The following is a 56,689-nucleotide window of genomic DNA, read 5'->3' on the forward strand; positions in this document are numbered from 1 at the left end:
CCGTCTGCGTCCAGGGTGGCCAGCCGTACGGCGATGGCCGCGCCCTGCTCGGCGGTGCGGAAGCCGGTGTGGGCGTTGAGGTCGGTGGCGCAGTAGCCCGGGTTGGCGGCGTTCACCTTGACGGAGGTGCCCATCAGCGCGAACTGGCCGGCTTCCTGCGCAGCAGGCGCGCCCGCGTCACCCCGTCCGACGTGGGCCTGCCCGGCGGCGGACGCCGTCGCACGCCCGGCCTGCGCCGCCAGGAGGTGGCCCAGCTCGCCGGAATGTCGATCGACTACTACATCCGGCTGGAGCAGGGCCGGGGCCCGCACCCGTCGCGGCAGGTGCTCGGCGCTCTCGGCCGGGCGCTCATGCTGGACCAGGACGAGCGCGCCCACCTGTTCCGGCTGGCCGGCCAGGTGCTGGAGACGCCCCGGATCAGGGAGGACGTGCCCGCGGGCATCCTGCACCTGCTCGCCTTCCTGGAGGACGTCCCCGCCTACGTCCTGGACGCCCGCTACGACCTGCGCGCCTGGAACCCCCTCGCCGGCCTGCTCATGGGCGACCTGGACTCCCTGCCGCCCGACGGGCGCAACGTGATCCGCTGGGTGTTCAGGTCGCCCGGCATCGCCGAGCACCTGTCGGACGAGGAGAAGAGCCGCTTCGCCCGCGCCTCGGTCGCCGACCTGCGGGTGGCCGCCGGCCGCTACCCCGACGACCGGGCGCTGCAGGCGCTGGTGGCCGAGATGCTGGCGCTCAGCCCCGAGTTCGCCGAGCTGTGGGCCCGGCACGAGGTGGAGGTGCGCAGGGAGCAGCGCAAACAGGTCACCCATCCGGTCGTCGGCACGATCGACGCCGTCTGCCAGGTGCTCCCGGTGCCCGACCGCGACGACCTGCGGCTGGTGCTCTACACCACCGAACCCGGCTCGCCCTCCCACCGGGCCTTGCGCGACCTGCGGCGACTCACTCTAAGCTCATGAGATGCGAGCGGTTGCCTTTGACGTCTTCGGCGGGGAGCTCGACGTGCGCGAGCTGCCCGATCCCACCCCCGCGCCCGGCGGGGCGGTGATCCGGGTCGAGGCGACCGGGCTGTGCCGCTCCGACTGGCACGGCTGGCAGGGGCACGACCCCGACATCAAGGTCCTCCCCCACGTGCCCGGCCACGAGCTGGCGGGCGTGATCGAGGCCGTGGGCCCCGACGTGCGCGGCTGGCTCCCGGGGGCGCGGGTGACCGTGCCGTTCATCTGCGCCTGCGGCACCTGCGCGGCCTGCGCCACGGGCGAGCAGCAGGTGTGCGAGCGGCAGACCCAGCCGGGCTTCACCCACTGGGGCTCCTTCGCCGAGTACGTCGCCGTCGACCACGCCGACGTCAACCTCGTCCCGATCCCCGAGGAGATGGCCTACGCCACCGCCGCCGGGCTCGGCTGCCGCTTCGCCACCGCCTTCCGGGCGGTCGTCCAGGTGGGCGAGGTGCGTCCGGGAGAGTGGGTGGCGGTGCACGGCTGCGGCGGGGTCGGGCTGTCGGCCGTGATGATCGCGGTGGCGTCCGGGGCGCGGGTGGTGGCCGTGGACATCAGCGCCGACGCGCTGGAACTGGCCGAGTTGGCCGGGGCCACGCACTTCGTCAACGGCTCGGCCGGCGACGCGGCGGCCCAGGTCAGGGAGCTGACCAGGGGCGGCGCGCACGTCTCGCTCGACGCGCTGGGCAGCCCCCGCACGTGCGCGGCCTCGGTCGAGAGCCTGCGCAGGCAGGGGCGGCACGTCCAGGTCGGCCTGCTGCCGGGCGGCCCGACGCCGGTGCCGATGGACCGCGTGATCGGCCACGAGCTGCGGCTGCTGGGCAGCCACGGCATGGCCGCGCACGCCTACCCGCCCATGCTGGAGCTGATCAGGGCCGGGATCCTGCACCCCGACCAGCTCGTCACCCGGACGATCGGCCTGGCCGACGCGGGCAAGGCGCTGGCCTCGATCGGCTCGGTCCCGGGCGTGACGATGATCCTGCCGCGGGCGGGCGCGTGAGGGCCGCGTACGGACGAGTGAGGGGAGCTCACTCCTCCAGCTGCACGCCGAACGTCCTGAGCACCAGCGCCAGCATGGCGTAGTGCGCGACGAGGACGACCAGCTCGATCCTGCGCACCTCGTCGTAGCGGTCGCACAGGGCCGCCCAGGTGGCGTCGGTGAGGTCGCCCGCGTAGTGGAGGTCGTCGGCCACCTGTAACACCAGGCGGTCCTCGACCGGCCAGAGGGCGTCGAGCTGGCGGACCGACTCGATCTCGACGTCGGTCAGGCCGACCTCGCGGGCGATGCGGGCGTGATGGACCCATTCGTAGGCGCTGCGGCTGTGGAAGGCGGTGCGCAGGATGGCCAGCTCGCGGTCGCGGGCCGGCAGCGTGCCGTTGAGCAGCGCGCCGCCGAAGCGCAGCCAGCCCTGGTAGAGCGCGGGGTGCCGGCCCAGCGTCGTGAACACGTTCTGGGGGTTCGCCTGCTGAAAGTCGTCCCATTCCGCGGGAGGCAGGGGCTTCACTCGAGGCTTCATGGCCATGAGCATTCCCCAAATGAGCGTTCACTTGTCCGGCGGCGGCTTTACCGTCACTTAGGAGGACTTTCCACAGTGCGGGCTTTACGTCAGGATTGAGTGGCCCGCAGACGTTGCAAGCCTGGTCGACCGCAAGGACCCCATGGTGATTCGAACGTTGCTCGCTGAGGACATGAACCTGGTACGAGGGGCGCTCGTGGCGCTGCTGGCCTACGAGGAGGACATCGAGGTCGTCGCCGAGGTCGAGCGGGGCGACCGCATCCTGGCCGCCGCCCAGTCGTGCCGTCCGGACGTGGCGGTGCTCGACATCGCCCTGCCGGGCATGGACGGGCTCGCCGCCGCCGGCGAACTGCACGACAAGCTGCCCGGCTGCGGCGTGCTGATCCTGACCGGCGTCGGCACCCCAGGGCTGCTGAAGCAGGCGCTGGAGGTGCACGTACGGGGGTTCATGGCCAAGGACGCGCCGCCGGAGCGGCTGGCCGACGCCATCCGCCGGGTCGCCGACGGCGAGCGGGTCATCGACTCGGAGCTGGCCATCGCGGCCATGCGCCCGCCGGAGCCGCCGCTCACCCCCCGCGAGCTGGACGTGATCGGCGCGGCGGCCGACGGCGCCTCCATCGGGGAGATCGCCGCGTCGCTGTTCCTGGCCGAGGGAACGGTCCGGAACTACCTGTGCCGGACGACGTCCAAGCTGGGCGCGCGCAGCCGCATCGACGCCATCCGCATCGCCCGCGAGTCCGGCTGGATCTGACCTCCCTCCGCCACCCCCGCACGCCCCCGCCCGCCCCCCGCCCGCTCAGGGACGGGTGTGGGCGGCCAGGAAGGCCAGGACGTCGGCGGCGAGCGCGATGGACCGGCTGACGGCGCGGGCGCCGTGGCCGACGTCGCGCTCGTGGCGCAGCAGGACGGGACGCAGTCCGTCCCGCTGGGCCCGCTGGGCCCACTGCATGGCCGCGCACATCTTGCGGGCGTGCATCGGGTCCACCCGGGTGTCGGCGGCCGAGACCGTGAACAGCGTCGCCGGGTACTCGGCGTCCGGCCGGACGTGGTGGTAGGGCGAGTAGGCCATCAGCCAGGCCAGGTGGTCGGGGTCGGCGGGGTCGCCGTACTCGCCGGTCCAGGACGGGCCGAGGCCGCTGAGGTGGTAGCGGGCCATGTCCAGCAGCCCGGCCGAGCAGACGGCGGCGGCGAACAGGTCGGGGCGCTGGGTGAGGGCCGCGCCGACGAGCAGGCCGCCGTTCGACTCGCCCCAGATGCCGAGCTGCTCCGGGGTCGTCCAGCCGTCGGCGACCAGTTTCTCGGCCGCGGCGACGAAGTCGTCGAAGACGTTCTGCTTGCGTTCCAGCATGCCGTCGCGGTGCCAGGACTCGCCCTCCTCGCCGCCGCCGCGCAGGTTGGCGATGGCCAGCACGCCGCCCGACTCCACCCAGGCCAGCGAGTCGGCCGCGTAGCCGGGCATGAGGGGGATGCCGAAGCCGCCGTACCCGTTGAGTATCGCCGGGCGGGGGCCCGAGCCGGAGGACAGCGCGACCACGACCATGCGCACGGGGGTGCCGTCGGCCGAGGTGTACTCGACGTGGTGGCTCCGCACGTCGGGCAGCGCGACCCGGCCGGGCGGGGCGGCCCACAGGGTGGCGGCGCCGGTGCGGGCGTCGTAGCGCCAGATCTCGGCGGGGGTGACGGCGTCGGTGTAGGTGAACCAGGCCTCGTGGCCGCCCTCGGGCCGGGAGCTGAGCGAGGCGATCGAGCCGCTGCCGGGCAGGGGCACCTCGCCCAGCCGCTCCCCCGTCCTGGCGTCGTGCACGGCGATCTCGCCGATCGCGTGGCGGGTCCTGGAGACCAGCAGGCGGTCGCCGTCCAGGAGGGTGAACGCGCCGAGCACCGCCCGCGGGTCCTCGGGGACCAGCTCGCGCCACACCTCGGGCTCGGCCGGGTCGGCCACGCACAGCCGGCGCCGGGGGGCGTTGCGGTCGGTGAGCAGGTACAGGCGGCCGTCGGAGGCCACCGCGCCCGCCGTGCGCACGTGCGTCCCCTCCTGGACGACCCGCAGCCGCGGCCGGGCCGGGTCGCCGCCGGCCAGGTCCGCCAGCCAGAGCGAGTTGCCGGCCGTGCCGCCCGCGGAGATCGTCAGCCAGCGGCCGTCCGCGCTGAGCTGCACGCCGTACGAGACCGGGCCGCCGGTCAGGACGGGCACGTCGTCGGGGACGCCGAGCCGGTGCAGGTGCACGCCCTCGTGGAAGCGCACGTAGTAGAAGCCCTCGCCGCCGGGCAGCCAGGCGACCGGCGAGTAGCGGCAGCCGCCGATGGGGCCGTCCACGAGCTTGCCGGTGTCGACCTCCTCGACGTACAGGTCGGCCTTCTCGTCGCCGCTGCGCGAGATCTGGTAGGCGACCAGGCGGCCCTGCGGGTCGGGCTGCCAGTCGTCCAGGGTGGTCAGGCCGGTGGGGTCGCGGTCGGCCGGGTTCAGGAAGGGCCGGTCGTCGCAGTACAGGACCGGGTGCTCCTGGCAGCCGGTCTGCCGCAGGTGGAAGCGCCGGCCGCCGCGCCACACGGGCGGGGTGACCAGGCCGGTGACGCTCAGCTCGGTGAGCCTGGCCAGGAAGCGCTCGCGGTCCGGCAGGCGCGCGGCGGCCTCCCGCCACAGCTGCTCCTGCGCGGCCAGCCACTCCGCGGTCCGCGGGTCGAGAGGGTCCTCCAGCCAGCGGTACGGGTCGGGGATGTCGCGCCCGTGGAGGCGGTCGGTGACCGGTTGACGTTCGGCGGGCGGGTACTCGTCTGCAAATGTCATGACACGGGCTCCGGTTGCCAGTGGCCGGCCAGGTCGGCGTACAGGGGCGAGACCCGGATCAGCTCGTCGTGCGTGCCGATCGTGATCCGGGGTCCGTCCATGAGCAGGACGCGGCGGGCGCGCAGCGCGGAGGTGAGGCGGTGCGCGACCACGACGAGCGTGCCGCCCCTGGCCGCGAAGGCGTTCTCGGCCAGGGCTTCGGCGGCGGGGTCCAGGTGACAGGTGGCCTCGTCCAGGATGACCAGCGGGGCGTCGGTCAGGTGGGCGCGGACGAGGGCGAGGAGCTGGCGCTGCCCGGCCGACAGCGCCGCCGGGTCCAGCGTGGCGTCGTACCCGCCCAGGCTCTCGACCAGGTCGGTGGCGCCCAGGGCGGCCACGGCCTCGTCCAGGCGGCCGGACCCGGGCGCGAGGTAGGCGAGGTTGTCGCGCAGCGTGCCGCGGAAGACGTACGCCTCCTGGGGGATGAGCACGCGGGCGGCGGGGTCGGCGCGGTCGGCGGGCACGCCGCCGACCAGCACCTCCCCCTCGCCGGGCCGCAGGATGCCGCTGAGCAGGGCGGCGAGCGTCGACTTGCCCGCGCCGCTCGGGCCGACGACGGCCAGGTGGTCGCCCTCGGGGACGGTCAGGTCCAGGCGGTCCAGGACCGGCGCCGAGTGCGGGCCGTAGGCGAAGGTGACCGCCCGCAGCGTGACCTCGCCGCCGGACAGACGGACCTTGGGCGGGGACGGCGGCCGGGCCGGCGCGGCGGCGGCGATCCGGCGCAGCGTGGCCACCAGCCGCACGCCGCTCACCCCGAGCCCTTGGACGAGCCCGCCGAGCGCGGGGGCCAGCGACTGGGTGACGTAGGCCAGCGCGCCGACGATCACGCCGGGCCGGGCGCCGCCGTCGAGCAGCCAGGGCGTGCCGGCGAGCAGCAGGACGACGGGCAGCCAGCCGCCGACGGCCAGCGCGGCGGTGCGCACCGAGGTCACCCCGGCCAGGGCGCGGGCGGCGTCGCGCTGCACGCCGACCTGGCGGGCCAGCCGCTCGTCCTCGCGGTCCTGCAGGCCGCACGCCTCGATGTCGCGCAGCCCGGCGGCCGTCGCGGTCATCGACCGGGCCAGCTCCTCGTCGGCCAGCAGGAACGCGCGCTGCCGCCGGGCCAGCGCGGGCAGCGAGGCCAGGAAGAACGCCAGCCCGGCCGCGAACGGCGGCAGCACCAGCACGAGCGTGCCCGGCGCCAGCGTCAGCAGCCCCAGCACCACGCTGACCAGCGTGAACGCGAACCCCCTGACCGTGGTGACGACGGCGGCGAAGGCGTCCCTGGCCAGCTCGACCTGGAGCCCGGCCCGCGCGGTGGCCGCGCTGTCGGGCCGCTCGTCGAGCGGGCGGCGCAGCGCTCCCTGCACCACCCGCGTCAGGAGGTCGTCGCGGAACGGCTCGGCGACGGCGGCCACGGCCAGCACGACCTGGCGGGCGCCGGCGGCCGAGACCAGCCACGCCAGGCCGAGCGCCGCCAGCCAGGCCAGCCCGGTCAGCGGCCGGGCGCGGGCGAAGCCGTCCTCGATGGCGCGGGCGACGGCGTGCCCGACCAGGAAGGCGGGCGCGGCCTCGAGCACCGACCAGAGCAGGATGGCGACCAGCCGCCGCGGATCGCGCATGAGCGCCCGCCGGAACCCGGCCGGCGCGCCGGCGACCGCGGGAACGCCGGGAGCCGCGGGAACGCCGGAGGCTTCGGGAACACCGGGAGCCGCGGGGACGCCGGAGGCTTCGGGAACACCGGGGGCGGAGGTCATGGGCGGGCCTCCTGGAAGACGGCCCGGTAGGCGGGGTCGCGCCACAGCACGTCGTGGGGTCCGGCGGCGCGCACCCGGCCCTCCTCCAGCCAGACGACCTGGTCGGCGCGGGCGGCGGTGGCCAGCCGGTGGGCGGTGATCAGGCGGGTGCGGCCCCTGGGGTCGCCGGTGAGCGCCCGGCTGACCTCGCGTTCGGTGACGGTGTCCAGGCTGGAGGTGGCGTCGTCGAGCACCAGCAGCCGATCTCCGCGCGCGAACGCCCTGGCCAGGCCGAGCCGCTGCCGTTCGCCGCCGGACATGGGCGTCTCGGCCAGCGGCGTGTCGTAACCGGCGGGCAGCCGGCGGACGAATCCGTCGGCGCGCGCCGCCAGGGCGGCCTCCCGTCCCGCCTGGGAGCCGGGGACGGCGCTGATCGCCTCGCCGACGGTGTCGCCGACCAGCACCGGCCGCTCGAAGGCGTAGCCGATGGCCGAGCGCAGGCCGTCGCGGGTCAGCTCGCGCAGCGGGACGCCGTCGAGCAGCACGTCCCCGCGTTCGGGGTCGGCCAGGCGGCCGGCGAGCGCGGCCAGCAGGGACTTGCCGGAGCCCGACCGTCCCACCACGGCGGTGACCGTGCCGCCGGGGATCGTCAGGTCGCCCACGGTGAGCCCGTCGGCGGCGACGTCGCGGAACTCGACCGTCCCGGGGCCGGGCGGCAGCGCGCGCGTGCCGTGGCGGACCGGGGGCAGGGCGAGGACGTCGGCGACGCGGGCGGCGGCGGCCCGCGCCCTGGCCAGGCCGCCGACGTGACCGAGCGAGGTGCTGAGCGCGGCGCCGAGGGCGGCGTAGCGGGCGGCGGCGTACAGGTCGCCGACGGTGAGCCGCCCGGCGGCCAGCATGAGCCCCCCGGCGGCCAGCACGGCGACCTCCAGCAGCGGGATCATCAGCCCCGCCCGGACCCCGGCGGAGGCGTTCGCGCGCCACAGGGCCAGGCCGTGCGCGCGCAGCCGCGGCAGGGGCGCGAGCACGCGCCGGGCCTCCTGGTCGGCGGTCCCGGCGGCGGCGATGGTGCGGGCGCCGTCGAGGGCGTCCACGAGGCGGCCCGCGATCTCGCCCTGGACCTCCTGGTAGCCGCCGGAGATGACGGTCGTGGCGCGCAGGAAGGCCCGCAGGACGAACACGATGACGACGATGCCCGCCGCGAGGGTGAGGGTCAGCAGCGGATGGATGAGGGTGAGCGCGACCAGGGCGCCGACGGTCGGCACCAGCAGGGCCAGGGCGCCGGTGACCGTCTCGGGGGCCCGTCCGGCCTCCTCGGCGTTCAGCCCGGCCCGGGTGACGAGGTCGCCCTCGGGGAAACGGCGGGTGGCGGCCCGGCCGACGCCGAGCACGTGCCGCAGCACGCCGAGCCGCAGCCGGGCGGCCGCGTACGCGCTGCTCGCCCCTCTGGCCCAGCCGCCGAGGCTCTCGCAGAGCACCACCACGGCGACCACGCCCGCGCACAGCGCCAGGGCGGTGGCGGCCGCCGGCGAGCGGGCGAGGAGCAGGTCGAGCGTGCGGCCGACGAGGAACGGGACGGCCAGCTCACCGGCCGCGCCGGCGACGGCGGTGACCGCCAGCACGGCGGGCCACGGGCCGCAGCGCCGTACGGCGTCCGTCACCAGGCGGTCTCCCGGTCCCACCGGCCGGCCTCCTTCGGACTCGGGAGGTCCCCGCGCCACCACGAAACGGCGCGGGGACCCCTGTCAGCTATCAGTGGCAGAGAGCGACACTGAGGTTGCTCGGGTGACCCGAGTGACACGTGAGAGCAGTGAGCGAGCTGCCGCCGCTGGCCACGTCGCTGGCCGCGGGAGCCTCCAGACCCTGCAGGTCGAGAAGAACCATGTTCTACACCTCCTTCCGCGGTTGATCAGGCGCAGGCCGCTCCGGTGCGGCCTCCAGGAACGGCAGGCGTGCCGGCTGGTCTCCCAGCACCGCCCCGAGGGCGAACAGCACGCCGGCCGTACCGGTCGCGAAATCCATGGACAGGCGCAACAGCCCGTCGCCGGGGAAGGCCAGGCCGCCGCCGCACGGCATGGCGTGCCAGCGCAACCCCTTGATCAGCTCGCGGGCCGCCGGATCCCCGGCGAGTGCCGCGATGATGCCCGCGCGGCCGGTGAACAGCCCCGGCTGGACGAAGAACCCGGCGCGGGCGACCAGCTTGAGCCGGTCCAGCTCGGCGGCGAGCTCGTCGTCGTCGCGGTGCGCGAGAAAGCGTGCGAGCACCATGGCGATGCCCACGGAGCCCTCGTCCAGGTAGGGCAGCATCCGCCAGCCCTGGTTCACCTGGAGGGAGCCGTCCTCCGAGGCCCGGCAGCGCCGCAGGTCCTGCCTGAGCGCGATCTCGGCCAGGTCGAGCAGCGCCCGGTCGCCGGTGTGCTCGTAGGCGTGCAGGAAGAGCAGGGCGGAGCCGGACGAGCCGTACATGAGGCCGGCTCTGGGATTGTCGCCGCCGCTGATCTCGGGCACGTCCTCGGGGCCGCCGAGGCGGTCGGCGCAGATGTCCACCGCGCGCATGGCGTGCCCGGTCAGGGCGGGCTCGGTCCGGCCGAGGCGCAGGAGGTTCAGCCCGATGCCGGGCAGGCCGGAGAACAGGGCCGTCTCCAGGCGGTCCCACTGCTCGCGCAGGGCGATGTCGACGACGTCGAGCGCGTCCTGGCGGTGTCCGAGCCGGTCGAGGACGTGGGCGATGCCGTGCAGGCCGTCGTACAGGCCGATGCCGGAGCCGGCGGCCGGGCGCAGGGCGCGCTCGCGCAGCCAGGTCTCGTACTCGGGGAAGGGCCCGAGGCCGGTGGCCGACAGGGCGAGCAGCACGCCGGCCGCGCCGGTCGCCACGTTGAGGCCGCCGCCGGGCTTGAACTGGGCGACGTCGCCGGGGAAGAGGCGGTCGTCGCGCCCGGGGGTCGCGCTGGCCCGGATGGCCCGGCACATCGCCTCCCGCAGCTCGGCCCAGGTGGCCGTCCCCGGCGGCGGCACGGGGGTCTCCACGGCCTGGTCACCCGCGATGGTCGCGGCGGCGGCGTCCATGAAGGCGCCGGGGACGGGGAAGGTCTCCTTGACGATCCGCGCGAGCTGGACGATCTTCGGCCGGTGGATCGGCAGCATGATCGTGCACTGCGGGGCGAACAGGGCGAAGCGCAGGCAGGCCAGCGCGTACCGGTCGACCTCGACGCCGTGGCGGTCGCGCGGGGCGGCGAAGGCGGGATGGGCCAGCGCGGCCCTGGCCCGGTCCGCGGCCAGGGTGGCGACCTCGTAGTCGATGAGCACGACCCGGCCGTCCTGGGTGAGCAGGATGTTGTCGGGGTGCAGGTCGCCGAAGACGACGCCGCGTCCGTGCAGCGACTCGACGGCCTCCTCGACGCTCTGCAGGGTCGTGGTGGCCCAGGCGGTGTAGTCGGCGAGGTCCTGCTCGTCGCAGGTGGCGCTGGTCAGCGGGAAGCGGCGCACCAGCCGCCGCTGGAGCGGGGTGCCGTCCACGAACTCCTGGACGAGGAAGTGGTGGCCGCCGATGGTGAAGTAGTCGCGCAGCTCGGGGGCGGCGGGCAGGCCGGCCAGGCGGCGCAGCATGTCGCGCTCGTGTTCGAGCCTGGCCACCGCGTCCCGGCCGGCCACGTCGAGGCCGGCGTGCGGCCTGCCCTCCTTGAGCACCACCCGTTCGTCGGTACGGGTGTCGCGGGCCAGGTAGACGCCGCCGCCGTTGGAGAAGTGCAGCACGCTCTCGATCCGGTACGGCAGCCCCTCCATGGTCACCGCGTTGCGCGCGGCCAGGTGGGGTTCGAGGAACTCGGGCAGCGTCGTCCAGGGCGGCACCGAGAACGTCGCGCCGCGCACGTCGGGGATCAGCTTGCCGTCGCCGTCCTCGACGGCCAGCACCCGCTCCCCGGACGGGGACAGGCAGTGCCGCTCGGCGAACCCGCCGTACCGGACGAACATCGGCCCGTCGCCGTAGCGCAGGTCGCTCAGGATGTACGGCCCCTCGACGCCGCGCAGCAGCTCGTCGAGCTCCTTGAGGACGAGTTCGAGCTGCCCCTCGTCCCGGGGGTAGATGGTGACCAGCTTGCCGCTGGAGGCCCGGGAGGCGGCCTTGGAGTTGACCATGACCAGCACCGCCGGGCCGCGCAGGAACTTGAAGGCGACCCCGCGGGGCACGCAGTAGTCCCACACGGTGTCGACGACCCTCTCGGCGTCCTCGACGCGGGCCGACACGTGGATCTTCCAGCCCTGGGTCGGCAGGGGCGCCTCGCCGGTGGGCATGTAGTACGCCCAGGTGTCGCTGAGGTCGTGGGCCCAGCCGTCGGGGACAGGCCGGCGCAGCTGGGCGAAGTCGACGTCCGCCGCCGTGCTGTGGTCGGGAGTGTCGTAGAAACACTGGTCCACAAGGCAGTAGAGCTCGTACTTGTCCATTTGGCGCGGCCCTCCGAGGCGGTGTGCTCAGAGCTTGCCGCACCCGCGCCGGGCCGGACTAGTAACACGCAACATAAGCCATATATGGCTATGGAATGCGCTTTGATGCGTTTTTCACAAATGGTAATTATCTGTGCGGGGCATAAACGCTGAACGAGAATTCCCCGTCGCGCGACGTGGACGCCTCCAGCCAGCCGCCCAGCGCCGAGACCCGTTCGGCCAGGTTGAGCAGGCCCTGACCGGCGTCTCCCGGCCGGCGCGGCGGGCGCACGCCGTCGTTCCTGATCGACAGGCGGACCACATTGTCGCGTTCCATGAGCTGGATCCAGCACTGCCCGGCCTCGGCGTGCCGCAGCACGTTCGTCACCCCCTCGCGCAGTGCGTGCGTGAGGGCCTCCTCCACGTCGGGGTGCAGGTCACGGCAGGCCACCCTGATCTGGCAGCGCACCCGCGCCGACTCCAGCAGCGCCCGCGCCGAGCCCAGCTCGGCCGCCAGCGAGGAGCTGCGCAGCCGGCCGTGCGCGACGGCCCGGACGTCGGCCGACAGGTCCCGCAGCAGTGCGAGCGTCTCGCCCACCTCCTGCCGGGCCTTCTCGTCCCCCTCGGCCACCAGGCGCTGGACGAGCTGCGCCTTCAGCGTCAGGACGGTCAGCCGGTGCCCGACCAGGTCGTGCAGGTCACGGGTGAAGCGGCGGCGCTCCAGCGTCACGGCCTGGCGCATGACGTCGGTACGGGCCCCGGACAGCCTTCGCACCCGGGCCAGCAGGCTCAGCAGCGCGAACTCCACGACGCCGATCAAGGGGGTGACCAGCGCCCACACCGGCTCGATCCGCCAGGAGCCCGGCGCGGCCAGCAGCACCGGCCCGCACGACAGCGCCAGCGCCACCAGCACGAGCGACCTGATCCGGGACGCGACCACGAGCAGCGCGCCGGCCAGCAGCCCGCACACCGGCGTCCAGGCCGGCCCGAGCACCCCGAGCGGCACGTACGTCAGCCACGCCTGGACGGCCACCAGCCACCACGAGCCGGCGCGCCGCACGGGCTCCTCCAGGACGAACCTGACGTGCAGCGTGAGCAGGACGGCCAGCGCCACCGACCCCTCCACCACCAGCCCCGCCCCGGCCAGCCCGGCCTGCACCGGGATCACCAGCCCGACGCCGCCGGCCACCAGGCCGAGCCCGCCGGCCCAGCCGGGCGACGTCAGGACGTGCGCCTTGGAACGTAATCGAGGCGCCGGGCCACGGTGTGTGGCGTCCACCTCACCCCCGGTGTGCGGTTGACGTGACGGGACAGTACGCGTGGCGAGTGCGCTCACCGTTCCCTCGTTCCTCTAATCGACCTGACACGGCGACCTTGTGTAAAGACCGAGGCCGCTTCCGGACACGCTGACTTCCCACCCCACAAGAGGTTAGGCAGTTCATATCAGTCATAGGGTGTCGGTATGGATTACATGCGACTTGGCACCACGGGTATGAAAGTTTCTCGCATCTGTTTGGGGATGATGAGCTACGGCGATCCGGCCCGCCAGGAATGGGCGTTGCCGGAGGAACAGGCCGAGCCGATCATCCGGCGGGCCGCCGACGCGGGCGTGACCTTCTTCGACACCGCCGACATCTACAGCCGCGGCCAGAGCGAGGTCGTCACCGGCGCCGTGCTGCGCCGGATCTTCCCCCGCCGCGAGGACTACGTGCTGGCCACCAAGGTCTACTTCCCGATGGGCAGGGGCGCCAACGACGGCGGGCTGTCGCGCAAGCACATCCTCGCGGCCGTCGACGCCTCGCTCGCCCGGCTCGGCACCGACTACGTGGACCTGTACCAGATCCACCGGTGGGACGACGAGACGCCCATCGAGGAGACCATGGAGGCGCTGCACGAGGTGGTCAGGTCGGGCCGGGCCCGCTACATCGGCGCGTCCACGATGTGGGCCTGGCAGTTCGCCAAGGCCCAGCACGTCGCCGAGGCCAACGGCTGGACGCGGTTCGTGTCGATGCAGAACCACTACAACAAGCACTTCACTTCATGCAGCATGAGGGGCAGGCTCGCTCTAGCTGCTTGATCAAGCTTCGTCAATCGTCTGAGCTGCACCTTTGCCGCTACCGAGCCGAGCGCGTGAGTCCATTCCTGATCGGCAAGGGCCTCGACGGCGACAACTTTCTCTACAGGTTCAAGGCGTCGGCGCTGCGCGCCGCCGCGCGGGCGGCAGGACGGCCGCCCTCCCCGCCGGGCGTGCGGCCTGGGGGCCGGTCCCGGCGGGAGCGGCCAAGCCGCCCGCAGTCAGGCGTAAGGCCGAGACGCCCTACTTCGGATCTCCCTCACGATCGCCAGAACCGGGCTGACCTGCGGTCCGGGCCGGGGGCGATCGACGGTCCAGGACTTCGTTCCTCAGCCCTGGCCCACCGCACCACCTGTCGATCTGCTAGTGAATCTCTGAGCGGGTGATCTCTAGCATCGTCCACTCGTCGAACGAGAGCTTGTAGACGGAGGAAAGCGCCTCCAGGCTTTGGGCGCTCGGAACGGCCAGCGCACGCTCGATGTCGTTGATCGTCGCTTGAGCGATCCCCGCCTGGGCGCCGGCCTCTTTCTGCGAAAGGCCGATCTTCTCGCGCGCGTCACGAAGCTGCGCGGCCAGCCTTCCTTCAGGACCCACTGGGAGCTTGGACGGCCTAGAGGTTGCCGACTGTGACTTCTTGTTCGTCTCGGAGGCCACCGGCGATGAGTTCAGAAAGGCCGCGACTCCGCCGGACAGCAACCCGAGGACAAGCAACAACAGCACCAGTGAGAGCACACCAGACCAGCCGGCGTCGGAACCGGCGGCAGGTGCGGGAGCGGCAGCGGCGGAACCGCGTCGCGTGTGGGCTCTAACCCGAACGATCTTGCCGCTCCTGAGACGCCGCAAGTGGGACCGGACGGAAACCATGGTGCGAGAGTAAGTGGCGTCTCCGACATTTCTCGCAGGGAACCGCAAGGGGTAAGTAAGGTACATCTACCTGGAGAGCCGCACCTTACTTTACAGAGAGCATCGTGCATGTTATGGAGCGCCCTCTAAGGCGATTAGGGCACACCTGGATGATGCGATCGCCCTTCCAGGTCGCGTTTCCTGAGCCCTGACTCGCCGTACGGCCGGGAAAGCTCGGTGAGGTCATCCCAGTGGATCATCCAGCGTCTTATCCCCTGCGGCAGATCAGGCTTCGGCCCGTCGAGTCGGACGAGGGCGAAGCGGCCGTCACGCATGACGCAAATCACTACGCCCGTGCGACCGGTCATCAGCGATCCGAACACCCGTGTCGTCATCGGACTGTGCTCCATGCTGGAGATCACGACGCGGCATCCCGGCATCCGCCACAAGCTTCGGCCATTCACGCCGTCCTCAGACCTTGGGCGAGCTCAGGCGCGACGTCCGCCTCACGCATGAGCTGGCGCAGTTCTGTGGTCCCCTCGGCGTCCAGGACGAGCGGGGACGGGGAAGGCCAGGCGGCGATGGCGTAGAAACGCCGGGTGTACGGCCCGTAGAACACGACCCACCTGGGTTCTGAGCGGTCCAGTTCCCACGCGGCGTGCCTCTGGTCGGAATCCCAGCTCCGGGATCTCTTCGGCGGCTGGCCATCACTTCGGTTCGTGTCGCCGGTTGACGTCGTACGCCGTTTCACCCGTCCTCCAAGGTCGTCGTGGCTCTCGCACCACGGCGACCGTAGAAACAGGGAAGGGGGTCAGTGTGCACGACCTGTGCACACTGACCCCCTTGACAAGCTGACGTCTATACGCCCATGCGCTCCGCCAGCAGGCGCAACGAGTCCGGAGGCTTCCGGTAATGGCGCTGGAGTTGCCGGACGGTCTCCCTGGCCGAGGGGTGGAACCGGGTCATCTGCGGAGCGACGCGTTCGGCGTGCAGGATTCGATTGAGGGATCTGTCATGGTCGCTGCCCCACAGGTGGACGCGAGACATGTCGAGATCGTGATGCGCCCGGCGTTCACCGCCGACGCCCTTCGGCCCCAGATCCATTTCGCGATCCAGCTTGATCGCTTCGTCGGCGTCCCCCAGTTCGACGGCGACCGCGCAACCGTGGATGGCGGCGTTCTGGGGGTTCATCTCCAGTCCGTAGGGGTCGCGGTGGTCCCGAGGATTGATCCGGGCCGCAGCGTCCGTAGCCGTGCCGTGGTGGTCCCAGGCGTCCGACGCCTTACCTGCTCTTGCGGCAGCGATGGCGGCGCTGAGATGCAGGGAACCGAAGACCTCGGTGGAGGCCGGGTTACTCTGGTCGATCTTGCCGGCCGTCTTCTTGATCATGTTGAGGGAGACGTCCCACGCCCCGAGCGTCATGAGCAACCTCGCCCTGCCGAGCGAGACGAGGCTGGGAAGGTGCTCGTCGTCGGCGTGCTGCGCGGAGACGGAGGTTCGCTCGACGATGACCTGAGCGAGATCGTTGTAGCCCAGGCGGCGCGCCAGCGACCCGGCCAAGGCTTGGGCGCGGTTGAGCATGCGCCATGCCCGCGCCGCGTCCGTCTCCATGGCGTGGACGGCCAGCTCCTCCAGGACGGCGGGCAGGCGAGCGCCGAGACGGACATGCGAAGCGGCCTTCTGGAGCCTCCGCAACTCGGTTATCTCGCTCCGCAACTCGTCCAGCGTCCGAGGAGGCGCGTCGAGCTCGGGAGCGATATCCACATACGCCAAGGCCATACGAATTGCCGGAATGGTCGCGTGTACGGCATCGCTGTTCTTGTCGTTGCCCCGATATGGCTGGCCGTTGATCTCCGCCGGATCTACGGCGCATGCTCTCGCGACGGCGGCGACCAGAGAGGGAGTGGCGGGCTTCGCGCCCGTCTCCACTTTGGCGAGCAGGCTGCGGGAGACGTTCGCCCGCATGGCCAGGCCTTCTTGCGTGAATCCACGCAGATTCCGCGCCCTGGCTATTCGGATGCCCGTGTGTTCGCTGCGAGGAGTGGCCGCCGGTTCGGGATTCCAGTCAAATTCGGGCATATTTCTGCCTCTTTTCGGTTGCGCGACTTCTCCACGATAAACCGTTTGCCCAGCCCGAAGGGGCAGCTCTCCGGCACCATCCCGCAGGGCCCGTTCAACGCCTAGATCCACAAGTCGCCACTCGCCTGAGCATGTTTGCTAGATACCCGCTCACATTCAGCCGCAGACTTTGGCCTCTAGATGCGCACTCAATGCCCTTGGGAGCCTCTAGAGCGGCCTCTAGGTCTAGAGATCGCCGCTTCTAGACCTGGACCGTCAACGGCCCTCCCTTGTGCGATTCGACGGGCCGTGGCGATGCGGTTGTGAGCGACCGCAGCCCAGAAAGCCTCACCGTGGCGGTGGCCGCTTCCGGCATACCGCCAATCGGCCACTGTCACGGTCTCCGCCGGATCGAAGGCCGGGACGTTCGCGATCAGTCGCGCTTGTTCGGCACGGAAGTCCGCCCGTGCCTGCCGGAGGTCTCGCAGTGTGATCGAGTAGTGGCGCGACTTGGTGGAGAAGTGGCCCCGGTAACCGAGCATGTGAGCCCATTGCCGCAATGGCACCTCTCTACATGCGGGCATGTCAGCGAGAGTGAAGCAGGTGTAGATCATGCGGCGCGCGTGCTCGGTCACGTTCAGGCCCGCGATCTGCCACGCGTACCGGATCGGACGATCAACCGTCCCGGCCGACTCGGCTCCCTTGGTCGTGTACTTGGCCAGGTACGCCGCGACACGCTGATCGCTCAGCCCGCCCAGTTCCGACGAGACGTAGACCGGTCGCACGTCGAGCTGATCACCCCATCGGACAGGGGACGACGGTCGGTCCTCCATCTGGACCGCGACTTGTCCTGCGGTCCGGCGGATGGCCCGGTCGAGCAGGTCCAGCGCGACGTGGTCCGGCGGGCGGTCGGCGGGGCCGTCCGGTCCGTCAAGTCTGACCACCGCATGGAAGTGGACCAGGCCGCGCGCCTGGTACTCGGCGACCTTGGCGTAGGAGAGGCGGGCCGTCCGGCGCAGTTCCTTCCGGGTGAGGCCGAGCAGGCGGGCGAGGACGCTCGGCATGGTTCTGGTGAACTCCCGCCAGAGTGCTCCCGCGTGCGCGTTCCAGAGGACGGCTCCGACGTAGTCGTAGCAGTCCACGCACAACGGCTGCCCGACCTGGGAGTCGTTGCGCTCATGCCGCACCCCGCAACCTTTCGGTCGTCCATGCACACAGACAGGGCGGTCCCGTCGTGGACGACAGGGCAGAGTGCGGCCGGCCTTCTGGCGGTGGGCATGGACCGCACCGAAGGACGGCGCAGTGAAGGTGACGAACGCGCGGGGATGAAGGCCGACCTCCTCGGGGACGCCTTTGCCGCCACGCAGACCGGTGATGATCAGGTGGTACGTGTCGTCCTTGTAGACCGCCGAACAGGCCGGACATCTGGACGCGCGCCGGTTTCCGCACGCGGTCAGCAGGAAGCCGGTGGGCTCGTCGGTGGTCCGGTACACGTCGAGCACCTCACCCGTCCGGCTGTCCAGCGTGTACCTCTCGCCGTGCAGCCGGATCGGTTGGGCACAGCCACCCGTGGCGTAGACCATGCGTTGCCAGCGGGCGAAGTCGGGCATGGCCGCACGCTGGACGGCGGCCAGCATGTCGGATGACAGGGATGGGAGGTCACTCACGCGGCGTCTCTCCCCGTCACATGAGGCCCGGCCGCGTCTTCGGCGACCTCCAGATGGAAGACGGCAGCGACGCGCCGCCACTTGTCGGGATGCCACCGGGGAGACTCGGCGGCCTTGCGCTTGCCCCACTCCTGGGCTTGTGCGAACAAAGGTGTCAGGGGGACTCCTCTCCTCGGAGGGAAGCCACCGCCCACGAGCACGGTTCAGGTCGGAGCGAGAGTTATTTGGAGTGTTTTCTGTTTTTGCGCGACTTCTTATATACCGGATGGCATTATGCGGATTGCCCGCTTTGTCATGCCTGCGCTGGTCGCGTTCCGGTCCTCGCCGTCCTTGCCGTCGGTCGTGTTCGGTGACCGTCTGTGGCACCAGTAGTACCACTCGTACAACGAGTTCATGCAGGCCAGGGGTTCCACACGGGAACGCAAGAATGTGTCACAAGACGTCCGATGGCGTCCGCCAGAGTCCACAGGCGTCCAGCTATGTGCAGCCATTCCTCTACAAAAGAAAGGGGACCGTAGCCTGAAAGTAAGGACGGTCCCCATTCGCGAACAGAAAGACGTCTCGGACGTCCCTAATCAGTTTTCCCGCCAAATAGGGTCAAGCTTGTCCGGATCGAACTTCTTGTTTCCCTTGCCGGCGGGGTACATGATCACGGCGTGCAGCGCCTCGCGGATGTACGTGCGTTTCGTCGAGATCGGCAGGCCGCCCTCGTCCTCAAGCAGGTACCACCGCTTCCGGATCTTCTCGACGTCGGTCGCCTTTCGTGACTGCCGGAGCTGGGCGGACGCGTCGTGCTTGGTCTTCTCCGTGCGATAGTCGGCGATCTCCTTCTCCAAGCCGGGCGCGAGCGAGAAGAACAGCTCGTTGCCGATCGCCTTCGCCTGCCACTGCCTGGTCAGCTCGTCCAGGCGGTTGATGGAGTCCTGGAGCAGTTCCTCCTTGTCCCACTCCCCACTGTCCGACGCGTCGACCAGCGCGCCCTCTTCGAGCTTCGCCAGGACCGCCTCGGAGACGAAGAGGTCCACCAGGTCGCCGCGCCTGGAGACGCCCCCGCAACCTCCCTCGGCCTTGCTCAGGCACGTGTACACGTGGTGAGGTGCGTCCTTGCCCCGGTTGACCCTCAGGGGCGTGTTGCAGAGGTTGCCGTCCGGCAGCGTGTTGCCACAGCGCAGGATGCCCGAAAGGAGATAGGTCGGGTCCCGGTAGTCGGCGGGATGCCGCCTTCCGATCTTCCCGTCCCTCCCGATGAAGTGCCCCTTGCGGGCGCCGAACACAGCCCGGATCGCGTTCCACTCGTCGCCGGTGATGATCGGAGCCCACTGGCCTTGCACGGGTTCGCCGCTCGCGTCCCGGACGAGTTCCCCGTCCAGCTCGCGCCAGCCACAGATACGCGGATTCAGTAGCGCGACCTTCAAGGACCGCACGCTCCAGTCGTTACCGAGCGAGGTCCTGATGCCCTTGTCCTGCCACTCCCTGACGACCGAGTGCAGGGAGCGCCCAGTGAGAAAGTCGGCCGCCGCCTGCCGCAGGAGATCGGCCTCGACCTTGTCGAGGGTCAGCCGGTCGAGCTTCCAACCGAAGGGGCGTGGCCCGCCTGACGGCCTGCCCTCCTCTGCCCGAGCCCGATGGGAGCGGCGCATACGGCGCTGCATCTTGCGGACCTCCATCTTGGAGATGACGGCCCCGAACAGGCCCATGCTCTCCACGTCCTCGCAGTACAGGTTCTTGGTGCCCCGGGCGTCGGCGAACACGCGCCCGTCCTGGTGCGTGAACGCCTCCACGAAGCGTTCGTAGTCCCCCGGACGGCGGGTCAGCCGATCGTCGGCGAGAACCACGATGCCCGAGACCGGTTTCCCGTCGGGGAGCTTGCCCGCTTTCAGTGCCTTCAGCATGGCCTCGAAGTCGCCGCGCACGACGTCCGCCTTCGCCGCCGACTTGTCGTTGTCGGTGAACTCGTGGACGACCGTCCATCCGTACCTCGCGGCGGTCTCGGAGTTGACCTTGTGCTGGTCCCGTACCCCGTGTTCGTCACCCTTGCAGTCGGCCGAGATGCGAGCGTAGGAGACGACAGGGATGGGGGGTGCTGTCTGGCTCATGGGCAACATCCTGCATGAAATGCAGAGCTGTAACCTGCTCTACCGCGAGGAGGAGCGCGAGATGCTGCCCCTCTGCGCCGACCAGGGCGTGGGCGTGATCCCGTGGAGCCCGCTCGCGCGCGGCGTGCTGGCCAGGGCGGGCGCGGCCGGCCCGGCGGCCTCCGCGACCGCCAGGACCGGCTCCGACGCGCGCATCGACTTCCTGTACGACCCCGACAACGACCGGCGCATCCTCGACCGGGTCGCCCAGCTCGCCGCCGAGCGGGAGCTGCCGCCGGCCCAGATCGCCCTGGCCTGGCTGCTGCACCAGCCGGGCGTCACCGCGCCGATCGTCGGGGCCACCAAGGACGGTCACGTGGACGACGCCGTGGCGGCCGTCGGGGTGGAGCTGTCGGACAAGGAGCTGGCGTTCCTGGCCGAGCCGTACCGGCCGCGGGAGGTCAAGTTCTGAGCAGCGGGATTGTCGGCCGGAGATCCTAAGGTAGGGGCATGCGGGCTAATGAGGAGGCGGCGGCGGCGCTGCAGGAATACGCGGAGCTGTTCGCGCTGAGCGGCGGCGACGCCTTCCGGGTGCGGAGCTACCAGAAGGCGGCCAAGGCGATCGCCGGGTTCCCCGAGGACATCTCGGAGGTCGACGTGCGCGGCGTCCCCGGCGTCGGGGAGGCCATCGCCAAGAAGATGGAGGAGTTCCTCCAGCGCGGCAGCTTCCGGCAGCTCGACGACCTGCGGGGCCGCGTGCCCGAGGGCGTGCGGCGGCTCACCCGGGTGCCCACGCTCGGCCCCAAGACGGCCATCATGCTGTTCGAGGACTACGGCATCGACTCCACGGTGGCGCTGGCCGAGGCCATCACCTCCGGCCGGCTCGACGGCGTCAAGGGCCTCGGCCCCAAGACCCTGGCCAACCTGCTCAAGGGCATCGAGCAGCTTGAGCAGGCGGGCCGCCGGGTGCACATCGGCGTCGCCATGGCGCTGGCCGAGCAGGTCATCGGCTCGCTCAAGACCGAGCGGGTGGCGTACGCGGGGTCGCTGCGGCGGATGAAGGACACGATCGGCGACATCGACATCCTGGCGGTGGCGCCAGAGTCGATCATGGCCGACTTCCGCGCGCAGCCCTACGTCGCCGACGTGATCGCCGCGGGCGAGAAGAAGACGTCGATCCGCACGACCTCCGGCGTCCAGGTCGACCTGCGCCTGATCCCGGCCGGGTCGTGGGGCGCGGCGATGCAGTACTTCACCGGCTCCAAGGAGCACAACGTGGCCATCAGGGAGATGGCGGTGAAGAAGGGCTGGAAGCTGTCGGAGTACGGGCTGTTCGAGGGCGAGCGGGTGATCGCCGCCGAGTCCGAGGAGGACATCTACGAGGCGCTCGGCATGCAGTTCGTGCCGCCGCCCATGCGGGAGGACGGCGGCGAGGTCAAGGCGGCGCTGCGCGGCGAGCTGCCGGTGCCGGTGGAGCTGGCCGACCTCAAGGGCGACCTGCACACCCACACCGACCTCACCGACGGCATCGCCTCCCTGGAGGACATGGTGGCCGCCGGCGCCGCGCGCGGCTACTCCTACTACGCGGTCACCGACCACGCGCCCGACCTGGCCATGCAGCGCATGACCCTGGACAAGGCGCTGGAGCAGCGCGGGCGGGTGGCCGAGCTGCAGAAGAAGTATCCGCGCATGCGCATCCTGCACGGGTCGGAGCTCAACATCGCGCCCGACGGGTCGGTCGACTGGCCGGGCGAGGTGCTGCGCGAGTTCGACGTGTGCGTGGCCTCCGTCCACTCGCACTTCGGCATGTCGCGGGAGGAGATGACCCGCCGGTTCATCACGGCCTGCGAGAACCCGTACGTCGACATCATCGGCCACCCGACCACCCGGAAGATCGGCAAGCGGCCGCCGGTCGACGCCGACTGGGACGCCGTCTTCCGGGCGGCCGCCCGTACGGGCACCGCGATGGAGATCGACTCCTACCCCGACCGCTCCGACCTGCCGGCCGACCTGGTGCGGCTGGCCAAGCACCACGGGGTGAAGTTCTCCATCGACAGCGACTCGCACGCGATCCCCCACCTGGCCCACCAGCGGTTCGGGGTCGGGATCGCGCAGCGGGCCTGGCTGACGGGCGACGACGTCATCAACACCTGGCCCCTCGACCGCCTCCTCGCCTTCCTCGGCCGGTAACCCTCCGCCCGGGTCGAGGCGGGCGGCCGGGCACGTCCAGCGCCGGGATGCCCAGTCGGGTAGGGCTCGCCATGGCCGGTGGGGGGGGCGCGGCCTGCCTCGGGGCTCGGAGTGGGCGCCGCCCTGCTTGGCGCGCGGACTGCGCGGGCCGAGGCGCCGGTCGGGCGCGGCCCGCACCCAGCGCGGGCCGCACCCGAGCCTCGACGGGGGCATCCGCCGCAGATGGTCGCGGCCCTTCTCGCAGGAGTGGGCGTCCACCAGGATTCCTGCTCTCAAATCCGGACTTAACACCACAAATAGGGACATTTGCCGTAACCTTGAGGCGGCACCGCTCCTGGAAGTGCGGGCCGACGCACACACCCGCAGCACCCTGCGAGCAGCACGCAGAGGACCCCTCCCACGGACGGCGGCGCCCAAAGCCCCCGTGCACGGCGAAGGCACGGCTCCAACACGGAGGGCGCACACAGAACCTTTCCGGCACGCGCCGCACGCACGACCCTCCGGCGTCGTACGGACAGCCCCGCCCGCAGACGGCACACGCACAGCCCCCTCCGGACGACGTCCGCACCACTTCCCTACAGGCTGCGTACACAGGGGCCCCTCCAACCCCGGCGTACGCAGCGCCCTTCAGCAGCGTGCACATCGGCGCCTCCGGCGTAGGCCCTCTCCGGCGGGTGGCGTGCCAGGGTCTGCCCGGTGGCGTGCGCAGCACTCGCCCGGGGGCGGGCGTCGGGGCACCTCTGGTGGCGGCAGGCGTCACGGCACATCCGGCGTGGCGGGCGTCAGGGCGTGCCCGGTGGCGGCGGGTGTCAGGGCACGTCCGGTGGTGGCGGGGTGCGCGTCGTTCCTCCTGCTTCGCTAGCTTGGACGGCGATGGAGGACAACCAGCCCCCGCGCCCCGCAGCCCCGGACCCGGCCTCTGCGCCCCGCCCCGCCGACTCCGCCGGGCCGCCCTCCGCCCCAGCCACTCCCGCCGCACCCGTCGCGGGCGCCCGAACGGGACGCCGGAGACGGCGGGTGTGGAAGGTTGTCGTCGTCGCGCTGGCCGGGCTGGTGTTCGCCGGCGTCGGCGGGGTCGCCCTGGCCTATCCCTCGCTCGCCGCCACCACCTGCCCCGGCTGCTACGGCCTGACCGAGCTGAGCCCAGGTGTGCACGTCGAGGACGGCCTGACCCCCGCCCAGCGCGAGCGCGTCGGCGAGGTGGCCGACCAGGCCGCCCGCCGGGTCACCGAGTTCTACGGCGGCCGCCGCAGCTCCCCCGGCCTCCTGGCCTGCCTGACCGAGGCGTGCTACCGGCGCATCGGCGGCGGCCAGGAGCGCGGCGTCGCGGTGCTCAACCGGTCGGTCATGCTCTCGCCGCGCGGCCTCGACCCGGTGATCGCCTCCCACGAGCTGTCCCACGTCGAGCTGCACGCCAGGCTCGTCTCCTCCGCCGAGGTGCCGCAGTGGTTCGACGAGGGGCTGGCGGTGGTGGTCTCGGGCGACCCGCGCTACCTGGCCCCGGAGTCCGCGCCGGACCGCTGCCTGGTGGCGCCGTCCGGGCCGCTGCCGGTGACGCTGGAGGAGTGGCTGCGCACGGCGAGCGCCGACCCCGCCACGTACGCCAGGTCGGCCTGCCGGGTGAGCCGCTGGCTGGGCGAGAACGGCGGCCGTGCCGGGCTGCTCGGCCTGGTGACCAGGCTCAACGCCGGCGAGCCCTTCTCCGCCCTCGTCCGGACGCGCTGACGAACCACCCCGAAAGGCACGGTTGCCGCACCCGTGCCGCTGGGTAGGTCTTCGTACGGCTGGAACGGTCCCAGGATCGGGACAGCATTCGGCAAGCACGCGCACGCGGAGACAGCGCGAGGAGATTAAATGGTTTCCAGGTAGGAAATACGTCTTGCGAGAGGTGGCTCCCATGAAGCAAGTCGCGGCGACGATCGTCAAACCGCTGCCCGACCACCTGTTCCGGGTCCACGACGGGAACGCGGAGATGCGGTGGGAGGCGATGTCCGGGGTCGGCTACCACACGCCGAACGACCGCTTCTTCGTCAGGAACCACACCTCCACCCCGCTGATCGACGCCGCCGGCTGGCAGCTCCACCTGCACGGCGCCGGGCTGCGCGGGCCGCGCGCCTTCACCTACGACGAGCTGCTGTCGATGCCCTCGCGCACCCACGACGTGGCCATCGAGTGCGCCGGCAACGGCCGCGCGTTCTACGGCACCCAGCAGGGCGACCCCGCGCCCGGCACGCAGTGGGGCCTCGGGGCCGTCGGCGTGGCGAGGTGGCGCGGCGTGCCGCTGCGCCACCTGCTCGCCGAGGCCGGCCTGCGCCCCGAGGCCGTGGACGTGCTGCCCACCGGCCTCGACGCGCCCTTCGAGGATTACGGCCACGTCCGCCGCCCGCTGCCGGTCGCCAAGGCGGTGCGCGACGTGCTCGTGGCGTACGAGATGAACGGCCGGCCGCTGCCGCCCGACCACGGGTTCCCGGTGCGGCTGGTGGTGCCGGGATGGGTGGGGATCGCCTCCATCAAGTGGCTGGGGGACATCGAGGTCTCGACCAGCAAGATGTTCACGCCGTGGAACACCGTCTTCTACCGGGACGTCGCGGCGCAGCCCGTCAAGAGCGCCTTCGAGCTGCCCTGGGACGCCCGGCTGCCGATCCGCGGCCCGCACGCCTGGCGCGGCCGTCCGGGGCCGCACGTGCTGCGCGGCCGGTCGTGGTCGGGGCACGGGCGGATCGTCGCGGTCGAGGTCAGCTTCGACGGCGGGCAGTCCTGGCACCCGGCCGAGCATCATGGCCCGCACCTGGTCGGGGCGTGGTTGCCGTGGCACGTCCAGTGGGCGCCGAAGCACACCGGGCCCGCCGTGCTGATGGCCAGGGCCACCGACGAGACCGGCGCCACCCAGCCGCTGCGCACGCCCAGGCACCCCTTCGGCTACTCCTTCGACGCGGTCGTGCGGCATCCGGTGCAGGTGGTCAACGGATAGATAAGTGTCACGAACACGGCTGAGCTGGCCGTTCATCAGAAAGTGGTTCAGAGGTGTGCATTTCATCTGAAAGACTCTCGCGGAAACGTTACGGAAATGACACCGTGCGAGGCTTTCGCACAAGACGAAGCGTCCGTCGAAGCAGACGCCGAAGAACCCCGTGAAGAACGCGACGAGGAAGGGAGAGCAGATGCGCCAGCTGACCCCGTTGGACGCCCAGTTCCTCCATGTCGAGTCCGAGACCACTGCGGCGCACGTCGCCGGGCTGGCGGTCCTCGACCCGGCCGGCGGCGCGGTGGACCGGGACGCGCTGGCCGAGCTGCTGCTGGACCGCGTCCATCTCTCCCCCGCGCTCAGCCTGCGCCTGGTCGAGGTGCCGTTCGGGCTCGACCGTCCCTACTGGTGCGCCGACCCGGACTTCGACCTGGCCAACCACCTGTTCGAGACGACGCTGCCGGCGCCCGGCGACGACGCCGCGCTGGCCGGGGCGGTGGCCGCGATCCACGAGCGCCGGCTCGACCGGTCGCGTCCGCTGTGGGAGATGCACCTGATCAAGGGGCTGGCGGGCGGCCGGGTCGCGGTCTACACGAAGGTGCACCACGCGGCCATCGACGGCGTGTCGGGCGCGGAGACCCTGGCGACCCTGCTCGACCTGACGCCGGAGGGCGTGCGCGAGCCCGGGCCGCGCCCGGCGCCGCCCCGGCAGGATCCGCCGGGCCTGGTGGAGATGCTGGCCGGGGCCGCCGTGCGCTCGCTCACCCATCCGGTGCGCGCCGCCCGCTCGGTGGTCAGGGCCGCGGGCGACCTCGACGCGATCCCGCTGGCCGGCGCGCTGCCCGGCGCGCAGGCGATCGCCAGGGCCGCCCGGCTGATGACCGGCGACCAGAAGCAGCGCCCCGAGCTGCCGGGGCTGACCGCGCCGCGCACGCCGTTCAACGGGCCGATCAGTGCGCGGCGGGAGCTGTCGTTCGGGTCGGTGCCGCTGAAGGAGGTCAAGAAGGTCGCCAAGGCCAACGGCATCAGCGTCAACGACGTGGTGATGGCGCTGTGCGCCTCGGCGCTGCGGTCGTGGCTGGACGAACGGGACGCGCTGCCCGCCGAGCCGCTGGTGGTGGCCGTGCCGGTGTCGGTGCGCACGGGCGGGGCCACGGACGTGGTCGGGAACCAGATCTCGGCCATGGTGGCGCCGATGCCGACGAACGTCCCCGACGCCGGGGAACGGCTGCGGGCGGTCGGCGAGACCATGAGCAGGGCCAAGCGGCGCTTCGCCGTCGCGCCGGCGAGCTGGCTCGGCGAGCTGTGCTCGCTGCTGCCCGCGCCGGTCACCAGCCTGGCCACCCCGGCGATCTTCCGGCTGGCCGGGACGGCGTTCCCGCCGATCAACCTGATCATCAGCAACGTGCCCGGCCCGCAGTTCCCGCTCTACATGTGCGGCGGCCGGGTGCTGGCCTACTACCCGCTGTCGGTGCTGACCGACCTGTCCGGCGGCGTGAACATCACCTGCTTCTCCTACGACGGCATGCTCGACTTCGGCATCGTGGCCTGCCCCGAGCGCGTGGACGACGTGTGGGGCCTGCTCGGCCACCTGCGCGACGCCCTCGACGAGCTGCTAGCCGAGGGCGTGGGCGATGAGTTCGGCGACGGCGTCGGGGTCGATCTGGTGACCGGTTAGCTGGCAGAGGTTCTCCTGGTAGAGCAGCACGGCGGCGAACGTCGCCGCGGCCACCTCCAGGCGGGCCGCGTCGCCGCGGGTGCCGGGCAGCGCCAGCTCCAGGGCGAACCTGGCCCTGCTGATCAGCTCGCCGTTGAGCCGGCCGAGCCGTTCCTTGACCGAGCCGTGCGTGTCGGCCTCGCGGAACAGGATGCGCCGCATCGCGGGTGAGGCCCGCAGCGGCAGCCCGCGCGCCAGCCGGGCCAGCGTGCCGGCCGGGTCGCCGGGCACGGCGTCGACCTCCCGGCTCTCCTCGACCAGCGTGCGCTCGTCGACGAGGGCGACGAGCACGTCGATCTTCCGCGGGAAGTAGTGGAAGATCAGCCCTTTGGGGACTCTCGCGAGCCTGGCGATCACCGCGGTCGGAGTGGCTTCGTAGCCGCTGCCCGCGAACAGTTCCTCGGCCGCGTCCAGGATGCGCGTGCGCGCGTCACCGATCGACACAGCTCGCACCCTAGCGCCACCTGCGGCTTCATCGCCATCCCGCCGGGGCGAGAGCCTGCTGCCCTTCCACCGCCATGTAGGATTGAGACGTAAATGTCTCATATTTGACGGAGTTGTCTCATGGTGGTGAGCCGGGAGCAGATCATGACCGCGGCCATCCAGCACCTCAACGAGCACCCGACCGCCTCGATGGCCCAGCTCGCCGAGGCGGTGGGGATCAGCAGGGCCACGCTCCACCGGCAGTTCAGCAGCCGGGAGGAGCTGATGACGGCGCTCGGCCACCGCGCGCACGACCGGTGGCACGACCTCCAGGTGCGCGCGGACGTGCCGGCCGCCGCCGCCTCCGACGACCCGGGCGTGCTCCGCCGGACCCTGGAGCTCCTGCTGGAGGGGTGGATCGAGGTGGCCGACGAGTACGGGTTCGGCCTCACCGACTACGCGATGGCCGTGCACCCGGAGCTGCTGCGCCGTGCCGAGGAGCTGGAGGAGCACGAGATCGCGCTCTTCGCCGCCGCCCAGCGGGCCGGCCTGCTGCGCGCCGACCTGCCGCCCCGCTGGATCAGCAACACGGTCTACGGCCTGCTCGTGGCCGTCCGGGAGAGCCTGCGCCGCGGCGACGTCGCCCGCCGGGACGTCGCCAGGCTGCTGCGGGAGACGTTCCTGGCCGGCGCGGGCGCCGGGGGGTGGTCGTGATGACGGTCACCGGCCTGTCGGCGCGCCGGCGGTGGGCGGGCCTGGCCGTGCTGTCGGCCAGCGTGCTGCTCGTGGTCATGGACATGACCGTGCTGAACGTCGCCCTGCCCGCGATCACCGAGGACCTGCGGCCGACCTCGGTCGAGCTGCTGTGGATGGTCGACGCGTACTCGCTGGTGCTGTCCGGGCTGCTGGTCACGGCGAGCGCGCTCGGCGACCGGTGGGGGCGCAAGCGCATGCTGCTGGCCGGGTTCACCGTGTTCGGGGCGGCCTCGACGGCGGTGCTGCTGGCCGACTCGGCCGCCGAGGTGATCGCCGTACGGGCGCTGCTCGGCGTGGGCGGTGCGATGATCATGCCGTCCACGCTGTCGATGATCCGGAACCTGTTCACCGATCCGGGCGAGCGGGCCAGGGCGCTCGGCGTCTGGTCGGCGATGGCGGCGATGGGCGCGGCGCTCGGCCCGATCCTGGGCGGGTTCCTGCTGGAGCACTTCTCCTGGCAGTCGGCGTTCCTGGTGAACGTGCCCGTCATGGCGGCGGCCGTCATCGCCGGGCTGCTCCTGCTGCCCGAGACGCGCAACCCCAGGCCGGGCCGGTGGGACGCGCCGGCGACCGTGCTGTCGATGGCGGGCATGGCCGCGCTGCTGTACGCGGTCAAGACGTTCGGCAAGGACGGCCTGACCTCGCCGGCCGCCCTGGCCGCCACCGTCGTCGCGGCGGTCGCGCTGGGCTGGTTCGTGGTGCGGTGCGCGCGCCGGCCCGATCCGCTGCTGGAGATCAGGCTGTTCCGCAGCGCGCCGTTCTCGGCGGGCGTGGTGACGGCGCTGACCACGTCGATCGCGATGGCCGCCGTGCTGCTGCTGCTCGCGCAGTGGATGCAGCTCGTCCAGGGGTACGCGCCGCTGGAGACCGGCGTGCGGCTGCTGCCGGCCGCGCTGGCCGCGCTGATCGCCTCGCCGCTCGCGCCGGTGCTGGCCGAACGCGTCGGCGCCCGGGCGGTGCTGACGGGCGGGCTCGCGGTGACGGGGCTGGGGTTCCTGCTGGTGTGCCTGGCGCCGGAGCCGCTGGGCTACTGGCCGGTCGCCGTCGCGCTGGCGCTGATCGGCGCGGGCAACGGCGCGCTGGCCATCGCCTCCGCGGTGATCATGGCCGGTTCGCCGCCGGAGAAGTCGGGCAGCGCGGCGGCCATCGAGGAGACCAGCTACGAGGTGGGCGCGGCGCTCGGCGTGGCCGTGCTGGGCAGCGTGGCCGCCGCGGTCTACCGGAACGCGCTGGACTACGCGGGCCCCGGCGCGGGCGCGGCGCGCGAGTCGCTGGGCGGGGCGCTCGACGTGGCCGCCGAGCTCGGGGCGCAGGGGGCGCGGCTGGTGGAGACGGCCAGGGCGGCCTTCACCGACTCGCTGGCGCTGACCTCGGGGGCGGGGGCGGCGCTGATGCTGGCCGGCGCGCTGGTGGTCTGGCTGCTCACCCCGCGCGCCCTCGACCTGGCCTCCGTGGAGCACTGACCGCGCGTCTCCCAGCAGGCACGGACATGACCGGGGCGCCGTCCGTGCCTGCTGGCGGGGGGCGCGGATAATGGCCGCATGAGATCAATAGGCACGACGGACCTGTCCGTTTTCCCGATATCGCTCGGCACCAACGTCTTCGGCTGGACCGCGGACAAGGAGACCTCGTTCGCGATCCTCGACGCCTACGTCGAGGGCGGCGGCAACTTCATCGACACGGCCGACGTCTACCCCCACTGGGTGACCGGCGAGTCCACGTCCGAGCTGATCATCGGCGAGTGGATGGCCGACCGCGGCAACCGGGACTCGGTGGTCGTGGCCACCAAGGTCGGCATGCTGGAGGGGCTCGAAGGGCTGGCCCCGGCCACCATCCGGACGGCCGTCGAGGACTCGCTGCGCCGCCTGCGCACCGACTACATCGACCTGTACTGGGCGCACGTGGACGACCGCGACACGCCCCTGGTGGAGTCGCTGGCCGCCTTCGACGCCCTGGTCAAGGAGGGCAAGGTGCGCCAGATCGGCGCGTCCAACTACGGGCCGGCCCGGCTGGCCGAGGCCCTGCGGATCTCCCGGGACGAGGGGCTGGCCGCGTACGGGGCGCTGCAGCAGCCGTACAACCTGGTCGACCGGGGGTACGAGGGCGAGCTGCGGGACGTGGTGGCCGCGGCCGGCCTGTCGAGCACGCCGTACTTCGGGCTGGCCCGCGGGTTCCTGACCGGCAAGTACCAGCCGGGCGTCACGGTCGACAGCCCGCGGGCCGGGAAGGCGGCCGAGTACCTGGACACCGAGCACGGGCGCAGGACGCTCGAAGGGCTGCTGAAGGTGGCGGCCGAGCGCGGCGCCGAGCCCGCCTCCGTGGCGCTGGCCTGGCTGGCCGCCCAGCCCACGGTCACCGCGCCGATCGCCAGCGCGCGCGACCCCCGCCAGCTCAAGCCGCTGCTGGCGGCGGCGGAGCTGGAGCTGAGCGAGGAGGAGCTGGCCCTCCTCGACGAGGCCTCCCGCCCCTGACACCACGAACCAGGGTGGCAGGCGGCCCCGGGCCGGCAGGTCAGTGCGCGCGGCCGGCCAGGGAGAGGCAGAGCTCCTTGAGCTGGGCGGCGGCCGGCAGGCATTCGTCCAGCACGTCCAGCGCCGCGGTCAGGTGCCGGGCGGCCAGCCTGTCGGCGGCGTCCCGGCCGCCCGCCTCCTCGATCAGGCAGGCGGTCAGGGTCAGGGCCGCGTCGTCGGTCTCGCCGGCGGCGAGCGCGTCGGCCAGGCGGCCGGCGGCGGGCTTCCCCGAGCCCAGCGCGGCCAGGATCGGGACGGTTTTCTTGCGCGATCGCAGGTCACTGTGCACCGGCTTGCCGGTGACCTGCGGATCCCCCCAGATCCCCAGCACGTCGTCGGCGATCTGGAAGGCCACGCCGAGCTCCACCCCCATGGCCCACATGCGCTCGGACAGCTCGGGCCGGCCCCCAAGCGCGACCCCCGCCGCGGCGGCCGCCGCCAGCAGCGCGCCGGTCTTGCCCGCCGCCATCTCGGTGTACTCGGCCATGCTCACCTCCCCGGGCCCGCTCCAGGGACGGCTCTCGAACGCCATGTCGGCCGTCTGGCCCTGGACCAGCTCGACGAGGGCTCGCGACAGGTAGCCCATCGCCTCCGGGCGGTCGGCGAGCCGGGCCACGGCCAGGGCCAGCAGCGCATCCCCGGCCAGGAGGGCCGGCCCCACCCCGTACGCCTTCCACAGGGCGTCCCGGTGCCTGCGTCTTTCGTCCTGGTCGATGATGTCGTCGTGCACGAGGGAGAAGGCGTGCACGAGCTCGACCGCGACGGCCCCCGGCAGCGCGGACTCGGCGGTGCCGCCGGCGGCCTCGGCGCTGAGAAGGGCGATGGCCGGTCGCACGCTCTTGCCGCCCGCACCCTCGTACGGGCGCCCCTCGGCGTCCGACCAGCCCAGGGTGTAGGAGACCATGTCGGCTCCCCGCGGGTGGAGGCGGGAGACGGCGGCGCGCATGGCGGGCTCCACCAGGCGGCGGCAGCGCGCGATCACGTCGGTGTCCGGCAGGGACGGTCCGGTGCGGCTGAGGTTCACAAGATGTTCCCGTCAAACTTCGATCTTGAATGTCTATGCACGGTCATGTGATACTCCAGCCTGAGTTTAACTTTCGTCATTAAATGTCCGTTATGTAAGACGGGCGCAGAGGAGACACGCCCGTGGCGGACAATGCCACTGCCACCAGAACTGTCCCTTTCCTCGGCAGGCTCAGCAGACACCACCGCATCCCGGTACACGCGCTGGAAGAGGCCGGCGCCGAGGCCGGCGGCCGGGTCGTACGGCTCAACATGGGCCCCTTCCGTCCCTACCTCGTCACCCACCCCGACCACGTCGAGCACGTGCTCACGGTCCGCCAGGCCAACTACGTGCGCGCGGGCATGTTCTGGGACCCGCTCGCGCCCCTGCTCGGCGAGAGCATCCTGTCCGACGGCGAGAACTGGGCCGACAGCCGCCGGATCCTCCAGCCGCTGTTCACCGCCCGGCGCGTCAACGCCATGGCGGAGAACATGGCCCGGATCATGGACGAGCTGATCGAGACGACCGTCGTCCCCGGACGGCCGTTCGACGTGACCGAAGGCATGGGCGCCCTGGTTCACCCGGTGATCGTGCGGCTGTTCTTCGGGGCGAAGATCTCCATGGCGGACATCGACCGGCTGGCGCCGGCCTATGACGTCGCCGTCACCGCCAAGGCGCTGCGCCTGGTGCTGCCGTTCGTGCCGCACCGGGTGCCGCTGCCGGGCGACCGGGCGTTCAGGCGAGCGATCAAGACCATCGACGAGGTCGTCTACGGCTGCATCGCGCGGGCCCGCCACGAGGAAGGCGACGACGTGATCTCGCGCCTGGTCAGAACGAGGGCGGACGACGGCGGCGACCGGCGCATCAGGGACGACCTCGTCGCCATGCACGGCGCCTCCACCGAGACCACCACCACCGCGATGTCCTGGGTCTGGCCGACGCTCCAGGCGCATCCGGAGATCGCCGCGAAGGTGTACGAAGAGGTGGACCGCGTGGTGGGCGACGAGCCAGTCGGCATCGCCCACCTGCCGCACCTGCGGTACCTGAAGATGTTCGTCAGCGAGCTGCTGCGGCTCTACCCCCCCGGCTGGCTCCTGCCCCGCAGGACCGTCGAGGCCGACGTGGTCGGCGGGGTCGGCGTCGAGGCCGGCTCCACGATGATCCTCAGCCCCTACCTGACGCACCGGCTGCCGGAGTTCTGGGACCGCCCCGCCACGTTCGACCCCGGACGCTTCGCCCCCGGCGGGGACGCCCGGCGGCACCGCTACGCCTACTGGCCCTTCGCCGCCGGGCCGCACGTGTGCCTGGGACAGCACCTGTTCGCGTTGAAGGCGCCGCTGCTCATCGCCGGCATCCTGCGCAGGTACCGCCCCCACGTGCACCTCGACCGGCCGATCGTGCCGCGCCTGGCCTCCACGCTGCGCCCGCCGCACGGATTGACCATGACACTGGAGAAGCGACGGTGAACCCCTTCGACATCGGCCGCGCCTGCGCCCTGGCCGTGGCCGGCGGGCGGGAACTGGCCGGGCACGCCGCGCGCTTCGGTGACCTGTTCCCCGCCGGCGCCTTCGACGCCGGGCTGCACCTGTCCCTGGGCCTCGCCGGCGCCTTCGGCTCGCCCTTGGCGACCGCCGCCGAGCTGCAGGCCGTCAACCGGGCCTCGCTGCTGGTGTTCGCGGTGGACCGGCTGATCGACCACGAGGCCGGCACGCGCGAGGAGGTCGCGGCGCTGATCGGCGACTGCCTGTCGGAGTCCCCCGCCGGGCCGGCCGGCGCGTTCGCCGCCGACCTGCGGGCGGAGCTGGACACCACGCCGGAGCTCGCGTCGGCCTGGCGTGACCAGCTCGCGCGCATGCTCGCGGCCATGGCCCGCGAATGGGAGTGGAGCCGCGCGGACGAGCCGCCCGCCGTCGAGGAGTACCTGGCCAACGCCGACAGCTGCGGCGCCTCCTTCGTGGCCGTCTCGCACTGGATCGCCACCGGCCAGGTGGGCGCGCCGGGTGACCTGGAGGTCCTGCGCCCGGCGGGCGAGGCGGTGCAGCGCTACCTGCGTCTGCTCAACGACCTGGCCACGCACCACCGGGAACGGGCGTACGGCGACTGCAACGCGTTCACCCTAGGCCTGACCCACGACGAGGTGACCGAGCGGATGGCCGTGCTGGCCCGCGAGGCGCACGCGCTGATCGAACCGCTGCGCGGCGACCATCCGCGCCCGGCCGACTACCTGGCATGGCAGATCGACTACAGCACAGGCTTCTACGGCCTGTCCGACTTCTGGGCGGCGACGTGAACCTCTCCGAACAGGCCTGTCTCCTGGTCAACGAGCTGATGGCCACGCCGTGGGGCCAGGTGTCGCCGTCGGTCTACGAGACCGGCCGCCTGGTCACGCTCGCCCCCGGCCTGGCCGGGCACCGGGAGCGGGTGGCATACCTGCTGGCGGAGCAGCACGGCGACGGCGCCTGGGGCGCGCCCGACGGCTACGGGCTGGTGCCCACGCTGAGCGCCACGGAGGCCCTGCTCACGGCGATCGCGCGCGGCGACGGCGACGACGGCCTCCTGCTCCCGGCCGCCAAGGCCGGGCTGGAGGCGTTGCGTCCCATGCTGGCCGCGGCGTCGGAGCCGCCGGACACGCCGGCCATCGACCTGATCGTCCCCGCCCTCGTCGAGCTGGTGAACCGCCACCGTCCGGAGGGCTCCCCGCTGCCGCTGCCCCCCACCATGGACACCACCCGGCTCACCCGGGTCAGGCGGCTGCTGGCGTCCGGCGCCGAGCCGCCGCAGAAGGTCCAGCACGTGCTGGAGGTCGTCGGGGCGACGGGGGCGATACGACCGGCGCCGATCGGCACCGTCGGCGCCTCGCCCGCGGCCACCGCCGCCTGGCTGTCGGCCCGGCCCGATCCCGAGGCCGCCGGCCCGGCCCTCTACCACCTGCGGGCCGTCGCCGGACGGTACGGCGGCCCGGTGCCGGTGGGGCTGCCGATCACCGTCTTCGAGCGGGCCTGGGTGCTGAGCTGGCTGCTCAGGGCTGGCGTCCCCGTGGACGTGCCGCCGGAGATGACGGCCGACCTGTGGGCCGCGATCGGGCCCGCGGGCACCCCAGCCGGGGCCGGTCTGCCCGCCGACGCCGACACCACCAGCGTCGCGCTCTACGCCCTGGCCCTGCTCGGGGTCCCGTACGAGCCCTCGTCGCTGGCGACGTTCGACACCGGCGCGCACTTCTGCACCTGGCAGGGGGAGGACGGCACGTCCGTCAGCGTCAACGCCCACGTGCTGGACGCGCTCGGCCAGTACGCGCGGGTCAGGCCGGCGGCCGGGGAGGCGTACCGGCCACGGATCGAGCGGGTGGCGAGGTGGCTGACCGAGCGGCAGCGGCCCGATGGGAGCTGGATCGACAGGTGGCACGCCTCCCCGTACTACGCCACGTTGAGCTGCATGCTGGCGCTCGGCGAGTTCGGCGGCGCCCGATACGCCGGGGCCGTGCGCAAGGGGCGGGAGTGGATCCTGTCCACGCAGCGAGCCGACGGATCCTGGGGCCGGTGGGCGGGCAGGCCGGAGGAGACGGCGTACGGGATGCAGGCCCTCCTGCTGGCCGGCCCCGAGCCGGATGAACGGTGCGCAGGGGCGGCGCGGCGCGGTTATGAGTACCTGAATCGGGCAGCCAATTTATCCGACTATCCTCCGTTGTGGCATGACAAGGAGCTTTACTCGCCGACAGCCATCGTGCGGGCAGCGGTCATCGCCGCTCAGCATGTCACGATATGTAGCACCGAAGGAAATTCCAGGTGCGAAAATAGGACATAATGCCCTTTATGGTGCCCTAGCGTGTTGAGGCAGTATTCCTGCGTTGCTAGGGTGATCCGAGTGCCGGATTCCTGGAGTGCCCCTTTCTACGCCTTGACATGGCCTGCTGACCCCGCGGTCTTTTCTTCCGGAGGGCTTCATGCGCTTCCGTAATGCCAGTGTCCGGGCCAAAGTCACGGCGCTTATCGTGTCGCTCACGCTGTTGTGGGTGTTCGCGGCCTGGGTCACGCTGCGGGAAGGCGTCAACCTGCTCGGGGCCGCGACGGTCGACGGCAGGATCGTCGAGCCGAGCGAGCCGCTGCTGGTGGAGCTCCAGCGCGAGCGCCGACTGACCGTCGCCCACCTCGGCACCGGATCCCGCGTCGTGGACAAGGGCATGCGCGACCAGCGAGCCAGGACCGACTCCCTGCGCGCCGAGTTCACCTCCATGGCCCAGGGCAACGTCGTCGACCTCGCCGCCGAAGACTCGCTCGTCCAGCGCATCGCCGCGGTCAACGCCGAGCTGGACAAGCTCGTGGCCGCGCGCAAGGCGATCGACGCCGGCAAGACGGAACCGTCCCGGGCGGCGCAGCAGTACAACACCACGATCGACGCGATGTACCGCATGTACGACTCCGTGGCCGCCTTCGACGACAAGGACATCGCCGCGGACGGCCGCGCGCTGTCGGACATGCACCGCTCCCGGGAGTTCCTGGCCCGCGAGGACTCGCTGCTGTCCGGGGTGTTCGCCAAGGGCGGGTTCACCGCCGACGACCACGCCGAGTTCCTCAGGATGTCGGCCGTCTTCCACTACACGCTGACCGACGCGCTGAACCGGCTGCCCTACGAGGACCGGGCCACCTTCGACGCCTGGCTGAAGAGCGAGCCCGTCGTCCGGCTGCAGACCATGGAGGCGCAGCTCATCCGGCACGAACCGGGAGCGGGTCCGCTTCCGGTGAGCGGCGAGAGCTGGCGCGTGGCGGCCGACGCGACGCTCTCCGGCATGCACGCGCAGGTGGTCGCGGGCGGTGACCGCCTGTTCGACCGGATCGTCCCCGTCGCGATCGGCGTCATCGTGCGGCTGCTCCTGGCCGGTGGCCTCGGCCTGATCGCCGTCATCGCCTCGATCGTGTTGTCCATCACCACGACCAGGCAGCTGCTCGCCCAGCTGCAGAAGCTGCGCGACGCCGCGCACGAGCTGTCCGACGACCGCCTGCCCGGCATCGTCGAGCGCATCGGCCACGGCGAGGTGGTGGACGTCGCCAAGGAGGCGCCCGCGCTGGAGTTCGGCGACGACGAGATCGGGCAGGTGGGCCAGGCGTTCAACACCGTGCAGCGCACGGCGATCAGCGTCGCGGCCGAGCAGGCCGAGCTGCGCCGCAGCATCCGTGACATCCTGCTCAGCCTCGCCCGCCGCACCCAGGGCCTGGTACACCGGCAGCTCACCGTCCTCGACGTGATGGAGCGCAGGGAGACCGACCCCGAGGAGCTGAAGGAGCTCTTCCGCCTGGACCACCTGGCCATCCGGATGCGGCGCAACGCCGAGAACCTGATCGTCCTGTCCGGTTCGTCGCCCGCCCGTACGTGGCGGCGGGCCGTCCCCATGGTGGACGTGGTGCGCGGCGCGCTGGCCGAGGTCGAGGACTACACCCGGGTGACGCTCATGCCGATGGGCGAGGTCGTGCTCGTCGGCCGGGCTGTCGGTGACGTCATCCACCTGCTGGCCGAGCTGATCGAGAACGCCGTGTCGTTCTCGCCGCCGTACACGAACGTGCAGGTCAGCGGGCAGCTCGTGGCCAACGGGTACGTCATCGAGATCGAGGACCGCGGGCTCGGCATGAAGCCCGAGGACCTCGACGCGGCCAACGAGCGCATCGCCGACCCGCCCGAGTTCCGCATCTCCGGCACCGCCCGGCTGGGGCTCTACGTGGTCAGCCAGCTCGCCCGGCGGCACGACATCCAGGTCGTGCTCAAGCCCTCCCCGTACGGGGGCACCACGGTCGTGGTGCTGCTGCCGCAGGAGCTCGTCGAGCTCGACCCGGCGCCGCGGCACCCGGAGGGCGACACCCGCCCGAGCCTGCCGCGCCGGACGAGCACCGGGACCACGCTGGCGACGGTCGCGCGGCCCGCCGAGAACGTCCGCACCCTGACCCCGCCGCGTCCCGCCCCCATGCCCGCCCCCTCCCAGCTCCACGCGGTGGCCACCCCCTCCCCAGCACCAGCACCCTCGCCTTCACCTGAACCAGAACCGCCCGCGGAACCGGAGCAGCAGCCTGTGGCCGAGTTCACGCCGTCCGGCCTGCCGTTCCGAGTCCCTCAGGCCAACCTGGCGCCAGCGCTGCGGGACGACACGCCGACGCAGCCCGACTTCGAGGAGGACGATGACGAGCGCTCGCCCGAGGAGATCCGCGCCATGATGGGATCCCTGCAGTCAGGCACCCGTCTTGGCCGCACCGAGGCGGCCAGGCTGATGGAAGAGCAGCCGGGAGGCGAGGCATGACCGCCGCGGCCCGGCTCCCGACGGGAGGCCCTACATGACGCCCACCGCGGGCACCGACCTCAACTGGCTGCTCGACGACCTGGTCGGCCGGATCAAGGAGGCCGAGCACGCCATCGTGCTGTCCTCCGACGGCCTGCTCATGGCCTCGTCCGCCGGTCTGCAGCGCACCGACGGGGAGCACCTGTCGGCCGTCGCCTCCGGCCTGCAGAGCCTGGCCAAGGGCGTCGCGGACCACATCGCCGCCGGCGCGGTGCGGCAGACGGTCGTGGAGTGGAAGTCGCAGTTCCTGATCGTGACCACCGCGGGCGAACGCGCCTGCCTGGCCGTGCTGTGCGCCCAGAACGCCGACATCGGGCTGGTGGCGTACGAGATGGCGATGCTGGTGGCGCGGGTCGGCCAGTACCTGACCTCCGGCGCGCGCAACGCCGAGGCCGCCGCCAGGAGCGACCGGTGAGCACCACGGAGGAGTCCACGGACGAACACTGGATCGATCCGGAGATCATCCGGCCCTACGTCGTCACGCGCGGGCGGACCCAGCCCGCGCACGGCAAGTTCGACCTCATCTCCATGGCGCTGGCGGTGGGTCCGCCGCCGGGGCCCGACGCCGGGCTGGACCCCGAACACCTGCGCATTCTCCAGCTCTGCCGTGAACCCAAGTCCGTCGCCGAGATAGCCGCGCACCTCAACCTGCCGGCCGGCACGATCCGCGTGCTGCTCGGCGACCTGTTCGACCGCGAACTCGTCTCTGCCCAGGAACCGCAATCCGAGGTGGACATGCATGACATGAAGATGTACAGGGCGGTGCTCGATGGCCTTCGCTCGCTCTGAGCGCCCGCGCCTCCCGACGGCGATCAAGATCCTGATCGCCGGAGGGTTCGGTGCGGGCAAGACGACGATGGTCGGAGCCGTGTCCGAGACCCGGCCGTTGCGCACCGAGGAGGTGCTGACCGACCGCAGCGTGGGCGTCGACGACCTGACGTCCGTGGAGGCCAAGCGCACCACCACGGTGGCCATGGATTTCGGGCGCATCACCCTGGGCACCGACTACGTCCTGTACCTGTTCGGCACCCCCGGGCAGGAACGCTTCTGGTTCGTGTGGGACGAGCTGGCCGAGGGCTCCCTGGGGGCCGTCATCCTGGCCGACACCCGCCGCCTGGCCGACTGCTTCCCCTCGGTCGACTACTTCGAGCGGCGCGGGACGCCGTTCGTGGTGGCGGTGAACTGCTTCGAGGGGTCGCCGACGTTCGAGCTGGACGAGGTGCGGCTGGCGCTGCAGCTCAACCCGTCGATCCCGATCGTGATGTGCGACGCGCGGAAGCGGGACTCCAGCCGCGAGGTGCTGATCACCCTGGTCAAGCACTCGGCCCGGCTGCGCGCGGAGCCGGTCGGAAGCTGAACGGAAGCTGAGCGGGCGCCGGCGGGCCCGTCCGTCCCTCGTGGGCGGGCGGGCCCGCCGGGCTCGTGCAGGGCGTCCCCCGGCGGGGTGCGGCTGGTCCCGCACGCGGACGGGGCCCGGCCGGTGACCGGCCGGGCCCCGTCGGGGAGAGCGCGGGTCAGTGCTCGGTGGCCTTCTCGGCGCCGACGCCGGTCAGCGAGCGCACCTCGATCTCGGCGTACTTGGCGGCGTTGTACTCCTTGCTGAGGATCGTGCCCAGCCAGCCGAACAGGAAGCCGAGCGGGATGGAGACGATGCCCGGGTTGCTCAGCGGGAACCAGTGGAAGTCCACGCCGTGGATCAGCGCGGTCACCGCGGTGCCCGCGGGCGGCGGCGGGGCCGAGACCACCGGCGAGAAGATCACCAGGATCAGGGCCGAGCCGAGGCCGCCGTAGATGGCCGCGACCGCGCCCGCCGTGTTGAACCTCTTCCAGAACAGGCTGTAGAGGATCGCCGGCAGGTTGCCCGAGGCCGCGATGGCGAAGGCCAGGGCGACCAGGAACGCCACGTTCTGGCCCTGGGCGAGGATGCCGAGGCCGATCGCTATGGCGCCGATGACCAGCGCCGAGACGCGGGCCACCACGACCTCCTGCCGCTCGCTGGCGCCGCCGCGCTTGAAGACGTGCGCGTACAGGTCGTGGGCGAAGCTGGAGGAGGAGGCCAGGGTCAGGCCGGCGACGACGGCCAGGATCGTGGCGAAGGCCACGGCGCCGATGAGCGCGAGCAGGATCGTGCCGCCGACGTCGCCGAAGATCTGGGCGCCGATCCGCTCGGCGAGCAGCGGGGCGGCGGTGTTGGCCGCCTTGTCGGCCTTGAGGATGTCGGTCTTGCCGACGATGGCCGCCGCGCCGAAGCCGAGCACCAGGGTCAGCAGGTAGAACACGCCGATGATGCCGATGCCCCACAGGACCGACTTGCGGGCGTCCTTGGCGGTGGGGACGGTGTAGAAGCGGATGAGGATGTGCGGCAGGCCCGCCGTGCCGAGCACCAGCGCGAGGCCGAGGCTGATCAGGTCGATCTTGCCCGCGAGCCCCTGGGCGTCGGTGCCGTACTTCAGGCCGGGGATGAGGAAGTTGCCGGGGTTGGCCTTCGGGCCGCTGGTGGCGGCGGCCTGGCCGAGCAGGGACGACAGGTTGAAGCCGTACTTGCCCAGCACCAGCAGCGTCACCAGCGCGGCGCCGGTCATCAGCAGCACGGCCTTGACGATCTGGACCCAGGTGGTGCCCTTCATGCCGCCGAACACCACGTAGACGATCATCAGCGCGCCGACGCCGATGATCGTCCAGATCTTGCCGGCCTCGCTGGTGATGCCGAGCAGCAGGCCGACCAGCGCGCCCGCGCCGACCATCTGGGCCAGCAGGTAGAAGATGCTGACCACGATCGTGGACACGCCCGCCGCCGTGCGCACCGGGCGCGGGCTCATCCGGAACGCCAGCACGTCGGCCATGGTGAACTTGCCGGAGTTCCGCATCAGCTCGGCCACCAGCAGCAACGCCACCAGCCAGGCGACCAGGAACCCGATGGAGTACAGGAACCCGTCGTAGCCGGAGACGGCGATGATGCCGGCGATGCCGAGGAAGGAGGCGGCCGACATGTAGTCGCCGCCGATCGCCAGGCCGTTCTGGACGCCGCTGAAGGAGCGGCCGCCCGCGTAGTAGTCGGCGGCCGTCTTGGTCTGGCGGCTGGCCCAGAACGTGATGGCCAGGGTGCCGGCGACGAAGGTGAGGAAGAGGATCATCCCCAGGGTCGTGGAACTCACTGCGTCTTCTCCTCGACCTCGTGACGGAGCTTGTCGGCGATCGGGTCGAGCTTCCTCTCGGCGTGCCGCGCGTACGCCCACGCGATGAGGAACGTCGAGACGAACTGCAGCAACCCGAAGATCAGCCCGACGTTGATGTCGCCGAACAACTTGATGCCCATGAAGCCGCGGGCCCAGCCGGACAGCACCACGTACAGCAGGTACCACACCAGGAAGGCCACCGTCATGGGGAAGGTCCAGCGGCGGAAACGCCGCTTCAACTCCTGGAACTCACTGCTCTCCTGAACCTGTTCATAGACGGACGCGTCATGTTCTTGGGTCGTCACGAGACCTCCACTGTGATGCGGATCACGCTCAACGTAAGAGCGCAACCTACCCGTCGTGGAGAGCCGTGGGGGTGCTGTTCGGCGAGCCGCTCGCGTACCGCGATTAGTTGGGGATGGCCTGCGGTGAAAGGTCTGTTCGGCGCGATGAGCGGTCGGGTATTCCGTTCACCCCGATATCGGACGCGGCGGGCCGGGCAGGGCGCTCAGCGCCTGATCGAGGTCCTCGACGAGGGTCGCGGCGGGCTCCAGGCCGATCGACAGGCGGGCCAGGCCGACGGGGATGCCCATGGTGGCCCGTACGCTCTCCTCGATGGTCAGGGCGGGGGCGTTGACCAGGCTCTCGAAGCCTCCCCAGGACACCCCGATCCTGAAATGTCGCAATTTATCGAGGAAAAGTGCGGCCTGTTGGCGATCGTCCGTGGCGAGTTCGATGCTGAACAGGCTGGAGAAGCCGGACATCTGCCGCAACGCGGTCGCATGGCCCGGATGCGAGGGCAACCCCGGATGGTTCACCGCCCGTACGGCGGGATGCCCCTCCAGGAACGCCGCCACCGCGAGCCCCCGCTCCTGGTGGGCGGCCATGCGCACGGGCAGCGTGCGCAGCCCCTTGATCACCTTGGCCGCGTCGTGCGGCGACATGGCCGCGCCGTAGAGCTGGTACTCCGTCAGCGCCAGCGGCCGGATCAGCCGGGCCGGCCCGACCACCACGCCGCCGACCAGGTCGCTGTGCCCGCCGACGTACTTGGAGAGCGAGTGCACGACCAGGTCCACGCCCAGCGTCAGCGGCTTCTGGAACAGCGGCGTGGACCACGTGTTGTCCATCACCGTGACGAGCCCGCGCCCGCGCGCCCAGGCCGCCACCTCGGCGATGTCCACGATCGCGTACGCCATGTAGGAGGGCGACTCGAAGTAGAGTAGGCGGGTACTCGCCCTGATAGCGCTGTCACATCCCGCGAGGTCGTCGACGTGCGTATGCGTGACGCCGTACTTCTCCAGGTAGCGCAGGAACTGCGTGGTCGGCCCGTACACCGCGCCGAGCACCAGCACGTGGTCGCCGGCGGAGACGAGCGAGGAGATCGTCGCCGAGATGGCGCCCATCCCCGAGCCGAAGCACTTGGCCCGCTCACCGCGCTCCAGCGCGGCCAGCTTGCGCTGCGCCACGTCGACGGTCGGGTTGGTGCCGCGGCCGTAGACGTACCGCTCGTCCTCGTCCCGGATCGCGGCTCCCAGCTCGGCCGCCGTCCCGAAGGTGAACAACGAGTTCTCGAACACCGGCGGGTTCACCGCGCCCAGCGTCCACGGCTCGTCCTCGCCCATCCGGCCGCAGATCCATTCATCCTCCATGGGGGCAGACTATGACAACGCGTAAGCCCACCATGGCGGACGTCGCCCGGCACGCGGGCGTCAGCCTGAAGACGGTGTCCCGCGTGGTCAACCAGGAGCCGCACGTCCGGGCCTCGCTGCAGCAGCGGGTGCACGACTCGATCAGCGCGCTCGGCTTCCGCCGCAACGAGGCCGCCGCCCGGCTGGCCCGCGGTGCCACCATGCTCACGCTCGGCCTGGTGATGGAGAACATCTCCAACGAGTTCTACGCCCGCCTCGCCGCCGCGGTGGAGGCGGCGGCGGCCGAGCACGAGGCGCTGGTGGTGTTCGGTTCGTACGAGGAGCGTCCGGACAAGGAGCGCATGCTGATCGAGTCGATGCACGCGCGGGGCGTGGACGCGCTGATCGTCGTGCCCTCGCCGGCCGACCACTCCTGGCTGGCCGAGCACGGCGGCCCGCGCACGGTCTTCGTCGACCGTGTGCCGCGCGGGCTCGACCGGGCCGACGTGGTCATGCTCGACGACGAGCGCGGCGGCCGGACGGCGACCGCGCACCTGCTCGCCCACGGGCACCGCCGCATCGCGCTGATCTCCGACGACGACGGGCTGAGCTCGGTGCACGACCGGGCCCGCGGCTACCGCGCGGCGCTGCGCGAGGCGGGGGCGGCGGCCGACGAGGCGCTGGTGGTGCGGGGGGTGTTCGATCCGGGGCGGGTGTCGTACGAGGTGGGGCGGCTGCTCGACCTGCCCGACCCGCCGACGGCGTTCTTCGCGACGAACAACCGGGCGGCGATCGGCGTGCTGGAGGCGTTGCGGGAGCGTCCCGAGCGGGCGGCGTACGTGGGGTTCGACGACTTCGCGCTGGCCGGCCTGTTCAGCCCGGGGGTGACGGTGGTGCGGTACGACATCGGCCTGCTGGCGCGCGGCGCGGTGGAGCTGCTGCTGGATCCCGTCCGCGAGCCGCGGCGGATCACGGTTCCCGTGGAGCTGGTCGTCCGGGGGTCCGGGGAGGTGCGGCCTGCCTGACCTTCCGGTCAAACCTCCCCCAAGTCCCCTTATGTCGGAGCCTGATGGGATACGGGAGGGGTAATCGCAGGTCATGGCCGAGAGCAGCCCGTACCGCGATGACTGTACGCCCGAGGAGCAGGCGCTCGGCTCCGGCGCGTCGGCGCCCGCCCGTCCGAGCCCTGAGGTGTGCCTGGAGATCTCCGAGATGCGGGTGGAGGAAGCCGGGCCGGAGGGCCGGGCCCCGGGCGCCCGGCACGACGGCGCGCAGGCGCGGGCGACGCTGCGGGTGCGGCTGGACGACGTGGCGCACCTCGTCGACCACCTCCTGAACGCCGCCCCCCACCTCCTGGACCGCCTCCCCTCGACCACCGCCGCTCCCCCGCCCCGCACGGCCCGCCACGCCTTCCCCGCCACCCCGCACTCCACGCCCGCCCCCTCCACCCTGTCCTCGGGGAAGACCGCTTATGAGACGCCCGCCTCGGCGGGAGGCCGGTCGGAGGAGGGCGGCGGGGTGCGGCGGGGGTGGCCGAGGGGCGGCGCCCCCTCCTGGCTGCCGGAGCGGAAGCACGCGGGCGACCTGGGAGCCGCCACCGGACGGACCATCCACCACGCGGCCCCCGTCGAGGAGGCGGCCCCGCACACCGCCCCGGGACACGAGGTGCTCGACGTCGAGACCCACGCCGGCACGGCCGCCAGACCCATGACCGAACAGGCCGCCCGGCACAGCGACGCCTCCCACCCGACGCCCCCGACCAGACCGTACTTCGCCCCCGACGAGGGCACCCTCCCGGACGAGCCCCCCACCGCAGGCGCCACCCCGCGTGCGCCCTCCCGTCAGGCCCAGGACGTCATGCCGTCGCCTGCGGGCAGTCCTTCTCGTGCGGCCCGGCCGGGCGGCCGGGACCCGGGGCCCGGCCGTTCCAGGACCGCGCCCACCGGCGTCGGTCACCGCCCGGGGCTGGACCCTCCGCCGCAGGAGCCGTCCCACCCCGGCCTCGCCCACCGGATACCGTCCCAGCCCGGTCCTCGGTCGCAGGCGCCCGCCCAGCCCGCCCACGCGCCGCAAGCGTCAGCCCAGCAGCAGCCCGGCCGGCCCGCGACCCACCCCGGCAGCACGCCGCAGGAGTGGACCCGTCCGCACGTCTCACCCCAGGGGACGGCCCAGCCGCGCCCAGGCCGAGCCCCGGCCGACACCGAGCCAGACGGGTCGGCCCGTCCGGACGTCCCGCGGCAAGGGGCGGGTCAGCCCTGGTGCGGCCGAAGCACGTCCCCGCGCGCCGCCGGCCCGTACCGCCCCGGCCTGGACCCACCACCCCAGAGCGAACAGCCCCACGACCAGGGCGGCATCCCGCGTCCCACGGGAAGCGACCGGGGAAGCCCAGCCTCGTCGAGGGCAGCGGGCAGCGCGGGGGCCCCGGGCGGCGCTGGGGTGGGGGCCGGAGATGTGGCGCACAACGAGGGCGCCAGTGGGAACGGGGTGGCGTCGGAGCGCTTGGGAGGCGTCGCCGCGGGCTGGTCGTGAGCCGGGAAGGTCTCGTCGCCGGAGAAGGGCGGGAGGGCGGGACCGGGTCAGGGGGAGCGGGGGTGCCAGTCGCCGCGGTCCAGGTCGAGGTTCTCCGGGGTGTGGAGGCGGACCATCGTGCGGGCCACCCCGGGCGGCACGCGGTGCGGCGTCAGGAACGACACCGACACCATCACCGTGAACGCGATCGGCACCGTCCAGGCCGCCGGCTGGGCCAGCAGCGCCCCTGTGAGCCCGTCGTACGGACCCCCGGTGATCGTGGCGAGCACGGCCGAGCAGGCGAGCCCGCCCCCCACGAACAGCCCCGCCAGCGCCCCGGTGGTGGTGAGCCGCCGCCACCAGATACCCAGCACCAGCAGCGGGCAGAACGACGAGGCGGCCACCGCGAACGCCAGCCCCACCACGTCGGCGACCGGCAGCGCCCGCGCCCACAACGCCAGCGCCAGCGGCACGGCGACGGCCATGAGCGTGGCGATCCGGAACGAGCGCACCCCGCCCTTCAGCAGGTCCTGCGCGATCACCCCGGCGACGGAGACGGTCAGCCCCGATGAGGTGGACAGGAAGGCCGCGAACGCGCCGGCGGTCACGAGGGCGGTGAGCAGGTCGCCGAGCGTGCCGCCGATCATGCGGCTGGGCAGGGTGAGCACGACCGCGTCGGTGCGCACGAGGTCGGGGGCGTAGAGGCGGCCGAGCCAGCCGTACAGGGCGGGCAGCAGGTAGAACGCGCCGAGCAGGGTCAGCACGACCAGCGTGGTACGGCGGGCGGCCCGGCCGTCGGGGTTGGTGTAGAAGCGGACGAGCACGTGCGGCAGGCCCATCGTGCCGAGGAACGTGGCCAGGATCAGCGAGTACGTCGAGTAGAGCCCGTACTCCTTGGCCCCGGCCAGCGGCATCTGCCAGGTGGTGGCGTCCTGGACGCTGAGGGCGGGGGCGCCGTCGCCCTTCCAGGCCAGCAGCAGGAACACCAGCGGCACGGCCAGCGCGGTCAGCTTGAGCCAGTACTGGAACGCCTGCACGAACGTGATCGACCGCATGCCGCCGGACAGCACGTTCACCGCCACCACACCCGCGACCAGCAGCCCGCCCGCCCACACCGGCGCGCCGGTGATCGTGCGCAACACCAGCCCGGCGCTCTGGAACTGCGGCATCAGGTACAGCCATCCGATCAGGACGACGAGCACGCTGGCGGTCCTGCGCACGGTCATCGACTCCAGCCTGGCCTCGGCGAAGTCGGGCAGCGTGTACGCCCCCGAGCGCCGCAGCGGCGCCGACACCAGCACCAGCAGCACCAGGTAGCCGCCGGTCCAGCCGACGGGCAGCCACAACATGTCCACGCCGTAGGACAGGACGAGCCCGGCGACGCCGAGGAAGGAGGCCGCCGACAGGTACTCGCCGCCGATGGCGGAGGCGTTCCACAGGGGGCTGACGGTCCGGGAGGCGACGTAGAAGTCGGAGGTCGTGCGGGAGAACCTGATGCCGTACGCGCCGATGAGCACGGCCGCCGCCATCACGACGACCACCGCGGTGAGGCTCACGAGGGGCCCTTCGCGCCGGTCACCGGCGTTCCACCAGCTCGGCGAAGTGGCGTTCGTTGCGCTCGGCCTGGCGGACGTACAGCCAGGCGCCGATGACGAAGGCGGGGTAGATGAGCCCGGCCAGCACCGCCCACGGCAGGGAGACGCCGAGCACGTCCACCTCGCGCAGTTCGGGGATGAGCAGGAACAGCAGCGGCAGGCCGCCGACCACGCAGGCCAGCACGGTGCAGACGAACAGGGCGAGCCGGAACTGGGTGCGCAGGAGCGAGCGCATGTAGACCTCGCCGAGGCGGGTCTGCTCGTCGATCTCCCTGGTGGCCGGGTAGCGGGGGCGGCGGGCCGCGGCGGCGCGCGGGCTGGTGACGCTGACCCGGCGCGGCGTCTCGGCGCGGCGGAAGGCGTCCATGCGGCGGGCGGCGTCGGTGCGGCGGGCGGGGTCGGTGCGGCGGGCGGGGTCGGTGCGCGGCGACCCCGCCGGACGCCCCGGCCGGGGATCGGGGGTCATTCCGTCCTGCCCTTCCTGGCGCGGCGGACCAGCAGGTCGCGCAGCTCGCGGGTGTGCCGCCGGCTCACCGGGAGCTCGGTGTCGCCGACCCGCACGCTGCACCGGCCGGAGTCGATGTGCAGCTCCTCGATGTGCCTGACGGCGACCAGATGGCTGCGGTGCACCCGGACGAACCCGGCCGGGGCCCAGCGTTCCTCCAGCGTGGCGAGCGGGATGCGGACGAGGTGGCTGCCGTTAGCGGTGTGCAGCCGGGCGTAGTCGCCCTGGGCCTCCACGTAGAGGACGTCGGCGCTGGAGACGAACCGGGTCACGCCGCCCAGCTCGACGGGGATGGTGTCGCTCTCGCCGGTCTCGGCGGGCACGTCGGCCGAGACCGCCACGCGCCTGATGGCCTCGGCGAGCCGTTCGGGACGTACCGGTTTGAGCAGGTAGTCCTCGGCCTTGATCTCGAAGGCGTCCACCGCGTGCTCCTCGTACGCGGTGACGAACACGACCCGCGGCGGGTTGGCGAACTGCGACAGCAGCCGTCCGAGGACGACGCCGTCCAGGCCGCGCATGCGGATGTCGAGGAAGACGGCGTCGATCGGGCGGCCCTCGGCGATGCCGCGGTCCAGCAGGCGCAGCGCGGCCGCCCCGTCGCGCGCCGTCACCACCTCGCCGATGCGGGCGTCGGCGCGGAGCAGGTAGGACAGGTCCTCCAGCGCGGGTAGCTCGTCGTCCACCGCCAGGACGCGCAGCCCGGTCACACTCACTCCTCACACCTCGAATGCATTAGACAGTGATGAAACCCGCACCAAACGTCAAGGCCGTCACGGCGGGGTCACAGGTGGGGTGTGGGAAGTCAGCGGGCCGAGACGCCGGGGTGGTACTTCGGCAGGCGCACGTTGACCTTGGTGCCCGCGCCCGTGCCGGTCTCGACGACCAGGCCGTACTCGTCGCCGTAGACCTGGCGGAGCCGTTCGTCGACGTTGGCCAGGCCGACGCCGCCGGTGGGGGCGATCTCGCCGGCCAGGATGCGGCGCAGCCGGTCGGGGTCCATGCCGAGGCCGTCGTCCTCGACGCTGATGCGGCACTCGGCGCCGGCGTCCTCGGCGATGATCGTGATGCGGCCGACGCCGTTGCGGCTCTCCAGGCCGTGCCGGACGGCGTTCTCGACCAGCGGCTGCAGGCACAGGAACGGCACCGCCACCGGCAGCACCTCGGGGGCGATGCGCAGGGTGACCTGCAACTGGTCGCCGAACCTGGCGTGTTCGAGAGTGAGGTAGCGCTCGATCGAGTGCAGTTCCTCGGCCAGCGTGGTGAACTCGCCGTGCCGCCGGAAGGAGTAGCGGGTGAAGTCGGCGAACTCCAGCAGCAGCTCGCGGGCGCGTTCTGGGTCCGTACGGACGAAGGAGGCGATCGTGGTGAGCGAGTTGTAGATGAAGTGCGGCGAGATCTGCGCGCGCAGGGCCCGGACCTCGGCCTCCATGAGCAGCGTGCGCGAGCGGTCGAGCTCGGCCAGCTCCAGCTGCGAGTTCACCCAGCCGGCCACCTCCTGCGCCGCCCTGACCAGGCCGGCCGAGGCGTTCTGCCCGTAGGCGGCCAGCGCGCCGACCAGGCGGTCGTCGGTGGTGAGCGGGACGACGACGGCGTGCCGGATGGGGCATTCGAGCAGCTCGCAGTCGATGGTGAGCACCTGGGTGCGGCCGTCCCGCAAGGTGGCGGCGGCGTGCTCGAACGCCTGGGCGGCGTGGTGGTCGCCGGCGCCGTCGTAGACCAGCAGGCGCTCGCGGTCGGTGATCGCGAGCGCGGCCGAGCCGAGCAGCGCGCGCAGGTGGCGGGAGGCGCGCTCGGCGCCCTCGGGGGTCAGCCCGGCCCGCAGCGGCGGCCCGGCCATGGAGGCGGTGTGCAGGGTCTCGAACGTGGCCCGCTCGGCCGGGCTGGTGCCCAGCTCACGGCGGCCCCGCATGACGCGCCAGAGCACGATCGCGGGCACGCCCACCAGCACGGCCACGACGGCGACGCCGACCAGGTACTCCACGCGCCCCGAGCCTAGCGCCCGCCGCCGCCCGTGCCGCCCGCCCCCCTCACTCGGCCGCCAGCGCCTTGGCGACGGCCGCCGCGTAGGTCTCGGCCTCCTGCGCGGACTCGTAGGTGGTGCGCGGCCAGAAGAAGCCGCGCAGCCCGTCCTTGCGGTTGCGCGGCACGACGTGCACGTGCAGGTGGGGCACGCTCTGGCTGACCCGGTTGTTCATCGCCACGAACGTGCCGGCCGCCTCCAGCCCCTCCTCCACGGCCCTGGCCATGGCCTGCACCCGGGAGAAGAACGGCCCGACGTCGGCGAGGTCGGCCAGCGTCTCGACGTGCAGCCGGGGCACGACGAGCACGTGCCCCTTGAAGACCGGACGGGTGTCGAGGAAGGAGACGGCCACCTCGTCGGCGCTCACCACGTGGGCGGGACGCGCGCCGGCGATGATCTCGCAGAACAGGTCGGTGCTCACCGCCCGACCTTATCGGCGAAGGCCGTCCAGCTCGTCATGTTGGGCGCGGTCCACTCGGCGGGGGCGTGCAGGAAGTGCTCGCCGACGCGCTCGCGCAGCCGTCCGGGGACGTCGGCGACCTTGGCGCCCCGGCAGTGGTAGACCAGCCCGCCCGGCCGCTGTCCCATGGCCATCCAGGGCAGCCAGGGCGAGACCCGGCACCAGGAGAAGACCGCCGGCACGTCGGGCATGCCGGACTCGACGTCGGCGGCCGAGGCGAAGAACTGGAACAGCTCCAGCGCCCGGTACGTGTCCCGAGCCGAGTTTTCCGGATATTTCGCGACAGGTAGCGGCGAAGGGTAGGAAAGGCGGATGTCGGCGTTGTAGACGACCTGCTCCCCCAACCGTGTCACCGGCACCGGATAGGCCCCGAGCCGCTGGTTGACCGGGTCGTTGAAGACGTGCTGCACCTCGACGGACCGCCCGGTGAGCGGGTTGTCCCACACGTCGAGCGGTTCCCTGGTCCTCGGGTCGAGGTAGAGCGCGGCCTCCCTGGTCAGCAGCTCCCAGCCGCCGTCGGCCGGGCGCGCCCGCGCCACGTTCAGCCCCTCGAAGCCGAACAGATGGTGGGGACCGTCGTCGTCCTGCCAGCCGTAGACGTCGCCGGTCCAGTAGGAGATCGTCTCGGCGCCGTCGGCCGAGGCACGCACCCGGATGAAGTCCATGATCCGGAGCTTACCCCTTGTTTCGAGACAGCATGTTGCTATCTTTAGAAACATGGTGTCGCTAAATGAGCGGACCCGGCAGAGCTGGCTCCCGCTGATCGTGCTCGGCGTCGGGATGTCGATGATCATCATCGACGCGACGATCGTGAACGTCGCCGTCCCGGCGATCATGGGCGATCTGGGGTTGTCGGCCACGGACGTCGAATGGGTCAACTCCGTCTACTCCCTGGCCTTCGCCTCCCTGCTCATCCCCCTCGGCCGGACCGGCGACGTGCACGGCAGGCGCCGGATGTTCGCCGTCGGCCTGGTGGTGTTCCTGGCCGCGAGCATGCTGGCCGCCTCCGCGCCGAGCGGCGCGCTGCTCATCGCCGCCCGCGTCGTCCAGGGGGTCGGGGCGTCCATGGTGGTCCCGATGACGCTGGCGATCATCAACTCCCTCTACACGGGCTCGCGCCGGACGATCGCCTTCGCCGTCTGGGGCTCGATCATCGGCGGCATGGCCGCGCTCGGCCCGCTGCTCGGCGGCTGGGTGGTGACCGACTTCGGCTGGCGCTGGGCGTTCTGGGTGAACCTGCCGATCGGCCTGCTCGTGCTGCTCGGCACAGTCCGGGTGCCCGAGTCGAAGGACGCGGCGGCGGGCGGCTCGGACGTCCCCGGCGTGCTGCTGTCGGTGGCCGGCCCGGCCGCGCTGGTGTTCGGCCTGATCGAGGGCCAGCGCTACGGCTGGTTCACGCCGACCGGCGAGGCCACGCTGTTCGGGTGGACCTGGCCGCTCGGCGGCGTCTCGCCGATCCCGTTCGCCTTCGGGCTCGCGGCGCTCGCCCTTGCCGCGCTGCTGCTGGTCGAGCGCTCGCGGGCACGATCGGGCCGTCCGGTCGTGCTGGACCTGTCGCTGTTCGCCATCCCCTCCTTCAGGTACGGCGGCGCCGCCGCGATGATCATCAGTCTCGGCGAGTTCGGCCTGATCCTGGTGCTGCCGCTGTTCCTGCAGGCGGCCATGGGGTTCACCGCGTTCGCCACCGGCCTGATCATCGCCTCGCTGGCCGGGGGCACGTTCCTGGCAGGCGGCGTCGTCCCGCGGCTCGGCCTGGCGCCCAGGGTGATCGTGCGGCTGGGGCTCGTCCTGGAGGCCGTGGGCGCGATCGCGATCGGCCTGACCGTCTCCCCCTCGCTCGGCCCGTGGACGCTGGTGCCGTGGCTCGTCCTGTACGGCGCCGGCGTCGGCTTCGCCTCGGCCCAGCTCCCGAACGTGATGCTCGCCGACGTGCCCGCCCGCCGCTCCGGCGTGGCCTCCGGGCTCCAGAGCACGATCCGCCAGCTCGGCGCCGCCGTCGGCATCGCGGTGCTGGGCGCCGTCCTGGTCACCGGCCTGGACGCGGCGATGGCCGAACGCCTGCCCGGCGAGCCCGCGCTCGGGCAGGCCGTACGGGAGAGCGCCGGCGCGGCCATCGCGGCGATCAGGGAGCCGGCCGACCACGCCGCCGCGGTGGCGGCGGGCGCCGACGCCACCCGCCGGGTCACGATCGTGACCGGCCTCGTGCTGTTCGGCGGCGTCGGGGCGACGTTCCTGCTGCCCGATACTGGGAGGAGACGACGCGAGGAGGAGTGAGTCCGGTGCCGAGGATCAGCGCGGCCACGGTGGCCGACCATCGGGCCAGCCAGCACGCGGCCCTGCTGGCGGCCGCCATGGAGGTCCTGGCGGCCGAGGGCCCGGCCGGGCTCACCCCCGCGGCCGTGGGCGCGCGGGTCGGGCTGGCCCGCTCCAGCGTCTACCGCTACTTCTCCTCCACCGCCGACATCCTGGCCCAGCTCGTGGAGGACGCGATCCCCCGCTGGGCCGACCGGCTCGTCACGGCCACCCGCGACGGCGGCCTGGAGGAGCGGGTGCGCGCCTTCGGCGCCGTGTCGCTGGCGTTCGTGACCAGCCCCGACCACGCGCTGCTGCGCGCGGTGGCCGCGGTCGATCTGCCCGCCGAGTGCCGCCACCGGCTCGACCAGCTGCACGAGACGATGATCGAGCCGCTGCGCGGGCTGCTCGCCGAGGCCGGGGAGCCGCATCCCGACCTGGTGGCCCACCTGGGGTGGAGCATCCTGGGCGAGGGCCGGCGCCGCCTGGCCGCGTGCGCCGGCTCCGGCGATGGCGCCGAGGCCGAGGTGATCACCGCGACCACCCTCGACGTGTTGTGCCGGGCCGTGCTCAGCGCACGGTGATCTCGAAGACCGCCTCGCCCGACTGCCGCCTGCTCTCCTCGTCGGGCGGCGTCGAGCTCTGGCCGCACCGCCGGCAGTCGCGCAGCGTGATCTCGGCGGTGCCCGGGCTCTTGGTGTTGAAGACGAAGTAGGCGGTGCCGCCGCTGCCGGGGCCCTGGCCCGCGCTCTTGTGCTCCTCGCTGATGTAGGAGGCCACCCTGGCGTCGGGCACCGCCGCGAGGCGCCAGTCGTCGCCCACCGACGGATTGTCCGGGACGGCCAGCGAGAACCGCTGCCCGGGACGCAGCTCAGCGCGCACGGTCGTGCCCTTGGCGCCCTTGACGACGGTGCCGAAGTCGCTGACCGCCGAGCCGTCGCCGCAGCCGGCCACCAACCCCGAGGTCAGCAGGACGAGTGCGGCGACGACGGCCCTTCCACGCTTCACTCGGGAAGGCTATCCTCCTTCGGCGGGTCCCGGGGCTCCACGTACGGCTCCTGCCCGACGGGCTCGCCCTCGGCGATCTGGCGTTCCCTGATCAGCTCGGCGTCCAGCTCGGCGCCCAGCAGCAGGGCCATGTTCGACAACCACAGCCAGATCAGGAACACCACGACGGCGGCCAGCGTGCCGTAGGTCTTGCCGTAGGACCCGAAGTGGGCCACGTACAGGGCGAAGCCGCCGGAGACCAGGACCCAGAGCACCACCGCGAGCAGCCCGCCGGGGGTGATCCAGCGCACGCCGGGCTGGCGCACGTTCGGCGCGGCCCAGTAGAGCACCATGATCAGCCCGGCCGCGACGAGCGCGAGCACCGGCCATTTCAGGATGTCCCAGGCGGTCACCAGCGCGCTGCCCAGGCCGAGCGCCTTTCCGACGCTCCTGGCCAGGTCGCCGGTCAGCGCGACGGAGATCGCGCCGAGCGCCAGCAGCACGGTGGCCAGCACGGTGAGCCCGATCCGGAGCGGGGTCACCTTCCAGAACGGACGCCCCTCGTCGATGTCGTAGATGGTGTTGCCGGCCCTGATGAACGCGCCGATGTAGCCCGACGCCGACCAGAGCGCGACCAGCAGGCCGACGATCGCGACCAGGCCGGCCGAGGCCGCGTTCTCCTGGACCGACCGCACGCCCGTGACGATCAGGGAGCGCACCTCGTCGGGCGCCAGCACCACGAGGTTGCCGACCAGGGTGGCGGTGTCACGCCTGCCGAGCAGGCCGAACACCGACACCAGCACGATCAGCGCGGGGAAGATGGACAGGACGGCGTAGTAGGTGAGCGCTGCCGCGAGGTCCTGGACGCCGTCGTTGCGGAACTCGACGACGGTGCGTTTGAGCACGCTCCACCAGGCCCTGCGGGGCAGTTCCGCAGGTCTTTCGGGGGAACGCACGCCTACTTCGCCCTGTTGCGCTTCCTGAGCCGCCGCACGACGAGGGCCGTCACCGCCGCCGCCGCGGCCAGCAGCAGCACGGGACGCCTGCGCGCTCCGGTGGCGGCGTCCTTGACCTGGTGGGGGGTGGCCTCGCGGACCTTGCCCGCGACCTCGCCGGCCATGCCCTTGGCCGTGCCGGTCACCTCGGCGGCCTTGCCCTTGGCCACGCCGGTCATCTCGGCCACCTTGCCCTTGGCCGTGCCGGCCGCCTCGGTGGCGCGGGCCTTCAGGTCGGCCTTGTGGGCCAGGGCGCTGACCGTGTCGCCCAGTTCGTTCCTGGTCTCCTTGATGCTTTTTCGCACGTCGTCCTCTTCCTCGTCGTCCTCGCCACGGCCCCCGGTCCCGCCCCCGCCCAGCGACTCCTCCTCGGCCGCGCGGCTCTCCACCGCTTCGGTCCGGTCGTCGGGCAGGGGGGTCTCGGGGATGAAGGTCTCGTGTTCCTGCCGGGCCCGTTCGGCCCATTTGGCGTTCTCCGCAGCCCCCGGTCTCGTCGGCGGCACGTTGATCGACTCGCGTTCGGTCGGCGTGCCGACGGTCGCCCTGCGGGCGCCCACGTCACCGGCGTGCTGCTCGCTGTATCCGGGGTCCGTCTCGCTCATCGGCGTGCCCTCTCCTTGACCATGTCGATATCGGCCTTGACGCTCGCGATGGTCTCTTCGGGGACCGGCGGCGTGGCCTGTTTCACCTGGTTCTTTCCGGTCAGGCCGAGCAGGGCGGCGGCGATGAGCAGGACCGCCCCCACGATCGCGGCGGCCGCCCATGCGGGCATGACCAGAGCGAGGAGCAGGACGACGGCGGTCACCAGCGCGGCGGCGCCGAAGAACGCGGCCATCCCGGCCGCGCCGAACAGCCCCGCGCCGAACCCGGCGCGCCTGCCCTTCTCCGCGAGCTCCAGCCTGGCCAGGCGCAGCTCGTCCTTGACGAGCCTGGAGACCTGGTCGGACAGATCACTGACCAGCTTGTGGGTATCGTTCACGACGTCGCCTCCTCCGCTGAGCAAGGCGACTACCCAGCTGACCGCCTGTTATTACCTCTTGGCGGCCTTCAGCAGGAACCGGAGGACGGACGCCACCGGCGACTCGGGCGACTCGCACCAGTTGTCAGGCTGCTTCGGCTTGCTCCACGGTGCGGGCAGCTCGCACGAGGGAGCCTGCGGCTCAGGCCGCTCACACCACGATCCGGGAGTGTTCATACCTCGATGGTACGACTTCCGGCCCCGCCCGCAGAAGACGCCGGGGACCGGTCGCTCCGGGCCGGCGGTAACCTGCCGGAGTGCTGGTACACGGGGTGTGGGCGGGTGACGGGCTCGCCTTCTGGGGAGAGGTTCCCGGCCGGGCCGCCGCCGTGTCCCGTGGGGCGGGCGCGCGGCCCCATCCGTTCGCCGCCTCCCCCGCCGAGCTGGCCGGCGCGCCGGGGCTCGGGGTGGGCGGGCCGCCGTCCAGGGAGCTGGAGCTGCTGCTGCCGGGGTCGGCCAGGGGGCCGCTGCCCTCGCCGGAGACGGGGCTGCTGACGGAGGTGGTCAGGCCGCGGCTGCTGCCGTGGCGGGTGCCCGCGGTCGTGCTGCCGCCCGCCGAGGCTCTTGCCGCGCTGGACGGCCTTCCGGGCGACGCCACCGCCACCGTCCGCCACTGGGCCGCCGTCGCCGCGCTCGCCCGCGACCTGGTGGGCCGTGGCCGGGTCGTCCCCCAGCTCGTCCCGCAGCCCGGCCCCGGGCCCGACGCCGGGCACGGCGGCGGGCACGGCGGCGGGCACGGCGGCGGGCACGGCGGCGGCGCCGCGCTGGCCCTGTGGCGGCCCGTGCTGACCGGGGCCGACGCCGCCTACTTCCGCGACCTGGCCCTGGCCATGCCGCCCGCCTGCCGCACCTGGGCCGCCGAGCGCCCGGCCGCCGGGGTGCAGCTCCAGGCGCTGGAGGCGTTCACCGACGCGCTCGTCCGGCAGGCCGTCACCACTCCCCTGGCCGCTCCCTCCGCCGCCGCCCCGGCGACACCGCGGGAGCGGTGGCTGGCCGCGCTGACCGGCGACCCGGCCTGCCCCGACGACCCGGGGCTGCGCGAGGAGCTGGACCGCTGGCGGGCGTCCGTCACGGCGGCCGAGGGCGCCACCCGCGTCTGTTTCCGCCTGCTCGAACCGGCCGCCGGCGACGACTGGCGGGTCGAGCTGGCGTTGCAGGCCGCCGACGACCCCAGCCTGTACGTCCCGGCCGCCCGCGTCTGGGACGGCGAGAAGGGCCTGCCCGGCCGCCCGGAGCGCGAGCTGCTGGCCGGGCTCGGCCGGGCCGTGCGGCTCTACCCGGAGCTGGACCGGGCCCTGCGCGTGCCGGAGCCGAGCGAGCTGGTCCTCGACACGGCGGGCGCGTTCGGCTTCCTGCGCCAGGCCGCGCCGCTGCTCCAGGCGGCCGGGTTCGGGGTGCAGCTGCCGCGCTGGGCGGGCCGTACGCG

Annotated in this window: 54 protein-coding genes (2 of these 54 only partly in view); 24 read left to right on the top strand and 30 right to left on the bottom strand. The window is 72.3% G+C overall.

Features of this window, described 5'->3' with window-relative positions; genetic code table 11:
* Positions 1–134: the 5' portion of a Rossmann-fold NAD(P)-binding domain-containing protein gene (locus ABT158_RS24170; protein WP_352357206.1), read on the bottom strand. 46 nt of this gene lie to the left of the window's left edge; 134 of the gene's 180 nt are visible here — the first part of the coding sequence; its start codon is at positions 132–134; its stop codon lies beyond the left edge, outside the window.
* A 9-nt stretch (positions 135–143) separates the two neighbouring features.
* Between ABT158_RS24170 and ABT158_RS24175 the strand changes: the two genes are divergently transcribed.
* A complete protein-coding gene (locus tag ABT158_RS24175) occupies positions 144–959 on the top strand; it encodes a helix-turn-helix transcriptional regulator (RefSeq protein WP_352357194.1) in 816 nt (271 codons plus the stop codon).
* 1 nt (position 960) lies between these two features.
* Positions 961–1,998 carry a zinc-dependent alcohol dehydrogenase family protein gene (locus ABT158_RS24180; protein ID WP_352356889.1) on the top strand — a complete coding sequence of 346 codons (1,038 nt, stop codon included), beginning with the start codon at positions 961–963 and terminating at the stop codon, positions 1,996–1,998.
* Positions 1,999–2,026: 28 nt separating this feature from the next.
* On the opposite strand, the gene ABT158_RS24185 is transcribed toward ABT158_RS24180, so the two are convergent.
* The gene (locus tag ABT158_RS24185; RefSeq protein WP_352356891.1) at positions 2,027–2,515 is read right to left on the bottom strand and encodes a carboxymuconolactone decarboxylase family protein; all 489 of its coding nucleotides are present in this window, start codon (positions 2,513–2,515) and stop codon (positions 2,027–2,029) included.
* Between the two features lie 145 nt (positions 2,516–2,660).
* Here ABT158_RS24185 and ABT158_RS24190 point away from each other — a divergent pair, with 145 nt between their 5' ends.
* Positions 2,661–3,266 (top strand): response regulator, encoded by a 606-nt coding sequence (locus ABT158_RS24190; RefSeq protein WP_502911565.1) that lies wholly within the window; start codon positions 2,661–2,663, stop codon positions 3,264–3,266.
* A 45-nt stretch (positions 3,267–3,311) separates the two neighbouring features.
* Here ABT158_RS24190 and ABT158_RS24195 read toward each other — a convergent pair whose 3' ends face one another.
* From ABT158_RS24195 to ABT158_RS24220, 6 genes are all read right to left on the bottom strand, one after another.
* A complete protein-coding gene (locus ABT158_RS24195; RefSeq protein WP_352356895.1) occupies positions 3,312–5,303 on the bottom strand; it encodes a prolyl oligopeptidase family serine peptidase in 1,992 nt (663 codons plus the stop codon).
* A complete protein-coding gene (locus ABT158_RS24200; RefSeq protein WP_352356897.1) occupies positions 5,300–7,078 on the bottom strand; it encodes an ATP-binding cassette domain-containing protein in 1,779 nt (592 codons plus the stop codon). The genes ABT158_RS24195 and ABT158_RS24200 overlap by 4 nt, the downstream gene beginning before the upstream one ends.
* Positions 7,075–8,739, bottom strand: a complete 1,665-nt coding sequence (locus ABT158_RS24205) for an ABC transporter ATP-binding protein (protein ID WP_352356899.1) — start codon at positions 8,737–8,739, stop codon at positions 7,075–7,077. The genes ABT158_RS24200 and ABT158_RS24205 overlap by 4 nt, the downstream gene beginning before the upstream one ends.
* 70 nt (positions 8,740–8,809) lie before the next feature.
* Positions 8,810–8,941 (bottom strand): SapB/AmfS family lanthipeptide, encoded by a 132-nt coding sequence (locus ABT158_RS24210; protein ID WP_352327332.1) that lies wholly within the window; start codon positions 8,939–8,941, stop codon positions 8,810–8,812.
* Between the two features lie 3 nt (positions 8,942–8,944).
* Positions 8,945–11,500 (bottom strand): class III lanthionine synthetase LanKC, encoded by a 2,556-nt coding sequence (gene lanKC, locus ABT158_RS24215; RefSeq protein WP_352356901.1) that lies wholly within the window; start codon positions 11,498–11,500, stop codon positions 8,945–8,947.
* Positions 11,501–11,627: 127 nt separating this feature from the next.
* Complete coding sequence (locus tag ABT158_RS24220) at positions 11,628–12,758, bottom strand: sensor histidine kinase (RefSeq protein WP_352356903.1); 1,131 nt, start codon at positions 12,756–12,758, stop codon at positions 11,628–11,630.
* A 213-nt stretch (positions 12,759–12,971) separates the two neighbouring features.
* Between ABT158_RS24220 and ABT158_RS24225 the strand changes: the two genes are divergently transcribed.
* On the top strand, positions 12,972–13,556 hold the full coding sequence (locus ABT158_RS24225) for an aldo/keto reductase (RefSeq protein WP_352356905.1): 585 nt from the start codon (positions 12,972–12,974) through the stop codon (positions 13,554–13,556).
* A gap of 360 nt (positions 13,557–13,916) precedes the next feature.
* Here the strand turns inward: ABT158_RS24225 and ABT158_RS24230 are convergent, their stop codons facing one another.
* The 6 genes from ABT158_RS24230 to ABT158_RS24255 form a co-directional block, all read right to left on the bottom strand.
* Positions 13,917–14,273: a helix-turn-helix domain-containing protein gene (locus ABT158_RS24230; RefSeq protein WP_352356907.1), complete on the bottom strand. Its 357-nt coding sequence runs from the start codon at positions 14,271–14,273 to the stop codon at positions 13,917–13,919.
* Positions 14,274–14,551: 278 nt separating this feature from the next.
* Positions 14,552–14,791, bottom strand: a complete 240-nt coding sequence (locus tag ABT158_RS24235; protein WP_352356909.1) for a hypothetical protein — start codon at positions 14,789–14,791, stop codon at positions 14,552–14,554.
* Between the two features lie 65 nt (positions 14,792–14,856).
* Entirely contained in the window at positions 14,857–15,015 is a 159-nt protein-coding gene (locus ABT158_RS24240) for a hypothetical protein (RefSeq protein ID WP_352356911.1), read from the bottom strand.
* Between the two features lie 239 nt (positions 15,016–15,254).
* A complete protein-coding gene (locus tag ABT158_RS24245; RefSeq protein WP_352356913.1) occupies positions 15,255–16,475 on the bottom strand; it encodes a helix-turn-helix domain-containing protein in 1,221 nt (406 codons plus the stop codon).
* 188 nt (positions 16,476–16,663) lie between these two features.
* Positions 16,664–18,064, bottom strand: a complete 1,401-nt coding sequence (locus ABT158_RS24250) for a replication initiator (protein WP_352356915.1) — start codon at positions 18,062–18,064, stop codon at positions 16,664–16,666.
* 632 nt (positions 18,065–18,696) lie between these two features.
* Complete coding sequence (locus ABT158_RS24255; RefSeq protein ID WP_352356917.1) at positions 18,697–20,226, bottom strand: recombinase family protein; 1,530 nt, start codon at positions 20,224–20,226, stop codon at positions 18,697–18,699.
* 10 nt (positions 20,227–20,236) lie between these two features.
* Between ABT158_RS24255 and ABT158_RS24260 the strand changes: the two genes are divergently transcribed.
* The 5 genes from ABT158_RS24260 to ABT158_RS24280 all read left to right on the top strand — a co-directional run bounded on the left by ABT158_RS24260 (position 20,237) and on the right by ABT158_RS24280 (position 27,029).
* Positions 20,237–20,668 carry an aldo/keto reductase gene (locus tag ABT158_RS24260; protein WP_352356919.1) on the top strand — a complete coding sequence of 144 codons (432 nt, stop codon included), beginning with the start codon at positions 20,237–20,239 and terminating at the stop codon, positions 20,666–20,668.
* A gap of 38 nt (positions 20,669–20,706) precedes the next feature.
* Complete coding sequence (polX, locus tag ABT158_RS24265) at positions 20,707–22,386, top strand: DNA polymerase/3'-5' exonuclease PolX (protein WP_352356921.1); 1,680 nt, start codon at positions 20,707–20,709, stop codon at positions 22,384–22,386.
* A 1,017-nt stretch (positions 22,387–23,403) separates the two neighbouring features.
* A complete protein-coding gene (locus ABT158_RS24270; RefSeq protein ID WP_352356922.1) occupies positions 23,404–24,111 on the top strand; it encodes a hypothetical protein in 708 nt (235 codons plus the stop codon).
* Positions 24,112–24,283: 172 nt separating this feature from the next.
* Positions 24,284–25,357 (top strand): sulfite oxidase, encoded by a 1,074-nt coding sequence (locus tag ABT158_RS24275; protein ID WP_352356924.1) that lies wholly within the window; start codon positions 24,284–24,286, stop codon positions 25,355–25,357.
* 190 nt (positions 25,358–25,547) lie between these two features.
* A complete protein-coding gene (locus ABT158_RS24280) occupies positions 25,548–27,029 on the top strand; it encodes a WS/DGAT/MGAT family O-acyltransferase (RefSeq protein WP_352356926.1) in 1,482 nt (493 codons plus the stop codon).
* Here ABT158_RS24280 and ABT158_RS24285 read toward each other — a convergent pair.
* Positions 26,967–27,512 (bottom strand): TetR/AcrR family transcriptional regulator, encoded by a 546-nt coding sequence (locus tag ABT158_RS24285; RefSeq protein WP_352356928.1) that lies wholly within the window; start codon positions 27,510–27,512, stop codon positions 26,967–26,969. The genes ABT158_RS24280 and ABT158_RS24285 overlap by 63 nt on opposite strands.
* 120 nt (positions 27,513–27,632) lie before the next feature.
* On the opposite strand from ABT158_RS24285, the gene ABT158_RS24290 reads away from it, so the two are divergent.
* From ABT158_RS24290 to ABT158_RS24300, 3 genes are all read left to right on the top strand, one after another.
* Complete coding sequence (locus ABT158_RS24290) at positions 27,633–28,205, top strand: TetR/AcrR family transcriptional regulator (protein ID WP_352356930.1); 573 nt, start codon at positions 27,633–27,635, stop codon at positions 28,203–28,205.
* Positions 28,205–29,710: an MFS transporter gene (locus ABT158_RS24295; protein WP_352356932.1), complete on the top strand. Its 1,506-nt coding sequence runs from the start codon at positions 28,205–28,207 to the stop codon at positions 29,708–29,710. The genes ABT158_RS24290 and ABT158_RS24295 overlap by 1 nt, the downstream gene beginning before the upstream one ends.
* A gap of 78 nt (positions 29,711–29,788) precedes the next feature.
* Positions 29,789–30,718 carry an aldo/keto reductase gene (locus tag ABT158_RS24300; RefSeq protein ID WP_352356934.1) on the top strand — a complete coding sequence of 310 codons (930 nt, stop codon included), beginning with the start codon at positions 29,789–29,791 and terminating at the stop codon, positions 30,716–30,718.
* A gap of 40 nt (positions 30,719–30,758) precedes the next feature.
* On the opposite strand, the gene ABT158_RS24305 is transcribed toward ABT158_RS24300, so the two are convergent.
* The gene (locus tag ABT158_RS24305; protein WP_352356936.1) at positions 30,759–31,781 is read right to left on the bottom strand and encodes a polyprenyl synthetase family protein; all 1,023 of its coding nucleotides are present in this window, start codon (positions 31,779–31,781) and stop codon (positions 30,759–30,761) included.
* Between the two features lie 122 nt (positions 31,782–31,903).
* Between ABT158_RS24305 and ABT158_RS24310 the strand changes: the two genes are divergently transcribed.
* The 7 genes from ABT158_RS24310 (at position 31,904) to ABT158_RS24340 (ending at position 39,436) form a co-directional block, all read left to right on the top strand.
* A complete protein-coding gene (locus tag ABT158_RS24310) occupies positions 31,904–33,226 on the top strand; it encodes a cytochrome P450 (protein WP_352356938.1) in 1,323 nt (440 codons plus the stop codon).
* On the top strand, positions 33,223–34,050 hold the full coding sequence (locus ABT158_RS24315) for a terpene synthase family protein (protein WP_352356940.1): 828 nt from the start codon (positions 33,223–33,225) through the stop codon (positions 34,048–34,050). Before ABT158_RS24310 ends, ABT158_RS24315 begins: the two co-directional genes overlap by 4 nt.
* Positions 34,047–35,561, top strand: a complete 1,515-nt coding sequence (locus ABT158_RS24320; RefSeq protein ID WP_352356942.1) for a prenyltransferase/squalene oxidase repeat-containing protein — start codon at positions 34,047–34,049, stop codon at positions 35,559–35,561. The genes ABT158_RS24315 and ABT158_RS24320 overlap by 4 nt, the downstream gene beginning before the upstream one ends.
* Positions 35,562–35,748: 187 nt before the next feature.
* Positions 35,749–38,040 (top strand): sensor histidine kinase, encoded by a 2,292-nt coding sequence (locus tag ABT158_RS24325; protein WP_352356944.1) that lies wholly within the window; start codon positions 35,749–35,751, stop codon positions 38,038–38,040.
* Positions 38,041–38,074: 34 nt separating this feature from the next.
* Positions 38,075–38,494 (top strand): roadblock/LC7 domain-containing protein, encoded by a 420-nt coding sequence (locus tag ABT158_RS24330; RefSeq protein WP_352356946.1) that lies wholly within the window; start codon positions 38,075–38,077, stop codon positions 38,492–38,494.
* Positions 38,491–38,868: a DUF742 domain-containing protein gene (locus ABT158_RS24335; RefSeq protein ID WP_352356948.1), complete on the top strand. Its 378-nt coding sequence runs from the start codon at positions 38,491–38,493 to the stop codon at positions 38,866–38,868. Before ABT158_RS24330 ends, ABT158_RS24335 begins: the two co-directional genes overlap by 4 nt.
* Positions 38,849–39,436: a GTP-binding protein gene (locus ABT158_RS24340; RefSeq protein WP_352356950.1), complete on the top strand. Its 588-nt coding sequence runs from the start codon at positions 38,849–38,851 to the stop codon at positions 39,434–39,436. The genes ABT158_RS24335 and ABT158_RS24340 overlap by 20 nt, the downstream gene beginning before the upstream one ends.
* Positions 39,437–39,593: 157 nt before the next feature.
* Here the strand turns inward: ABT158_RS24340 and ABT158_RS24345 are convergent, their stop codons facing one another.
* From ABT158_RS24345 to ABT158_RS24355, 3 genes are all read right to left on the bottom strand, one after another.
* Complete coding sequence (locus tag ABT158_RS24345) at positions 39,594–41,234, bottom strand: monocarboxylic acid transporter (RefSeq protein ID WP_502911563.1); 1,641 nt, start codon at positions 41,232–41,234, stop codon at positions 39,594–39,596.
* Positions 41,231–41,560, bottom strand: a complete 330-nt coding sequence (locus tag ABT158_RS24350) for a DUF485 domain-containing protein (RefSeq protein WP_352356952.1) — start codon at positions 41,558–41,560, stop codon at positions 41,231–41,233. Before ABT158_RS24350 ends, ABT158_RS24345 begins: the two co-directional genes overlap by 4 nt.
* 165 nt (positions 41,561–41,725) lie before the next feature.
* Positions 41,726–42,904: a trans-sulfuration enzyme family protein gene (locus ABT158_RS24355; RefSeq protein WP_352356954.1), complete on the bottom strand. Its 1,179-nt coding sequence runs from the start codon at positions 42,902–42,904 to the stop codon at positions 41,726–41,728.
* A gap of 11 nt (positions 42,905–42,915) precedes the next feature.
* On the opposite strand from ABT158_RS24355, the gene ABT158_RS24360 reads away from it, so the two are divergent.
* Together ABT158_RS24360 and ABT158_RS24365 are read left to right on the top strand one after the other, a co-directional pair.
* Complete coding sequence (locus ABT158_RS24360; RefSeq protein ID WP_352356956.1) at positions 42,916–43,908, top strand: LacI family DNA-binding transcriptional regulator; 993 nt, start codon at positions 42,916–42,918, stop codon at positions 43,906–43,908.
* Positions 43,909–43,981: 73 nt separating this feature from the next.
* Positions 43,982–45,412 carry a hypothetical protein gene (locus ABT158_RS24365; protein ID WP_352356958.1) on the top strand — a complete coding sequence of 477 codons (1,431 nt, stop codon included), beginning with the start codon at positions 43,982–43,984 and terminating at the stop codon, positions 45,410–45,412.
* A 47-nt stretch (positions 45,413–45,459) separates the two neighbouring features.
* Here the strand turns inward: ABT158_RS24365 and ABT158_RS24370 are convergent, their stop codons facing one another.
* The 6 genes from ABT158_RS24370 to ABT158_RS24395 all read right to left on the bottom strand — a co-directional run bounded on the left by ABT158_RS24370 (position 45,460) and on the right by ABT158_RS24395 (position 50,636).
* Positions 45,460–46,947, bottom strand: a complete 1,488-nt coding sequence (locus ABT158_RS24370; protein WP_352356960.1) for a sodium/solute symporter — start codon at positions 46,945–46,947, stop codon at positions 45,460–45,462.
* 19 nt (positions 46,948–46,966) lie between these two features.
* The gene (locus ABT158_RS24375) at positions 46,967–47,452 is read right to left on the bottom strand and encodes a hypothetical protein (RefSeq protein WP_352356962.1); all 486 of its coding nucleotides are present in this window, start codon (positions 47,450–47,452) and stop codon (positions 46,967–46,969) included.
* Positions 47,449–48,198, bottom strand: a complete 750-nt coding sequence (locus tag ABT158_RS24380) for a LytR/AlgR family response regulator transcription factor (protein ID WP_352356964.1) — start codon at positions 48,196–48,198, stop codon at positions 47,449–47,451. The genes ABT158_RS24375 and ABT158_RS24380 overlap by 4 nt, the downstream gene beginning before the upstream one ends.
* A gap of 95 nt (positions 48,199–48,293) precedes the next feature.
* Positions 48,294–49,472 (bottom strand): sensor histidine kinase, encoded by a 1,179-nt coding sequence (locus tag ABT158_RS24385; RefSeq protein ID WP_352356966.1) that lies wholly within the window; start codon positions 49,470–49,472, stop codon positions 48,294–48,296.
* Between the two features lie 46 nt (positions 49,473–49,518).
* Positions 49,519–49,932 (bottom strand): HIT family protein, encoded by a 414-nt coding sequence (locus ABT158_RS24390; RefSeq protein ID WP_352356968.1) that lies wholly within the window; start codon positions 49,930–49,932, stop codon positions 49,519–49,521.
* Positions 49,929–50,636 (bottom strand): DUF1838 family protein, encoded by a 708-nt coding sequence (locus tag ABT158_RS24395; protein ID WP_352356970.1) that lies wholly within the window; start codon positions 50,634–50,636, stop codon positions 49,929–49,931. Before ABT158_RS24395 ends, ABT158_RS24390 begins: the two co-directional genes overlap by 4 nt.
* Before the next feature lie 52 nt (positions 50,637–50,688).
* On the opposite strand from ABT158_RS24395, the gene ABT158_RS24400 reads away from it, so the two are divergent.
* Together ABT158_RS24400 and ABT158_RS24405 are read left to right on the top strand one after the other, a co-directional pair.
* Positions 50,689–52,245 carry an MFS transporter gene (locus ABT158_RS24400; protein WP_352356972.1) on the top strand — a complete coding sequence of 519 codons (1,557 nt, stop codon included), beginning with the start codon at positions 50,689–50,691 and terminating at the stop codon, positions 52,243–52,245.
* A gap of 5 nt (positions 52,246–52,250) precedes the next feature.
* Positions 52,251–52,847, top strand: a complete 597-nt coding sequence (locus tag ABT158_RS24405) for a TetR/AcrR family transcriptional regulator (protein WP_352356974.1) — start codon at positions 52,251–52,253, stop codon at positions 52,845–52,847.
* Here the strand turns inward: ABT158_RS24405 and ABT158_RS24410 are convergent.
* From ABT158_RS24410 to ABT158_RS24430, 5 genes are read right to left on the bottom strand one after another with little or no spacing between them, the layout of a single operon-like run.
* Complete coding sequence (locus ABT158_RS24410) at positions 52,834–53,271, bottom strand: protease inhibitor I42 family protein (protein WP_352356976.1); 438 nt, start codon at positions 53,269–53,271, stop codon at positions 52,834–52,836. The genes ABT158_RS24405 and ABT158_RS24410 overlap by 14 nt on opposite strands.
* Positions 53,268–54,155: a YihY/virulence factor BrkB family protein gene (locus ABT158_RS24415; RefSeq protein WP_352356978.1), complete on the bottom strand. Its 888-nt coding sequence runs from the start codon at positions 54,153–54,155 to the stop codon at positions 53,268–53,270. The genes ABT158_RS24410 and ABT158_RS24415 overlap by 4 nt, the downstream gene beginning before the upstream one ends.
* Before the next feature lie 53 nt (positions 54,156–54,208).
* A complete protein-coding gene (locus tag ABT158_RS24420) occupies positions 54,209–54,847 on the bottom strand; it encodes a DUF3618 domain-containing protein (protein ID WP_352356980.1) in 639 nt (212 codons plus the stop codon).
* Complete coding sequence (locus ABT158_RS24425; protein WP_352356982.1) at positions 54,844–55,224, bottom strand: phage holin family protein; 381 nt, start codon at positions 55,222–55,224, stop codon at positions 54,844–54,846. Before ABT158_RS24425 ends, ABT158_RS24420 begins: the two co-directional genes overlap by 4 nt.
* Before the next feature lie 51 nt (positions 55,225–55,275).
* Positions 55,276–55,440 carry a hypothetical protein gene (locus ABT158_RS24430; RefSeq protein ID WP_352356984.1) on the bottom strand — a complete coding sequence of 55 codons (165 nt, stop codon included), beginning with the start codon at positions 55,438–55,440 and terminating at the stop codon, positions 55,276–55,278.
* Positions 55,441–55,520: 80 nt separating this feature from the next.
* Here ABT158_RS24430 and ABT158_RS24435 point away from each other — a divergent pair, with 80 nt between their 5' ends.
* Positions 55,521–56,689, top strand: partial view of a DEAD/DEAH box helicase gene (locus ABT158_RS24435; protein WP_352356986.1) — the beginning only. The gene runs 1,798 nt beyond the window's last position; the window shows 1,169 of its 2,967 coding nt (coding positions 1–1,169); the start codon lies at positions 55,521–55,523; the stop codon falls past the right edge of the window.

Origin of the sequence: Nonomuraea sp. NPDC001636 (genome assembly GCF_040298265.1) — a bacterium.
GTDB lineage: Bacteria > Actinomycetota > Actinomycetes > Streptosporangiales > Streptosporangiaceae > Nonomuraea.

Excerpts from the sequence above, each read along its gene's own strand:
- ABT158_RS24330 (WP_352356946.1), top strand. The coding sequence starts at position 38,075 with ATGACGCCCACCGCGGGCACCGACCTCAACTGGCTGCTCGACGACCTG.
- ABT158_RS24365 (WP_352356958.1), top strand. The coding sequence starts at position 43,982 with ATGGCCGAGAGCAGCCCGTACCGCGATGACTGTACGCCCGAGGAGCAG.
- ABT158_RS24295 (WP_352356932.1), top strand. The coding sequence starts at position 28,205 with ATGACGGTCACCGGCCTGTCGGCGCGCCGGCGGTGGGCGGGCCTGGCC.
- ABT158_RS24360 (WP_352356956.1), top strand. The coding sequence starts at position 42,916 with ATGACAACGCGTAAGCCCACCATGGCGGACGTCGCCCGGCACGCGGGC.
- ABT158_RS24210 (WP_352327332.1), bottom strand. The coding sequence starts at position 8,941 with ATGGTTCTTCTCGACCTGCAGGGTCTGGAGGCTCCCGCGGCCAGCGAC.
- ABT158_RS24290 (WP_352356930.1), top strand. The coding sequence starts at position 27,633 with ATGGTGGTGAGCCGGGAGCAGATCATGACCGCGGCCATCCAGCACCTC.
- ABT158_RS24395 (WP_352356970.1), bottom strand. The coding sequence starts at position 50,636 with ATGGACTTCATCCGGGTGCGTGCCTCGGCCGACGGCGCCGAGACGATC.
- ABT158_RS24245 (WP_352356913.1), bottom strand. The coding sequence starts at position 16,475 with ATGCCCGAATTTGACTGGAATCCCGAACCGGCGGCCACTCCTCGCAGC.
- ABT158_RS24355 (WP_352356954.1), bottom strand. The coding sequence starts at position 42,904 with ATGGAGGATGAATGGATCTGCGGCCGGATGGGCGAGGACGAGCCGTGG.
- ABT158_RS24300 (WP_352356934.1), top strand. The coding sequence starts at position 29,789 with ATGAGATCAATAGGCACGACGGACCTGTCCGTTTTCCCGATATCGCTC.
- ABT158_RS24185 (WP_352356891.1), bottom strand. The coding sequence starts at position 2,515 with ATGAAGCCTCGAGTGAAGCCCCTGCCTCCCGCGGAATGGGACGACTTT.
- polX (WP_352356921.1), top strand. The coding sequence starts at position 20,707 with ATGCGGGCTAATGAGGAGGCGGCGGCGGCGCTGCAGGAATACGCGGAG.
- ABT158_RS24340 (WP_352356950.1), top strand. The coding sequence starts at position 38,849 with ATGGCCTTCGCTCGCTCTGAGCGCCCGCGCCTCCCGACGGCGATCAAG.
- ABT158_RS24400 (WP_352356972.1), top strand. The coding sequence starts at position 50,689 with ATGGTGTCGCTAAATGAGCGGACCCGGCAGAGCTGGCTCCCGCTGATC.
- ABT158_RS24255 (WP_352356917.1), bottom strand. The coding sequence starts at position 20,226 with ATGTTGCCCATGAGCCAGACAGCACCCCCCATCCCTGTCGTCTCCTAC.
- ABT158_RS24260 (WP_352356919.1), top strand. The coding sequence starts at position 20,237 with ATGCAGAGCTGTAACCTGCTCTACCGCGAGGAGGAGCGCGAGATGCTG.
- ABT158_RS24235 (WP_352356909.1), bottom strand. The coding sequence starts at position 14,791 with ATGACGACACGGGTGTTCGGATCGCTGATGACCGGTCGCACGGGCGTA.
- ABT158_RS24375 (WP_352356962.1), bottom strand. The coding sequence starts at position 47,452 with ATGACCCCCGATCCCCGGCCGGGGCGTCCGGCGGGGTCGCCGCGCACC.
- ABT158_RS24275 (WP_352356924.1), top strand. The coding sequence starts at position 24,284 with ATGAAGCAAGTCGCGGCGACGATCGTCAAACCGCTGCCCGACCACCTG.
- ABT158_RS24180 (WP_352356889.1), top strand. The coding sequence starts at position 961 with ATGCGAGCGGTTGCCTTTGACGTCTTCGGCGGGGAGCTCGACGTGCGC.
- lanKC (WP_352356901.1), bottom strand. The coding sequence starts at position 11,500 with ATGGACAAGTACGAGCTCTACTGCCTTGTGGACCAGTGTTTCTACGAC.
- ABT158_RS24280 (WP_352356926.1), top strand. The coding sequence starts at position 25,548 with ATGCGCCAGCTGACCCCGTTGGACGCCCAGTTCCTCCATGTCGAGTCC.
- ABT158_RS24430 (WP_352356984.1), bottom strand. The coding sequence starts at position 55,440 with ATGAACACTCCCGGATCGTGGTGTGAGCGGCCTGAGCCGCAGGCTCCC.
- ABT158_RS24250 (WP_352356915.1), bottom strand. The coding sequence starts at position 18,064 with ATGCCCGACTTCGCCCGCTGGCAACGCATGGTCTACGCCACGGGTGGC.
- ABT158_RS24195 (WP_352356895.1), bottom strand. The coding sequence starts at position 5,303 with ATGACATTTGCAGACGAGTACCCGCCCGCCGAACGTCAACCGGTCACC.
- ABT158_RS24420 (WP_352356980.1), bottom strand. The coding sequence starts at position 54,847 with ATGAGCGAGACGGACCCCGGATACAGCGAGCAGCACGCCGGTGACGTG.
- ABT158_RS24225 (WP_352356905.1), top strand. The coding sequence starts at position 12,972 with ATGAAAGTTTCTCGCATCTGTTTGGGGATGATGAGCTACGGCGATCCG.
- ABT158_RS24200 (WP_352356897.1), bottom strand. The coding sequence starts at position 7,078 with ATGACCTCCGCCCCCGGTGTTCCCGAAGCCTCCGGCGTCCCCGCGGCT.